The 57,197-nt window shown below is 63.5% G+C and carries 51 protein-coding genes and 2 pseudogenes; 26 read left to right on the forward strand and 27 right to left on the reverse strand.

Translation table 11 applies throughout. The features are described 5' to 3' along the window. Positions 1–98 precede the first annotated feature (98 nt). Positions 99–1,172, forward strand: coding sequence for a ComEC/Rec2 family competence protein (locus AC6I6L_RS16085; RefSeq protein WP_497918777.1), 1,074 nt, complete (start codon positions 99–101; stop codon positions 1,170–1,172). Continuing rightward, entirely contained in the window at positions 1,169–1,468 is a 300-nt protein-coding gene (locus AC6I6L_RS16090) for a DUF3006 domain-containing protein (RefSeq protein WP_497918778.1), read from the forward strand. The genes AC6I6L_RS16085 and AC6I6L_RS16090 overlap by 4 nt, the downstream gene beginning before the upstream one ends. Here the strand turns inward: AC6I6L_RS16090 and AC6I6L_RS16095 are convergent. Both AC6I6L_RS16095 and tnpA read right to left on the reverse strand, forming a co-directional pair. Continuing rightward, a complete protein-coding gene (locus tag AC6I6L_RS16095; protein WP_497918779.1) occupies positions 1,465–2,637 on the reverse strand; it encodes an RNA-guided endonuclease TnpB family protein in 1,173 nt (390 codons plus the stop codon). The two genes, AC6I6L_RS16090 and AC6I6L_RS16095, sit on opposite strands and share 4 nt — an antisense overlap. A 2-nt stretch (positions 2,638–2,639) precedes the next feature. Then, positions 2,640–3,080, reverse strand: a pseudogene (tnpA, locus tag AC6I6L_RS16100) (IS200/IS605 family transposase). Between the two features lie 251 nt (positions 3,081–3,331). On the opposite strand from tnpA, the gene rqcH reads away from it, so the two are divergent. Both rqcH and AC6I6L_RS16110 read left to right on the forward strand, forming a co-directional pair. Continuing rightward, positions 3,332–5,521 (forward strand): ribosome rescue protein RqcH, encoded by a 2,190-nt coding sequence (rqcH, locus tag AC6I6L_RS16105; RefSeq protein ID WP_497918780.1) that lies wholly within the window; start codon positions 3,332–3,334, stop codon positions 5,519–5,521. 222 nt (positions 5,522–5,743) lie between these two features. After that, positions 5,744–6,040, forward strand: coding sequence for a hypothetical protein (locus AC6I6L_RS16110; protein ID WP_497918781.1), 297 nt, complete (start codon positions 5,744–5,746; stop codon positions 6,038–6,040). A gap of 43 nt (positions 6,041–6,083) precedes the next feature. Here AC6I6L_RS16110 and AC6I6L_RS16115 read toward each other — a convergent pair whose 3' ends face one another. The 6 genes from AC6I6L_RS16115 to AC6I6L_RS16140 all read right to left on the reverse strand — a co-directional run bounded on the left by AC6I6L_RS16115 (position 6,084) and on the right by AC6I6L_RS16140 (position 10,749). After that, positions 6,084–6,602 carry a hypothetical protein gene (locus AC6I6L_RS16115; protein WP_497918782.1) on the reverse strand — a complete coding sequence of 173 codons (519 nt, stop codon included), beginning with the start codon at positions 6,600–6,602 and terminating at the stop codon, positions 6,084–6,086. A gap of 89 nt (positions 6,603–6,691) precedes the next feature. Continuing rightward, the gene (locus AC6I6L_RS16120) at positions 6,692–6,985 is read right to left on the reverse strand and encodes a DUF6360 family protein (protein ID WP_497918783.1); all 294 of its coding nucleotides are present in this window, start codon (positions 6,983–6,985) and stop codon (positions 6,692–6,694) included. A gap of 57 nt (positions 6,986–7,042) precedes the next feature. Continuing rightward, positions 7,043–7,774, reverse strand: a complete 732-nt coding sequence (locus AC6I6L_RS16125; RefSeq protein WP_497918784.1) for a cytochrome C biogenesis protein — start codon at positions 7,772–7,774, stop codon at positions 7,043–7,045. Between the two features lie 59 nt (positions 7,775–7,833). Continuing rightward, positions 7,834–8,439: a TlpA family protein disulfide reductase gene (locus AC6I6L_RS16130; protein WP_497918785.1), complete on the reverse strand. Its 606-nt coding sequence runs from the start codon at positions 8,437–8,439 to the stop codon at positions 7,834–7,836. Between the two features lie 80 nt (positions 8,440–8,519). After that, positions 8,520–10,295, reverse strand: a complete 1,776-nt coding sequence (locus tag AC6I6L_RS16135) for a nitrite/sulfite reductase (RefSeq protein ID WP_497918786.1) — start codon at positions 10,293–10,295, stop codon at positions 8,520–8,522. 130 nt (positions 10,296–10,425) lie between these two features. Next, entirely contained in the window at positions 10,426–10,749 is a 324-nt protein-coding gene (locus AC6I6L_RS16140) for a DUF8134 family protein (protein ID WP_497918788.1), read from the reverse strand. Positions 10,750–11,387: 638 nt separating this feature from the next. On the opposite strand from AC6I6L_RS16140, the pseudogene AC6I6L_RS16145 reads away from it, so the two are divergent. After that, positions 11,388–11,520 (forward strand): annotated as a pseudogene (locus tag AC6I6L_RS16145) (mRNA surveillance protein pelota); the annotation flags it as partial. Positions 11,521–12,110: 590 nt separating this feature from the next. Here AC6I6L_RS16145 and AC6I6L_RS16150 read toward each other — a convergent pair. Then, complete coding sequence (locus AC6I6L_RS16150; protein ID WP_497918789.1) at positions 12,111–12,605, reverse strand: hypothetical protein; 495 nt, start codon at positions 12,603–12,605, stop codon at positions 12,111–12,113. Positions 12,606–12,998: 393 nt separating this feature from the next. Between AC6I6L_RS16150 and AC6I6L_RS16155 the strand changes: the two genes are divergently transcribed. Further along, positions 12,999–14,066 carry an mRNA surveillance protein pelota gene (locus tag AC6I6L_RS16155; protein ID WP_497918790.1) on the forward strand — a complete coding sequence of 356 codons (1,068 nt, stop codon included), beginning with the start codon at positions 12,999–13,001 and terminating at the stop codon, positions 14,064–14,066. 89 nt (positions 14,067–14,155) lie between these two features. Here the strand turns inward: AC6I6L_RS16155 and AC6I6L_RS16160 are convergent, their stop codons facing one another. From AC6I6L_RS16160 to AC6I6L_RS16170, 3 genes are all read right to left on the reverse strand, one after another. Beyond that, positions 14,156–14,917, reverse strand: a complete 762-nt coding sequence (locus tag AC6I6L_RS16160; protein WP_497918791.1) for a TrmB family transcriptional regulator — start codon at positions 14,915–14,917, stop codon at positions 14,156–14,158. Further along, complete coding sequence (locus AC6I6L_RS16165; RefSeq protein WP_497918792.1) at positions 14,914–17,982, reverse strand: efflux RND transporter permease subunit; 3,069 nt, start codon at positions 17,980–17,982, stop codon at positions 14,914–14,916. Before AC6I6L_RS16165 ends, AC6I6L_RS16160 begins: the two co-directional genes overlap by 4 nt. A gap of 169 nt (positions 17,983–18,151) precedes the next feature. Further along, positions 18,152–18,886, reverse strand: coding sequence for an MBL fold metallo-hydrolase (locus AC6I6L_RS16170; protein ID WP_497918793.1), 735 nt, complete (start codon positions 18,884–18,886; stop codon positions 18,152–18,154). A 204-nt stretch (positions 18,887–19,090) separates the two neighbouring features. On the opposite strand from AC6I6L_RS16170, the gene AC6I6L_RS16175 reads away from it, so the two are divergent. The 3 genes from AC6I6L_RS16175 (at position 19,091) to AC6I6L_RS16185 (ending at position 24,249) form a co-directional block, all read left to right on the forward strand. Next, positions 19,091–20,686, forward strand: a complete 1,596-nt coding sequence (locus tag AC6I6L_RS16175; RefSeq protein WP_497918794.1) for a hypothetical protein — start codon at positions 19,091–19,093, stop codon at positions 20,684–20,686. A 90-nt stretch (positions 20,687–20,776) separates the two neighbouring features. Further along, entirely contained in the window at positions 20,777–23,608 is a 2,832-nt protein-coding gene (locus tag AC6I6L_RS16180; RefSeq protein ID WP_497918795.1) for an ATP-dependent helicase, read from the forward strand. Between the two features lie 116 nt (positions 23,609–23,724). Beyond that, positions 23,725–24,249, forward strand: a complete 525-nt coding sequence (locus AC6I6L_RS16185) for a winged helix-turn-helix domain-containing protein (protein WP_497918796.1) — start codon at positions 23,725–23,727, stop codon at positions 24,247–24,249. Positions 24,250–24,303: 54 nt separating this feature from the next. On the opposite strand, the gene AC6I6L_RS16190 is transcribed toward AC6I6L_RS16185, so the two are convergent. Then, entirely contained in the window at positions 24,304–24,783 is a 480-nt protein-coding gene (locus tag AC6I6L_RS16190; protein WP_497918797.1) for a MaoC/PaaZ C-terminal domain-containing protein, read from the reverse strand. A gap of 1 nt (position 24,784) precedes the next feature. Then, complete coding sequence (locus tag AC6I6L_RS16195; protein ID WP_497918798.1) at positions 24,785–24,946, reverse strand: hypothetical protein; 162 nt, start codon at positions 24,944–24,946, stop codon at positions 24,785–24,787. A gap of 227 nt (positions 24,947–25,173) precedes the next feature. Here AC6I6L_RS16195 and AC6I6L_RS16200 point away from each other — a divergent pair, with 227 nt between their 5' ends. Beyond that, on the forward strand, positions 25,174–27,978 hold the full coding sequence (locus AC6I6L_RS16200; RefSeq protein ID WP_497918799.1) for a carboxypeptidase regulatory-like domain-containing protein: 2,805 nt from the start codon (positions 25,174–25,176) through the stop codon (positions 27,976–27,978). Beyond that, positions 27,975–28,964, forward strand: coding sequence for a hypothetical protein (locus AC6I6L_RS16205; RefSeq protein WP_497918800.1), 990 nt, complete (start codon positions 27,975–27,977; stop codon positions 28,962–28,964). Before AC6I6L_RS16200 ends, AC6I6L_RS16205 begins: the two co-directional genes overlap by 4 nt. A gap of 114 nt (positions 28,965–29,078) precedes the next feature. Here AC6I6L_RS16205 and AC6I6L_RS16210 read toward each other — a convergent pair whose 3' ends face one another. After that, entirely contained in the window at positions 29,079–30,146 is a 1,068-nt protein-coding gene (locus tag AC6I6L_RS16210) for a phosphotransferase family protein (RefSeq protein ID WP_497918801.1), read from the reverse strand. 593 nt (positions 30,147–30,739) lie between these two features. Between AC6I6L_RS16210 and AC6I6L_RS16215 the strand changes: the two genes are divergently transcribed. Next, a complete protein-coding gene (locus tag AC6I6L_RS16215; RefSeq protein ID WP_497918983.1) occupies positions 30,740–31,993 on the forward strand; it encodes an MFS transporter in 1,254 nt (417 codons plus the stop codon). A 75-nt stretch (positions 31,994–32,068) separates the two neighbouring features. Here AC6I6L_RS16215 and AC6I6L_RS16220 read toward each other — a convergent pair whose 3' ends face one another. Both AC6I6L_RS16220 and AC6I6L_RS16225 read right to left on the reverse strand, forming a co-directional pair. After that, complete coding sequence (locus tag AC6I6L_RS16220) at positions 32,069–32,782, reverse strand: TetR/AcrR family transcriptional regulator (RefSeq protein ID WP_497918802.1); 714 nt, start codon at positions 32,780–32,782, stop codon at positions 32,069–32,071. Between the two features lie 80 nt (positions 32,783–32,862). Then, the gene (locus AC6I6L_RS16225; protein ID WP_497918803.1) at positions 32,863–33,813 is read right to left on the reverse strand and encodes a mechanosensitive ion channel family protein; all 951 of its coding nucleotides are present in this window, start codon (positions 33,811–33,813) and stop codon (positions 32,863–32,865) included. Positions 33,814–34,043: 230 nt separating this feature from the next. On the opposite strand from AC6I6L_RS16225, the gene AC6I6L_RS16230 reads away from it, so the two are divergent. From AC6I6L_RS16230 to AC6I6L_RS16240, 3 genes are all read left to right on the forward strand, one after another. Next, positions 34,044–34,820, forward strand: coding sequence for an SDR family NAD(P)-dependent oxidoreductase (locus AC6I6L_RS16230; protein ID WP_497918804.1), 777 nt, complete (start codon positions 34,044–34,046; stop codon positions 34,818–34,820). A 46-nt stretch (positions 34,821–34,866) separates the two neighbouring features. Then, a complete protein-coding gene (locus AC6I6L_RS16235) occupies positions 34,867–35,877 on the forward strand; it encodes a TIGR04024 family LLM class F420-dependent oxidoreductase (protein WP_497918805.1) in 1,011 nt (336 codons plus the stop codon). Between the two features lie 152 nt (positions 35,878–36,029). Beyond that, positions 36,030–37,019 carry an AIR synthase family protein gene (locus tag AC6I6L_RS16240; RefSeq protein ID WP_497918806.1) on the forward strand — a complete coding sequence of 330 codons (990 nt, stop codon included), beginning with the start codon at positions 36,030–36,032 and terminating at the stop codon, positions 37,017–37,019. Here AC6I6L_RS16240 and AC6I6L_RS16245 read toward each other — a convergent pair. The 5 genes from AC6I6L_RS16245 to AC6I6L_RS16265 form a co-directional block, all read right to left on the reverse strand. After that, the gene (locus tag AC6I6L_RS16245) at positions 36,983–38,140 is read right to left on the reverse strand and encodes an ion channel (RefSeq protein ID WP_497918807.1); all 1,158 of its coding nucleotides are present in this window, start codon (positions 38,138–38,140) and stop codon (positions 36,983–36,985) included. The genes AC6I6L_RS16240 and AC6I6L_RS16245 overlap by 37 nt on opposite strands. Before the next feature lie 194 nt (positions 38,141–38,334). Further along, entirely contained in the window at positions 38,335–38,730 is a 396-nt protein-coding gene (locus AC6I6L_RS16250) for a hypothetical protein (RefSeq protein WP_497918808.1), read from the reverse strand. A 173-nt stretch (positions 38,731–38,903) separates the two neighbouring features. Beyond that, the gene (locus AC6I6L_RS16255) at positions 38,904–40,136 is read right to left on the reverse strand and encodes a lactate racemase domain-containing protein (protein WP_497918809.1); all 1,233 of its coding nucleotides are present in this window, start codon (positions 40,134–40,136) and stop codon (positions 38,904–38,906) included. 55 nt (positions 40,137–40,191) lie between these two features. Continuing rightward, entirely contained in the window at positions 40,192–41,046 is an 855-nt protein-coding gene (locus AC6I6L_RS16260) for a phosphatase PAP2 family protein (protein ID WP_497918810.1), read from the reverse strand. 137 nt (positions 41,047–41,183) lie between these two features. Then, positions 41,184–44,000: an AAA domain-containing protein gene (locus AC6I6L_RS16265; RefSeq protein ID WP_497918811.1), complete on the reverse strand. Its 2,817-nt coding sequence runs from the start codon at positions 43,998–44,000 to the stop codon at positions 41,184–41,186. Positions 44,001–44,165: 165 nt separating this feature from the next. Between AC6I6L_RS16265 and AC6I6L_RS16270 the strand changes: the two genes are divergently transcribed. After that, positions 44,166–44,705 (forward strand): SPW repeat protein, encoded by a 540-nt coding sequence (locus AC6I6L_RS16270; RefSeq protein WP_497918812.1) that lies wholly within the window; start codon positions 44,166–44,168, stop codon positions 44,703–44,705. A 181-nt stretch (positions 44,706–44,886) separates the two neighbouring features. Here the strand turns inward: AC6I6L_RS16270 and AC6I6L_RS16275 are convergent, their stop codons facing one another. From AC6I6L_RS16275 to AC6I6L_RS16285, 3 genes are all read right to left on the reverse strand, one after another. Further along, positions 44,887–45,129 (reverse strand): hypothetical protein, encoded by a 243-nt coding sequence (locus AC6I6L_RS16275; RefSeq protein ID WP_497918813.1) that lies wholly within the window; start codon positions 45,127–45,129, stop codon positions 44,887–44,889. A gap of 143 nt (positions 45,130–45,272) precedes the next feature. Then, entirely contained in the window at positions 45,273–46,664 is a 1,392-nt protein-coding gene (locus AC6I6L_RS16280; RefSeq protein ID WP_497918814.1) for an FAD-binding oxidoreductase, read from the reverse strand. 292 nt (positions 46,665–46,956) lie between these two features. Continuing rightward, complete coding sequence (locus AC6I6L_RS16285; protein WP_497918815.1) at positions 46,957–48,729, reverse strand: PAS domain-containing protein; 1,773 nt, start codon at positions 48,727–48,729, stop codon at positions 46,957–46,959. A gap of 117 nt (positions 48,730–48,846) precedes the next feature. Here AC6I6L_RS16285 and AC6I6L_RS16290 point away from each other — a divergent pair, with 117 nt between their 5' ends. The 3 genes from AC6I6L_RS16290 to AC6I6L_RS16300 all read left to right on the forward strand — a co-directional run bounded on the left by AC6I6L_RS16290 (position 48,847) and on the right by AC6I6L_RS16300 (position 50,179). Further along, positions 48,847–49,398: a hypothetical protein gene (locus AC6I6L_RS16290; protein ID WP_497918816.1), complete on the forward strand. Its 552-nt coding sequence runs from the start codon at positions 48,847–48,849 to the stop codon at positions 49,396–49,398. A 116-nt stretch (positions 49,399–49,514) separates the two neighbouring features. After that, on the forward strand, positions 49,515–49,973 hold the full coding sequence (locus AC6I6L_RS16295) for a nuclear transport factor 2 family protein (protein ID WP_497918817.1): 459 nt from the start codon (positions 49,515–49,517) through the stop codon (positions 49,971–49,973). Next, complete coding sequence (locus AC6I6L_RS16300) at positions 49,970–50,179, forward strand: DUF8527 family protein (RefSeq protein WP_497918819.1); 210 nt, start codon at positions 49,970–49,972, stop codon at positions 50,177–50,179. Before AC6I6L_RS16295 ends, AC6I6L_RS16300 begins: the two co-directional genes overlap by 4 nt. 36 nt (positions 50,180–50,215) lie before the next feature. Here AC6I6L_RS16300 and AC6I6L_RS16305 read toward each other — a convergent pair whose 3' ends face one another. Next, the gene (locus tag AC6I6L_RS16305) at positions 50,216–51,172 is read right to left on the reverse strand and encodes a zinc-dependent metalloprotease (RefSeq protein ID WP_497918820.1); all 957 of its coding nucleotides are present in this window, start codon (positions 51,170–51,172) and stop codon (positions 50,216–50,218) included. A gap of 251 nt (positions 51,173–51,423) precedes the next feature. Between AC6I6L_RS16305 and AC6I6L_RS16310 the strand changes: the two genes are divergently transcribed. The 3 genes from AC6I6L_RS16310 to AC6I6L_RS16320 all read left to right on the forward strand — a co-directional run bounded on the left by AC6I6L_RS16310 (position 51,424) and on the right by AC6I6L_RS16320 (position 53,898). Continuing rightward, on the forward strand, positions 51,424–52,413 hold the full coding sequence (locus tag AC6I6L_RS16310) for a prenyltransferase (protein WP_497918821.1): 990 nt from the start codon (positions 51,424–51,426) through the stop codon (positions 52,411–52,413). 121 nt (positions 52,414–52,534) lie between these two features. After that, positions 52,535–53,299, forward strand: a complete 765-nt coding sequence (locus AC6I6L_RS16315) for a DUF547 domain-containing protein (RefSeq protein ID WP_497918822.1) — start codon at positions 52,535–52,537, stop codon at positions 53,297–53,299. A gap of 107 nt (positions 53,300–53,406) precedes the next feature. Beyond that, complete coding sequence (locus AC6I6L_RS16320; RefSeq protein ID WP_497918823.1) at positions 53,407–53,898, forward strand: peroxiredoxin family protein; 492 nt, start codon at positions 53,407–53,409, stop codon at positions 53,896–53,898. Between the two features lie 120 nt (positions 53,899–54,018). Here AC6I6L_RS16320 and AC6I6L_RS16325 read toward each other — a convergent pair whose 3' ends face one another. Further along, a complete protein-coding gene (locus AC6I6L_RS16325) occupies positions 54,019–54,318 on the reverse strand; it encodes a hypothetical protein (RefSeq protein ID WP_497918824.1) in 300 nt (99 codons plus the stop codon). A 298-nt stretch (positions 54,319–54,616) separates the two neighbouring features. On the opposite strand from AC6I6L_RS16325, the gene AC6I6L_RS16330 reads away from it, so the two are divergent. The 4 genes from AC6I6L_RS16330 (at position 54,617) to AC6I6L_RS16345 (ending at position 57,146) form a co-directional block, all read left to right on the forward strand. Then, the gene (locus tag AC6I6L_RS16330; RefSeq protein WP_497918825.1) at positions 54,617–54,844 is read left to right on the forward strand and encodes an LSM domain-containing protein; all 228 of its coding nucleotides are present in this window, start codon (positions 54,617–54,619) and stop codon (positions 54,842–54,844) included. Next, positions 54,841–55,017, forward strand: coding sequence for a 50S ribosomal protein L37e (locus tag AC6I6L_RS16335; RefSeq protein WP_497918826.1), 177 nt, complete (start codon positions 54,841–54,843; stop codon positions 55,015–55,017). Before AC6I6L_RS16330 ends, AC6I6L_RS16335 begins: the two co-directional genes overlap by 4 nt. Before the next feature lie 150 nt (positions 55,018–55,167). Next, positions 55,168–56,361, forward strand: a complete 1,194-nt coding sequence (locus AC6I6L_RS16340; RefSeq protein ID WP_497918827.1) for a threonine synthase — start codon at positions 55,168–55,170, stop codon at positions 56,359–56,361. Between the two features lie 83 nt (positions 56,362–56,444). Then, positions 56,445–57,146, forward strand: a complete 702-nt coding sequence (locus tag AC6I6L_RS16345; protein WP_497918829.1) for a phosphoglycerol geranylgeranyltransferase — start codon at positions 56,445–56,447, stop codon at positions 57,144–57,146. Positions 57,147–57,197: the final 51 nt, after the last annotated feature.

Here is a 57,197-nt window from a genome sequence, read left to right on the forward strand (position 1 = left end):
GAATCGCCAGCTTCCGCATTTTGGCCCGTCGCCGTTCGTGATGTCAACGGCGACGAACCAGTCACAACCAACATCATCGTCCGTCACGTGAACCGACTATGCGTCGGATACTGGTCGTTTTGTTCGTCTGTGCGATCGCGGTGAGCGCAGGCTGTACCACGGGATTCGAGGTGGACGTCACCGACGAGGCGTCGACGGCCGACCCCGGTGGCGACCTCGAAATTCACCACATCGACGTCGGACAGGGTGATGCAACGCTGCTCGTCACCCCTGCCGACGAGACGATCCTGATCGATACCGGCGACTGGCGAGCGGACGGAGCGACGGTGATCGAGTATCTCGACGCCCACGGCATCGATCGCATCGACCACCTGATCGCGACCCACCCCCATGCCGACCACATCGGCGGTCACGCGGCCGTGATCGAACACGTCGAGGAACGCGGCGAGGGCGTCGGTGCAGCCTACGACTCGGGTGTCATCCACACGAGCCAGACCTACGAATCGTACCTCGACGCGATCGAAACCTACGACGTGACGCTGTTCGAGGTCGGAGACGGCGACGAACTCCCGATCGAGAGCGACGCCCTCACGGCGACCGTTCTGAACCCGCCCGCCGCCGACTCGCGGGAGGACTTCCACTACAACAGCGTCGCACTTTGCATCGAGTTCGGCGGGTTCACCTACCTGACGACGGGCGACGCGGAGCAGGACGCAGAACAGCGCCTCGTCGAGGATCGAACGGACGCCCTCGCATCCGACGCCTACCAGGCCGGCCACCACGGCTCGTCGACCTCCTCGACGTCGCCGTTTCTCGACGCCGTCGGCCCCGACGTTGCGATCGTCTCGAGCGGACTCGAATCCCAGTACGGCCACCCACACGACGAAGTGCTCGAAGCGTTTGCCGAACGCAGCGTCGAGACGTACTGGACGGGCGTTCACGGTGACGTCGTTCTTACTACCGACGGCGAGACCGTCTCCGTGACATCCGAGCGTGCGGCATCGAGCGATCCGAACGATCTGCTCGAAGCGAAACACGCAGCCCAGAACGGGACCGATGAGCGGTCGGCGTCAGTCGACGGATCGAGACTCGACCCACCACCAGTGGACCGTCAGTCGATCGGAACGTCTTCAACAGTCGAGACACCCCTAACGGTGCGAACAAAACCATGAGTGACAACCATACTGCGACGATCGATCGAATCGTGGACGGAACCACCGCGGTGTTGCTGTTCGAAGCCGACGGTGAGGTCGTCGACGAACGCACGGTAGACGTCGAGCGACTCCCCGAGGCGGCCCGCCACGACGGTGCCGTTCTGTCCGTCGAACTCGACGACGGGAACCTTCGATCGATGACGTACCGACCCGACGAGGAACGGGACCGCCAGGAACGGCTGCAGGATCGGTTCGATCGGCTTTCAAAGCGGCTGTCGGACGAAGAGTCCCATAGTGACTTCTCCCACGACTAAAGTCGTGGGCTTCCCTCACGGAGGGTTAGGCCCACGTCGCTTGGGGAGTTCACAGGTTCCATCTCACCGCTTGTTCCTTTGAGTACGACCTGCGTTTCGGGCTGAGCCACAACAGCCCCCACCGTCGATAGCGGGCTCTGAATGTCCTTACCGACGGCTCGTTTGCCGATGTTCGTCGCACCATTCTTGTCGCCGTTGTCGTCCAGTCCACAGCCGTGACACTCGACACGACCCTGTACTTCCCGACTCGTGTTCTGTGACCCACACCGCCAGCACGTCACGGACGTATCGTACTCCTTCACCGGGATGCACTCCCGTCCGTCGAGATGGGATTTGTACGTGAGGATGTTCGCCATCTTCGCATACGGCATCTTGTGGGTCTTGTCGTTCACGTACTGCCCCCTGTCGTTGTCGAAGCGCAACCCCGTCATATCTCCGAACACGATGACAGCGTTACGTTCTCGGGCGCGGGCGACGAGTTCGTTCGCCACCTGATGCAACTCGTGTTCAACCGTTCGGGATTCCTTGTCACCGAGACGTTCGATGACCTGCGCTCCCGAACGCACTTTTGCCTTCCCGATGGACTTGCGGAGTTGCTTGTAGTGTTCGCGGACACGCCGAACCTCTGCGCCGTGGAACTTGGTGTCGCGGTCAGACAGGAACGTGCTAACGGCAACCCAGTTCGCACCCATATCAACGGCGAGTACGTCATCGTATTCGTCTGCGATGGCCACAGACCGTTTGCAGACGAGGTGAACGTACCACTCACCGTCACAGTGGACGAGTTCCGAGTCGCGTATGTACTCGTCGGTGAGCAGGTGCGTGTCCTTTTTGGGAACGTGGACGGGCACCCATATGCTATCTCCCTGTTCTTTCTCGGGATTGTAGACGGGTAGTTTGAACCACCACGACGCGAGAACTGTGTTCTCGTCGTGTTCGATGGTGATGCAGTCGTTGCGGAGGACGACGGGTTGTTCGGTGTCTTCTCGCGGGTTCTTGTTCGACCGGACTTTCCCCGCCTGTTGTTTGGTGGCAGAGTAGAGGTTCGCGTCGTCGTCACCGTGAACAGCGTCTTGGAATGCGCTATACTCGCGCTGGACGAGTCGGGCTTTCCGCTCGGTGAGTGAGTGGAGTTTAACCCGTATCGTGGTGGTGACTTCTCCGCGCATCGTTATCGTCCGGTTTGGGCTTCGATGTACTCCTCGATGGTCTGATTTGATACTTCGCTCGCCGAGGAGACGAAGTATGAACGTGTCCACAGCGAGGGGAGGCCGAAGTCGAACTCCTCACGGAGGTTTCGGGAGGTGTATCCCTTGACCTGTTGAATGATTTTGTTCGGGGAAAGTTTCGGGTCGCCCGTGATGAACAGGTGTACGTGGTCGGGCTGGATTGCCAGTCGGAGGATGTTGAGATCGAGTTCGTCGGCTTTCTCCCCGATGAGTTGTTCAAGACGGTCGGCAACCTCGTCAGTCAGCACCGGTTTTCGGTACTGAGCGGGATCAAAGATCCCGCGAGGTACGCAAAGCTACGCTTTGCTTGACTTCGGGCACCACACGAAGTGGTAGTGGAGGTTGTGAACCGACGTCCGTTCTCGACTGTACCCCCGTGGCATACTGTTAGATAGAAGTCAATCTATCTTAGGTGTTACTCTTTCATCAACCCTCGGTCGGCTATTGGAGATGGTTTGTGTCGTAGGTGGTCGGATTCATCCCACGACTGAAGTCGGTGGGCTTTCTCCTCGATTTTGTGTAACAACTGAAGCGAGTGACACACCTTCGCTCACTCCGTTCGCTCCGAACCGCGCTCGCCCCGAACCGCGCAAAGAGCGACACGTCTTTTTGACCGCGCCGGGGAGTGTGCCGTATGGACCCCAAGCGGGAACTCACGAGCGTCGACCTCGCCGCCCTCGTTCAGGAACTGGGCACCTACGAGGGAGCGAAGGTCGACAAGGCCTATCTCTACGGCGACGATCTCGTCCGTCTCAAGATGCGGGACTTCGATCGCGGTCGCCTCGAACTCATGATCGAGGTCGGGGAAGTCAAACGCGCCCACACGGTCGCGCCAGAGCGCGTCCCTGACGCCCCCGGCCGGCCGCCGCAGTTCGCGATGATGCTCCGGAACCGACTCTCCGGGGCGGATTTCGTCGGCGTCGAACAGTACGAATTCGATCGCATCCTCGAATTCGTCTTCGATCGCGAGGACGGAACGACCCGTATCATCGTCGAACTGTTCGGGCAGGGTAACGTCGCGGTCACAGACGGCGAGTACGAGGTGATCGACTGTCTCGAGACTGTCCGGCTGAAGTCTCGGACCGTCGTCCCCGGCTCTCGCTACGAATTCCCCGATACGCGGACGAACCCGCTGACGGTCTCTCGCGAGGCGTTCGACCACGAAATGAACGACTCCGATACGGACGTCGTGCGCACGCTCGCGACCCAGCTCAATCTCGGCGGTCTCTACGCCGAGGAACTCTGTACCCGGGCTGGCGTCGAAAAAACGCTCGACATCAGCGAGGCGACCGAGGACGACTATCGGCGGGTGTACGAAGCGATCGAACGCCTCGCACTGGATCTCCGAAACGGGAATTTCGATCCGCGCCTCTACCGCGAAGAAGCCGACGCGAGCGCTGACGGTAGCGACGAGGCAGGCGACGCGGGCGACGGAACCGACGAGACTGGCGAGGCGAGCACCGATGCGGCCGACGGCCCGGTCGTCGACGTCACCCCGTTCCCGATCGAGGAACACGTGAATCTACTCGCAGAGCCGGCAAACAGCTTCCTCGCGGCGCTCGACGATTATTTCTTCGAGTTGAGCCTCGAGGACGACTCCGAACCGGACCCGACCGAGCAGAAACCGGATTTCGACGCTGAGATCGCCAAGTACCAGCGGATCATCGACCAGCAGGAAGGCGCGATCGAGGGCTTCGAACAGCAGGCCGACGCCCAGCGCGAGAACGCCGAGTTACTCTACGCCAACTATGGCCTCGTCGACGACATCCTCTCGACGATTCAGGACGCACGCGCGCAAGATCGGTCGTGGGACGAGATCGAGGAGCGATTCTCCGAAGGGGCCGATCGCGGCATCGAGGCCGCCGAGGCGGTCGTCGACATCGACGGCAGCGAGGGAACCGTAACGGTCAATGTCGACGACGAGCGGATCGAACTCGTTGCCCACGACGGCGTCGAACAGAACGCCGATCGGCTCTACACCGAGGCAAAGCGTATCGAAGAAAAGAAAGAGGGCGCGCTGGCAGCGATCGAAGACACGCGCGAGGACTTAGCAGACGCCAAACGCCGCAAGCGACAGTGGGACGAAGACGACGCGGACGAGGTAGCGGACGACGACGAGGAGGAAGACCGGAACTGGCTCTCGATGGCGTCCGTTCCGATTCGAGAGAACGAGCCCTGGTACGATCGGTTCCGCTGGTTCCACACCAGCGACGATTTCCTCGTCATCGGCGGGCGCAACGCCGACCAGAACGAGGAACTGGTCAAAAAGTACCTCGAGCGCGGCGACACGGTTCTTCACACCCAGGCCCACGGCGCGCCGGTCACCGTCCTCAAGGCGACGGACCCGAGCGAGGCGTCCTCACACGACATCGAGATTCCCGAGAGAAGCATCGAGGAGGCCGCCCAGTTCGCCGTCTCTTACTCGTCGGTCTGGAAGGACGGGCGCTACGCGGGCGACGTCTACGCGGTCGACTCGGATCAGGTCTCGAAGACGCCCGAAAGCGGCGAGTACCTCGAGAAGGGCGGCTTCGCGGTGCGTGGCGATCGAACCTACTACGACGACACGCCGGTCGGCGTCGCCGTCGGTATCCAGTGTGAACCGTATACGCGCGTTATCGGCGGGCCGCCGTCCGCGATCGAGGGGCAGGCCGAGACGACGATCGAACTCGAGCCCGGTCGGTACGCTCAGGCCGACGCGGCCAAGCGGCTGTACCGTCGGTTCCGCGAGCGCTTCGAGGACCAGTCGTTCGTTCGCAAAATCGCCAGCCCCGATCGGATTCAACACTTCATGCCGCCGGGCGGGAGTCGAATAGCCGAGAACTGAACTGGCCCAAACGAGACTGCGCGAGGGCGACGCGTCTCCGGTAGCCGCGGCGACCTGGCGATCGGTAGCCCTAATTCATAGGGATTATCGTAGGAATTCATAGTTTCTCTCTGAAGAACCGAGACACAGCGCCGAAGGCCCGGTTTCGAGACCTCCAGTTGGCTACGATAATCCCTATCAGTTCGGGATAAGCTTGATCCGATCGTCGTAACTAGCATCGTCATGGTTTCGGTCACGTCAGTCGATCGGTCCGGTCTCCTCGTCGGGTTACTCCCGGTGGACGCCACGGCCGTGATCGCAGCGATCGTCGCTGCGATGCTGGTCGCGACGGTCGTGTTCTTCGTGTTCGTTGCGTTCGCGCAATACACTCCGTGGTGGGCCGATGAGTTCGATCTGACGAGCGAAGATGTATCGGTAGATCCGTCCGAAACTGCGGGTGATTCCGAGCCGGAAACGCCGACACAGGACGGTGAACCGGGTGCGTCCGACGACGGTACCGAGTCGATCGAGGGCGGATGAAAAACGGGTGCCAGCCGTCCGAATTCAACGGCTTTCGACCGTATTAGTCGATCGAGTCCGCGTTCCCGTCCTGTTTGTCGACCCACCGCTGCTGGGACTCGTCGTAGGATGCCCCGAGAGCGATCAGGAAGCCGATAATCGCCGTGACGACTGCGATCGCACCGACGGCGACGACCCCGATCGAGAAGATCGGCCCGGACAGGACCTGTGCGGATGTCAGCAGTGCGACTGCGGTCACGGCGGCGATCAGCGCGAGCAGGCGACCGAACCGACCGGTGTCGAGTCCGTCGTCCGCGGTGCCGTTGTCGGTGTCGAACAGTTCGTTAAGGACGCCGGCGTACTCGCCGTCGCCGCTGACGCCGTTTCCGAGAGAGTGGATCGAGTGAGAAACCCACAGCCCCGCGGTGAAGTTGAGCAGGGCGACGAACGAGATCAGTCCCAGTTCCCCGCTGACGAACAACCCCGCCAGAACGGCGTTGGCGAACGCGAGAACCATGATTCCGTGCACTGCGAGCGATCGGGTTCCGAAGTCTTCGAGGAGCGAAACGTGTGCGAGCTTCATACAGGACGTACGCCTCCGAGGGGCATACCACTGGACCCTAACAGTGGTGGATGTTCACACAACACGTCGGAAATGGAGACAGTTCCGACTCACTCCGACTGTCCGTCTTCGGCCGCATCGACGCGCGCGGCGTGTTTCTCGAGATCTCCTGCGAGCGTTCGCGCCTGTTCCGGCGTCAGTGTAAGTTCCTCCATGTGCGCGGGCAGGTGCTCTTCGGTCATGTTGTCGAGTTCGAACTGGAGTCGGACGCAATCGGGGTCTTCCCTGTCGGCGGTCGCGTTCGCGACGGCAAAGGACTCCGTCTCGAAATCGTGTCCCTTCACGATCGCGTCGACGAGATCGAGGCTCGTGTACGCGTTGACTTTCATCAGTCGATCGGCCATGTGTTCGGTTCGAGAGAGCGCGCGAACGCACTTATACTGCCGGACGGGGGCAAGCGTTCACCGGCCACCGAGAATTGACGGTGGCAGTTCCAGCCCCTCGACGCCCGGAAGGACGCCGAAGACGACGACCAGATAGTAGACGGAGACGACGACCAGGACGGCACCGACCAGCCGATTCAACGGCGAACTGTACCGCGCGAGCGTCCGGGTGATCCGGCGGCCGGACGACTGGGCGAGAAGCGCGAACGCGAGCAGCGGCGCACCGATCCCCAGCCCGAACGCGAGAAAGCCGAGCATGACCTCGAGTCCCGAGTCGAATCCCGGAAAGACGACCGTCGATCGGCTGAAAAACAGCGCGATCAGCCCCGGATTGCAGGGGATGACAATCGCTCCGAAAAAGAAGCCGTAGCCGAACGCAGAGAGCGTCGGATACCGGGACTGGGGCGGTTCGAGCGTCGGAACCCGGCCGAACCCCTCCGGCGCGACGAGCAACACCGCGCCGACGATCGCGAGGACGGCGAAGGCGATCGGGGAGAGGAGATCGACGGCCTCGGAGACTCCCGCACCCAACACGACCGTCCACAGGAGGCCGACGACCGAGACGAACGCGATCACGCCGGCGACGACGGAGACGCCGAGCGTCAGTTCGGACCTCCGGCGATCGCCCTCGCTGGCGGACACCAGATACGCGATGAACGACGGGTACAGCGGGATCACGCAGGCGGCCGTCAGCGGCGTCGCGAGCCCGATCAGGAAGAATTCGAGTAACGCAGCGGCGGTCGAGGTCACGATTCAGCGACCACTGGCAGGGGTTCGATATAACGGGAATCGGTTTCGCACATCGCGGTTCAACAGCCCTCTTCGACCGCTGACGCGAGGGTGTCGGCGTCGACGACCTTGCCCATGCGGTACACCTCGCCGGCCGGGCAGACGAGGACGACCGGCGACGCCGCACTGACGGTCACGTCCTGGCCGAAGGTCTCGACGAGACTCGCGGTCACCTCCTGGGTCGAGCTTCCGAACCGCCAGTCGAAGCCGTCTTCGGCCGCGTACTCCCGAACCAGGTCCGGATCGTCGTTCGGATCGGTCGTCAGATCGACGATTTCGATGTCCTCGCCCGCGGTCGCGTAGAACTCGTCGAACGCATCCTGCTGGGCGTGACAAACCGCACATCCCCGTGCGAACGTGTGGACGATCGTCGGCCGATCGAAGTCGGCAATTTGGAACGACTCGTCGGTCGTCGCGTCCCGTATCGAGGCAGTTCGCCAGGCGGCGTCGGCCGCGACGTCGACCGGTTCGAGGTCCGCGGCTGACCCGTCGTCCGATTCGTTTGTAGACTCGTCTGCGTCACCACCATCGTCGCCCAGACAGCCCGTGATCGCGACCAGCGCCCCCGCTCCCGCTGTCCGGAGCAGTCGCCGGCGATCGATCGGGGTGGGATCGATTGGAGTCATCGTACTCGGTTTTTAGAACGACACCACAAGAAGCGCTCTGGTGTGGCCCTCGATTCGAAAGGGTCGCGCGAGGACCGACTTTAGTCGTCCGACGCGATCGGCGTGCCGTCGGCCCGCGCCGGGGCGGGGCTGGCGTCGAGGTCGTCGTCCTCGGCGTAGGGGTACCAGGTCCGTTTCGTGTTGTGCATGAACGGGTCCTCGTAGTCCGTCTCCTCGGGTTCGATCAGGGCAGCGAGTTCCTCGTCGTCGCGCGCGAGGACGAACTCGCGGAAGCTCTCCTCACCGGTTCGGGCCTCGGCGAAGTTCTCGAGCAGGTTCGCGATCGCGCCGGGTACCTCGTCGGCGGGGACGCGTTCTGCGACCCAGGAGGCGAACTGCGGGTTCTCGCCGAGACCGCCGCCGAGACCGATGTCGAGCGCCTCGACGGGTTCGCCGTTCTTGCGCGTCTTCATCCCGCGGAGGGAGACGTCGGCGATCTGTGGCTGGGCGCAGGAAGCCGTACAACCCGAGAGGTGAATGTGGAAGTTCTCGACGCCCTCGGGAAGCTCGACGTTCTCGGTGAGCCAGCGCCCGAAGCGGACCTGTCGGTTCTTGGTTTCGACGATCGAGAGCGAGCAGAATTCGGTGCCCGTACAGGCGATCGAGCCGCGCTGGAAGGGGTGCGGGTTGGGGCTGTAGTGGTCGATGACCGACTCCGCCTGCAGGTCGTCGAGGTTCTCCTCGGCGACGTCGGTGAGGATAATGTTCTGACGCTGGGTGAGTCGCACCTCACCGGAGCCGTGTTCCTCCGCTACGTCCGCGAGCGCGTAGCCGTCGTTGACGCCGATTCGGCCGACGAGAACGTTCAGCCCGACGTAGTAGTTGCCGTCGTCCTGTTCGTGGACGCCGACGTGGTCGTGTTTGCCGTCGGCCTCGCCCGCGTTGTAGGAGTACGAGTCTCGCAGGTCCTCGCCCGCGGTCTCGAGTTCGAAGTCGATATACTCCTCCTGAAGGGTCTCGCGGAATTTCTCAGCCCCCCACTCGTCCATGAGGAACTTGATTCGGGCGTTGTACCGGTTCTCTCGATCGCCGTGGTCGCGGAACAGCGCCGAGATGCCGCCGGCGACCTCGACCGCCTGTTCGGGCGTGGTGAAGACGTCGATGTCGCGGGCGAGGCGGGGCTCGTTGCGCGAGAGGCCGCCGCCGACGCGAATGTTGTAACCCGTGACGGTCTCTCCCTCGATCTCCTTCTCGGCGGGTTCGAAGGCCAAGTCGTTGATGTCGCCCTGTCCACAGCCTTCGTCACAGCCGGTGACCGAGACCTTCCACTTTCGCGGGAGGTTCGAGTGCGCTTCGTTGCGCTTGAACGTGTCGTGGAGGTCGGTCGAGAGCGCGTCCGCGTCGACGTGCTCGTGTTTGTCCTTGCCGGCGACCGGGCAGCCGACGATATTCCGCCAGGAGTCACCGCAGGCCTGGACCGTCGAGAGACCGACCTCCTCTAGCTGTTCGAAGATTTCGGGAACGTCCTCGAGTCGGATCCAGTGGAGCTGGATCGCCTGTCGGGTCGTCACGTCGAGCCAGCCGTTGCCGAACTCGGGGTTCGCGACGGGACCGCGGGAGAACTCGTCTGCGATCTCGACGATGCGGCGGAACTGTCCCGGTTCGAGAACGCCACCCGGCGGCCCGATCCGCATCATGAAGTACGATTCCTGACCGGCTCGCTGGTGGTACAGGCCGTACCACTTGAACCGCTCGAACCACGCGTCCTGTTCGTCGTCCGGAATCGATTCCCATCCCTCCTCGGCAAAGCGCTCGATTTCTGCGCGAATATCGGTTCCGTAAAGTTCGTCTTTCCACTGCTCGACGTCGCTGGGCATTTGCTATCCTCCTCTATGAAGGGGGGCTATAAGCCTCTCCTTCTGTCGTCAGTTCTCCCCGCCTCTCACGAGTTCCGGCGGTTGTTGCCCGAACCTGCTCGATCACCTCCGAACCGAGTCTCCCGATCGCTTACTCGCCGTCAGGAGCCGGTTCGACGGTCGATTGAACCGCGTCCGGCGTGAAGGGCATGAACTCCTCGTCGACCATTTGCCCGACCGGCAGCCGATCGATCGAATCTCTCGTCCCGCACTCGAGACACTGGCCGACGGTGTCGACGGCGACGATCGAGCCGTCGACGCGGACGTCGAGGAACCCCTCGAGCAGCACGTAGGCTGGTTCGCAGTCACAGAACGCGCCTCGAGAGAGGGTCCAGACGTCGCTCACGCTCACCTGCCGCGAGTCGTTGACGCTGATCCAGGCCCCGTCGTCGAGCGTTCGCAGTGCGATGGTCATACGATCGATACGGCCTCAGTGAGTCTTTCTTCATCGCCCCGTGCAATGCTTACCGATTCGAGGACGGCGAATCGGGCGTCGATCGCAGGACGAAGTCGGGATTCCGGCGGTCGAGCGGAACCGAGATACCGGCGACATTTTCTGGCATGAGCGAGATGTCGACTCGTCGACGACCGCGAAACACGTACTCCAGCCGGTACTATCACCAGAGTTTCGGCAACGCATACAACTATCGTGTGCCACACTGTACCATAACACATGGAAGTCAGGTGTACGCTCTGCAGACGAACGATTCCAGGACGATCGCTCCAGCGATGGTGTGAGTGCGGGTGGTGTATGGATCCGAACTGCAACCGGAACCACCAGTCGTTCTGTCCGGTCCACGGTGCCGAACGCTGGATCGGCGCAGTCGAACTGTAAGTTATTTTTTGATACAACGCGGCGGCGATCCCCGACGGATCGCCCGATCGAGGAGACGCTGATACGCTGGCAGAGGCCGGTAATCCGGACCCGATCGGGAGGGATCGATCCGGTGAACGCGATCGGTTCTTGGACGGAGAATGGCGAACGGCGAGTGCGAATCGAGCCCTCGACGGGGGATCGCAGTCCACTTACCCGTACCTCGAGAACCCATGCGCATGCAGATCAAAGACCGGGAGCCACTCGACGGCGAGCGTGAACGGGTGACCGTCGTCCCCGAGAGCGTTGACGATCCTATAGTGACGGCACACCCTCGAGTCCGGTGATCGGATGACGGGACAATGCACCCGCGAAGCTTGCCAGTAACGTGGAGCGACTACCCGTTACGGATCGGCGTCCCCCAGATTCCGACCGCTGTGGTTCCCATTCCGTTAGCAGGCGGTGATGGCGGTAAGCTCACAACGGTTCTTGTCCACCAATTGCGGAACGCCCTGACTCAGGCACACTCGCTAACGCACGTGCCACAGATCACGGCCGGCGTCCCGCAGGTGTGAACCAGACAAAGTACACAGCCTGTTACTCCGACGCCTGTCCAAACGACGCCAGCGCACATCCCGGCACAGGCCCCACAGATCGTCGCTGTCGACACACAGTTCAAACAGAGTGTTGGACAGGGTCCAGCGATTTGCGTTTCGACGAGCTCTCTCGCCTCGGTGATGTCGGAGTCCACCTGATAACGAGTGATCGGATTTGTATCACCTTGCGCTTCGGCGTGGGTGCGACTTCGAACATCGGCTTCGTCGTCATCTTCGTGTACCACCCTGTAGCCGTCTGTACGAGTATCGGATGTCGCGATAACAGCATCCGGACGTGCATCGATAACGGCCGCAATTTCTCTCCGCTCGTCGGTGGTGACACTGTGGGAGAACACCATCTCCCCATCAGCCGCGATCAGCACTGGATCGAGCGCCGGAGAGAATGTCGTGGACCGGTTCCGGATATGCGGATTCGTCGTCGAAGAGGAGGTACGCCTCATTGTGTTCCAATTCGTAGTGAATTGTCCCTTCCGATGTCGATAGACTAACGTACTCTATGAGCGGTTCGCCGCTCGCATTCCGCACGGTCGTATGCGTCGCGTCTCGGGGATTTGGGTTGAATTTCACTCCTGCTTCACCGCCGGCATCGTCTCCAAGTTGTGGCTGCTTCAGTTCGCGTTTGATCGCCTTGACCGGTTCTGAACGCAACGCTCGGCCAATAACACGACCGGAAGCGTCGTTCGTATGAATCTGGATGGGTTCCTCCGTTGCTGCACCCATACCACTAGCAAATCCACCGACTGAAGCCGCTGTGACGCCCGCACTCGCCGCTTTCAGTACTGTCCGTCGATCAATCTCGCTGTCTGTTTTGTTAGACAGTATATCGTATCTGAGTGTCATATTTATAAATATTATTTAGATATACTAAAGTAAATTTATAGCTAAATGAGTAATAATCATTTGGAAAATCCCAAAATATGTCGGAATATTCATTTACCATCCTCTTTCATTCATAGATATAGATGGACACAACAAATGCCGGAGTCAATGCTTTGTATTTGGCCCTGTTTTGGGGCCCATTTATTTTCGGTATTTACGTCCACGCGCGCCGTCGTGGAACCACACGGCCGTTTCTGCAGGCGGTCCTCTTTGGTTCGTTCGGACCGGGTGGAGCAGTAGTTTACTGGATCCGACACGGGCAAAACGGATCCGATAACCGATAACTCGTCCGAGCCCTGTCAATAGCCGCTAGGGATCGCAGCCCACTTACCGACACCCCGAGAACCACCTCCCATGCAGATCAAAGACCGGGAACGACTCGACGGCGGCCGTGAACGGCTCACGGTCGTCCCCGAGAGCGTCGACGACCTCTGGCACCTCCAGTACGTCCTCGAACCCGGCGATCGCGTCGCGGGCGACACCACCCGGCGGATCCAGCGCAACGACGACCAGATGCGCGACACCGGCGGCGAACGCGAACATATGTGGGTCGCGATTGCGGTCGAGGATATCGAGTTCCACAAGTTCGCCAATCGGCTGCGCGTCGGCGGCGAGATCGTCGCCTGCTCGCGCGAGGACCAGCTCGGGTTCCACCACACGCTGAACGTCGAGGAGCGAGACGAGTTATCGATCGAGAAGTGGTTCAAACCGGACCAGGAGGCTCGCCTCGAAGAGGCCGAGGAGGCCACGGAGAACCCGGACGTCGCGATCGCCACCGTCGAGGAAGGGCAAGCCCACGTCCACACAGTCGCCCAGTACGGCACCGAGGAGCGAGCGACCATCACCGGCACGACCGGCAAGGGCGAGTACGCCCGCGGGCGATCGGAGCTGTTTGCCGAACTCGGGACGGTCCTCAAACGCCAGGACGCCGACGCGATCATTCTCGCCGGTCCCGGCTTTACGAAACAGGACGCACGGAAGTACATCGAGCAGAACGAACCCGAGGTCGCAGAGAAGATCACGATGGTCGATACGGCCAGCGTCGGCGATCGCGGCGTCCACGAGGTCCTCAAACGCGGTGCCGTCGCGGACGTCCAGGAGGAGACCCGCATCGAGAGCGAGGCCGAGTACATCGACGAACTCACCCGACGGATTGCCGAGGGCGCGAAAGCCGCCTACGGTCCCGAAGAAGTCAAACAGGCCGCCGAGTTCGGCGCGATCGAACGCCTGCTCGTCCTCGACGATCGACTCCGGAAAGAGCGCGGTCCTGACGGCGAGTGGGCGATCGATATCGACGAGATTGTTCGCACGACCGAACAGAAAGGCGGCGACGTGACGGTCTTCTCGAGCGAGTTCCCGCCGGGAGAGCAGCTTTCGAACCTCGGCGGCATCGCGGCGCTGTTGCGCTACCGACTCGAGTGAGAGCGGCGATCGTTCGCACTCTGTGTCGTCGCTCGTTACTTGCCCCCACTCTCCGCCGTCGCTCGTTGGTCGACCCCATTCTCGACTCGTCACTCGTTACTCGGTCGCAGTTCGTCGCTCGCTTCGATCAACTGGATCAGGACGGACGCGAACAGCGAGCCGGAACTCCAGATCGCCGTTTCGCTGCCGTCGTCGTCGATCACGCTCAACAGGAGGCTGTCGTCGTCGACGAGTACGATCCGGCCCGACCGCTGGTCGCTCTCGCGGTAGTCCGGCGGCATCACCACTCGGACGCCGTCTATCGAACCGAGTCGGCTGCGAACCTCGTCGCTGCGGCTGATGACGAGTACCCGAACGCCGGCTTCGGCTCGCTCCGCGAGCGTGCGCTCGATCGAGTCCGTCAGTAGTTCCGGCAATCGCGTGCCGAAGACGATCTCCTCAGAAGCCTGCGAGAGCAGATCGACGACGCGACCGTCGACGCGATCGCGACTCCGGACGGTCCAGATATCTTCTTGTGCTTCCTCGGTCGCGGATTCCCGTTTGACCGCGTCGACGTACTCGAAGGCGCGTTCGCGCTCGCGATCGAATCGTCGCTCGAGCGTGGTCTGAGCCTCCTCGACGCTGACCGGGCGGTAGCGAATCGGGCTCGATTGCTGGACTTCGAGGAGGCCGCGATCTTCGAGGCTGTCCGCGACGCTGTACACCTGCGATCGGGGTACGTCGGTCACGTCAGCGACCTCCGTGGCGGTTCCCGACCCAAGTCGGTGAAGCGCGATGAAGACCTTGGCCTCGTAACTGGTGAGCCCGAGTCGTTCGAAGGCGTCGACCGCGTCGCTTTCGTCGACAGTCACGGGTCGGACTCCTCCGAGCCGTCGGCGGGTTCGAGGTCGACGTCGAACTCGAATTCGGTTTCGGATTCGGGTTGTTCGTCCCGATCGACCGACGATTCGGCGTCGGTGCCGCCGTCACTCGCGGCTGGCGTTCGACCACTGGTTCCCGTCCCGGCAAACGAGACGTCGGGACCAAAGTAGCGCGTCCAGAACACCAGCAGCGTCGGCAGGACGATCACGCTCGCGAGGAACGCGTAGGCGATCGTGAGGGCGGTGATGATCCCGAACTGGCGAAGCGCCGGCAATATCGCGAACGTGAGGGTTCCGAAGCCGCCGATCGTCGTCGCCGCGCTGCCGAGCAATGCGCCGCCGGTGCCGGTGACGGTCGTGTGTAGCGCCGACCAGACGTTGCCCTGGCGCTCGAGTTCGAGCGAGTAGCGGGCGCTGACGTGGATGCTGTAGGCGACTCCGAGCCCGACCGTGAGGCTCGTGATCATCCCCGTGAGCACGTTAAACGGCATTCCGATGAGGTACATCGTCCCGAGAATCCAGCTGACGGAGAACGCGACCGGGAGCAGGGTCACGACTCCGAGGGTGGCGCTGCTGCCGGTCAGCCGGTAGGCGATCGTCAGGAAGACGAACACCGCAACGAGCGTGATCAGGAGACTCTCGAGAACGGTATCGAGCAGGTCCTGTTCGACGATGTAGCCCACGATCGGGTCTCCGGTAGCGGTCGCACTCCAGCGGCCGTCACTGCCGTCTTCGAGGGTCGCCGCGATCGATCGCATCTCCTCGGTCGTGTCGCCGGGGCTTGCAGTGCCCTGAATGCCAACGACGATGCGGGCGGCGTCGTACTCGCCGTCGTCGGAGCGACTGAGGACCTGACTCGCGGCTTCCTCGTCCGCCTCGAACAGGTCGTCGTACAGCGCCGAGACGTTCTCGTCGGGAACGCCATCGTCGTTCGTGTCGGCTGCAGAGAACGACTCGTTGAACGATTCGTTTGCCGCGGCGACGGACTCCATCGTCGAAAGTGGATCCTGTACGTCCGCCTCGCCGGTCGCGAGCGTAAAGGCGACGGTACTGTCGCCGGCCTCGGTTCGCGAGTCGTCGACTCGCTCCAGGAATTCGTCGTCGTCGACCGCTCCCTCGGCCAGCAGTTGGGCCTGACTCCCCTCGCGCTGGAACTGTTCGTTGACGAACGCGAGATCGTCCTTGGCCTGGTACTCGCCCGGCTTGAACGGCTCGGGAAGCGTCTGAGTCCACTCGGGCGGAGCGTCCGCGAGGAAATCCTCCTCCTCGAAACTCGTATCCACCTGCGTCGCGCCGTAGACGCCGCCCGCGGTGAGCAACAGGACGCCGACGAGGACGGCCAGCGGAATCCGTCTAGCGGCGATCGAGCCGACCGTCAGCGCGTCGCTGAACCGTCCGCCGCCGGTTCCGAACGCGCGCTTCCGGCGATCGACGCCGCGGGATTCGAGGAACTCGTCGATCTCGATCTTGGCGGCGGGAATCATCGCCCCGAAGACGACGAGCGTAGCGAGGATGCCGACGGCGCTAACGATTCCGAACTCGCGAATCGGGGCGATAGGGCTGACGAGGTTCGAGAGGAAGCCGATGACCGTCGTAGCCGTTACCCAGATGAGCGCGACGCCGACGCCTGCAAGCGCGATCGACATCGATCCCCGAACCGAGCTGACGCTGTCGTCATCGGCGCTCTCGCCGGTCGGTTCACGTCCCGTCTCGCCAGCGTCGCTCGCCCCGCGTTGCTCTCGATGCCGCATGAAGACGTGGATCGCGTAATCGATCGAGAGCCCGATCAGGAGGACGGGAACGGCGACGAACATCTGGTTGAACGCGATATCTGCCCAGCCCATGAAGCCGAACGTCCAGATCAGGACGGCGACGATTCCGACGACGCCGAGGACGATATCGAGCGGATCGCGGTAGGCGACGAGTAACGCGCCGACCACGAACAACATCGCGAGCGGGCCGACGATCGTCAGACTGTCGATCATCGATCGATCGATCTCGTCGGTGATGATTCCGGCACCGAAGACGAGGTAGTCCTGCTCGTTGTCGTTGGCCAGCTGTCGAAGGTCGAGCTGGCTCTGGGTGATTCGTTCGTCCGTGCCTTCGATTTCGTCGACACCGCTGTCTCCGGTCGACTGGACCACTGAGGTCAACCGCGCGTCGGCCTGCGTGCTACCGGGGACGTACGAGGTCGGCATCAGCGCCAGCGCGGCGTTGTCGTTGGAATCGTCCGCGGAGAGCGTCCGTTCGAGGGTGTCCTCGTACGCGTCGTCGTCGAGGGCCTCGAGGGCGTCGATTTGCTCATCGACCGTCGGGCCTGAACCGCCGTTTTGGAGGACGCCAGCCGTCCCAGCGAGATACGCATCCTCGAGTTCTGCAGAGAGTTGCTGGTACTCGGGGTCGGTCTCCGGGTCGTCGGACTGGGCTTCGATCGCGTATCGCTGGGATTCGATCTCCCGGACCTGTGCGACGGTATCCGCGTACTGCTCGGTCTGTTCCTGGGTGAGCCCGTCAGTGGCGTTCTCGACGACCTCGTCGAACTGGGCCTCGAGCTCGTCGGCCCGAGCCTGGTACTCGGGGTCGCTCTCGTTTGCCGTCTGGTTTAGCGCTTCGTACTCGCGCTGGAGGGCGATCGTTTCGTCGATGCCGGCCTCGAGGTCGGCGCTTCGTTGCTCGTTGACCGCCCTGATCGCGACGACGTTTTCGACGCCGGTGATGGCATCGTCTTCAACCAGTGTTTCGTTGATCGACTCCGTGTCTCTAATCTCCTGTTGGAACTCGAGTGAGTTGATCAGCGACTCTTTTGTCAGGACGTTATCGCCGCGTGCGATCACCTGTACGACGGTCGTGTTCTCCTCTCCGCCGGTCGAGAAATTGCCGTCGATACGTTCGAGCGCCTTCGCCTCGGGCGAATCGCCCTCGAACTGATCGAGCGAGGAGTCGTCGTCGACCATCGACGCCCCCGCGCCGACGAGGACCGTCGCCAGCAACAAGACGACCAGGATTGCTCTGGTGTGGTCAGTGACGAATTCCGCGATCCGATCGGGCGCACTCATGCGTTGACCTCCCGGTACGGCTTCGAACATTCGATGGAGAGCATTCTGTTGTTACGATCCTACTAACGCGATCTATAAACGTGTTCGGATGGGGTGATTCTGGTGAAACCGCGAGCCGTACGCTCCGCCCCAGGTGAAAACCAGTGAACCGACGATCGAGTGAGATCAGTCACTCGATCGAGACCGTCTGGAGATCCTCCGCGAATCGCACGTCGCCGTCGTAGTGGGCACCGATCGAGTCGAGCATCTCCTGGTGTCGACCGTCGGTGTGGGGATAGAGGTGCGTGAGGTAGACCCGGCCGATCTCCCGGCCGGCGAGTTCGCGGCCGAGCGCCGACGGCGTCGGGTGGTTCGAGACGTCGACGTCGTCGGGGAACGAACAGTCGTGGGCGACTATTGCGGAGCCTTCGGCAAAGTTGGCCAGTCCCGCGAACGCTTCGCTGTCCCCGCTGAACGTGAACAGGTCCCCGAAGCGGTAGGCGAGACAGGGCAACGAGTGGCGTGTCTCGTAGGCCGAGACGTCGAAGCCGGCGGCGGTGAACTCGCCGGCGACGACCTCCCGGACCTGTAGATCGATCTTGTCTTGCATGTACTCGTGGACCGAGAGGAGGTCGTCGAGCAGGGCCTTGGTTCCCTGCGGGCCGACGATTTCGAGGTGTTCCTCGCCGGCCAGCCAGCGGGCTTTGATCAGCGGCAGCAGATCCGCGACGTGGTCGAGGTGGTGGTGGGTGAGCAACACCGTCGAGACGGCCTCGTAGCCGACGCCGGACTGCTGAAGGCGGTGGAGGACGCCCGAGCCACAGTCGATCAGCAGGGTTCGGCCCTCGTCCTGGATCAGAACACCGGTCTGAAACCGCTCGCCGGTCGGCATCGCGCTGCCAGTTCCGAGAAAGGTAACGCGCATACGGTGCCGTGGGTCGGCCTGCCGGATAAGCATGGCTCCTCACGTCGAAGACGGGCGAAATTGCGTCCCCGCAACCCGAAGCCAGCCGTAGCCGTCGTTCGACCGACCGGATCCACCCCTCGAATCGATCGCTGGCACCGAACGGGTCGGGCCTGCCGAGAGGGGAGGGCTTACTTGCCTCCTCTCGAAAGTGCCGCGTAACCTATGCTCGACAGCCAGGACCACTCCGTCGAGGAACTCGAGGAGCGCGTCGACGCCCTCGAACCCGTGGCGGAGGACACCGATGGCGACGATCGAACCGAGCTGGCCGACACGCTGGTCGAACTCGCAGCCGCCTACGGCGATCGAGGCGCGTTCGACGCCGAGCGGTCGACGATCGATCGACTGGCCACCCTCTGTGCGGACGAGGCGGACCTGACGGGCTACACCGAACGAGCGCTGGCAAACGCGACCGCAGTCTCCGATCGCGCCAGAGCGTACGAAACCGGGATCGATCCCGAACGAATCGAGGCGTTCCGCGAGCGACTGGAGACGCGCTACGAGGACCACCCCGAGGCGGCCGTCGCCGCGCAACTGGCCCGCGCGACCGCCCAGACGGCTCACGCCTACGGCAAGGCAGAAGCTCCCGCCCGAATCGAAGCGCTGGTCGATCGACTCGAGGCGCTGTACGGGACCCACCCGACGACGGCGGTTGCGGCTCAGCTGGCGATCGGCTACGCCTACGGCGAGCGCTACCTCGACGAGCAGGCGGGCAAGAGCCGCCTCGAACGCGCCGAAGAGCTGTACGAAGCCCACCCCGAGGGACCGGTCGCGGCGGGACTGGCGGGGGTCATCGCCGCCCGAACGAACGCCGACGCCCGCGGTGCGGACGTCGACACGATCGAACGACGGATCGAGCGCATCGAGGGGCTGGCCGCGGAGTATCCCGAAAGCGACCTCGAGCGCTGGCTACCGATCGCCTTTGCGAACGCGACCCGTGCGAGTTTCGAGGCGGCGGAGTACGACCGACTCCAGAAGTGGGGACGACGGACGAACGACCTGTACGACGAACGCGAAACGGTCGATCGCGCGACGTGGGCGGCGGCAGCGACGTTCTACTCCGCGCGAGGCTCGTTTTTCGAACACGAGATCGAAACGGCTGATCGAAAACTCGATCGGCTCAGGAACCTCGAGTCGACGTTCGAGAACCCGGTCTTCGAACACTGGCTCGCCCGTAGCATGTTCGACGCTGCCAGAGCGTACGCCGAAGTGGGCCAGTACGAGCGCGCTCGATCGACGGCCGACCAACTGGAATCGTACGCGGTCGGGCACGAGGATCAGGCGGAGATCGAGGCGGGACTGGACGCCCTTCGCGAGCAGGCTCCGGGCCTGTTCGGGGATGGCGCGGTGGCTGACTGCGAGAACGAGTCTGAAGAGGATGGTCAGTGTGGGCATCACGCCGATGCCAACGTAGCGGCGATGGACGAACCGGGCCAGGCGATCGACGAACCACACGGCGAGCGATCGACAGAGCCGGATCGAGACGCCGACCATCCCGACCGAGGCGCCGGCCATCCCGGTCCGCACGAGTCCGGGACGCCGGGGTCTCGGACCCTTGCAAACCCAGACGAGACCGCCTCGTCGTGTGACTCGTGTGGAACCGGCGGCTGTGGCGGCTGTCGGAGCGAGGTATCGCCCGCGAGCACCGGTACGATCGTCGCAGCGGGACTGGCCGCCGCACTCGTCGTCGTCTCGGTAACCTACTTCGTCTATCGGCTGTTCGCGATCGGGCGTTCGGCTCTCGGCGGCGCGAGCGAGTAGGGTACGGGCCGGCCCACTCCCTCAATCGACGCGTTCACTTTCGCTCCGGTGGGCAAACCCTCTTACATACCCAACCCGCAGACGACGGTAATGGACGGGGACGATCGACTCGAATTACCTGTCGCCGACGAGGACCTTCCCTTCGATCCCGAGGGGGTGACGATCGAGGACGGTGACGTCTTCTCCCTGCTCGAACCTGCCGTTCAGCAGTGGTGGCTCGAAGAATTCGGCGAGTTCGTCCCCGAGAACGAGGGCTTTTTTACGCCGCCACAGGAGGGAGCGATTCCGAAGATTCACCGGAGGACGAATACGCTGGTCTGTGCCCCAACCGGGTCCGGAAAGACGATGTCCGCCTTTTGTGCGATCGTCAACGAACTCTACCGGCGCGATCGCGAATCCGACGATGGTCTCGAGAACTCGGTCTACTGTCTCTACGTCTCGCCGCTGAAATCGCTCGCAAACGACATCCACCGTAATCTCGAGGTGCCGCTGGAGGGCATCGAATCGATCGTCTCCGATCGTGCCGACGCGGAGATGGGCGAGATTCGCCACGCGATTCGTCACGGCGATACCTCCTCGGCCGATCGCCAGAAGATGCTCGAGGAGACGCCCCACATTCTCAATACGACGCCCGAGACGCTCGCCATCTTGCTCGACTCACCGAAGTTCCGCGAGAAGCTTCGCAGCGTCGAGTACGTCATCGTCGACGAAATTCACTCGCTGGCAGATGGGAAACGCGGCACCCACCTCTCGGTAAGCCTCGAACGACTCGAAGCGATGGCCCACGGCGAGATCACTCGGATCGGCTGCTCAGCGACGATCGAGCCGCTGTCCCAGGTTGCGGAGTTCCTCGTTGGCTGCGAGACACCACGCGTCTCGGATGGTATGAGCGAGGAGCGAGGCGACTCGCAAGAGGGCGAGGAGTCCGGCGGCGAACCGCGACCGTACGAGATCGTCGACGCTCGCTTCGCCCGCGAGTTCGATATGCGACTCGAGTGTCCGACCGACGACCTGATAAACACGCCCCGCGAGGTCGTCCAGGACCGGTTTTACCGGATGCTTCACGATCACATTCGGGACCACACGAACACGATCGTCTTCACCAACACGCGATCGGGTGCGGAACGAGTCCTGCACAACCTCCGGGAGCGATTCGACGCTTACGACGAGGACAACTCCGGCTGTCACCATGGTAGCCTCTCGAAAGAGGTTCGCCAGAATATCGAGGGGCGACTAAAGACGGGCGATCTCGACGTAGTCACCACCTCGACATCGCTGGAACTGGGGATCGACATGCCCCACGTGGACCTCGTCGTGCAGGTCGGGTCGCCCAAATCCGTCGCCGCCTTGCTCCAGCGGATCGGACGGGCGGGCCACCGCGTCGGCCAGACCGTCACCGGCCGGGTGATCGCGCTCGATCGGGACGAACTGCTCGAGTGTGCGGTCATGCTGAAGAAGGCCGAGGAGGGCTTTGTCGACTCCGTCTCGATTCCCGAGAACGCTCAGGACGTGGCCGCCCAGCACGTCTACGGGATGGCGATCGCGGAAATTCGGCCCGAGTCGGCGGTGCAAGCGATTCTTCGCCGCGCGTATCCGTACCGGAACTTCTCGGAACGGGAGTACGAACAGCTGATGCGCTACCTGACCGCCGAGTACGCCGGCCTCGAAGACCGCAACGTCTACGCGAAGGTCTGGCGCGACGCGAACGACCCGCCAGAGGGCCAACACCACCACGACGAGTTCCCCGTCGGCGAGACACTGATCGGCAAACGGGGCCGACTCGCGCGGGTCATCTACATGACCAACATCGGGACGATTCCGGATTCCTTTACTTGCGACGTTCACACCCGCGCGAGCGACGAGTGGGTCGGCCAGTTGGACGAGAACTACCTCGACACTCTCGAGAAGGGCGACGTCTTCGTCCTCGGCGGCAACCACTTCGAGTACCGCTACCGGCGCGGCTCGAAGGTGTACGTCGATCGAACCAGCGCCCGGCCCACCGTTCCCTCGTGGTACTCCGAACGACTGCCCCTCTCGTACGACCTCGGCTGTGAGATCCTCGACTTCCAGGCCGAACTGCTCGATCGCTACGCGGCAGGCGGTCCGCCGCGCGTTCGGGCGTGGCTGCGGGAGTTCCCGCTCGACGACGACAGCGTGCGCGCGATCGCCCGCCTGTTCGAACACCAGATTCGCTATGCGGGCCCTGAGAGCGTGAGCACGCCCGATCGACTCGCGGTCGAAGTCGTCCGCGATCGCGAAGAGTACGAGCGCCACTACTACGTCCACTCGGCGTACGGCCGAAAGTTCAACGACGGTTTCGCCCGCCTGCTCGCCTATCGCTGTGCACAGGAGGCGACGGCGAACGTGCGGGTGGCCGTCGCGGACAACGGGTTCGTGCTCTCGATGCCACTCAACCGGAAGGTCGACCTCGACGGAATCCTCGCGGATCTCGATCCCGACCGGGTTCGCGAGGATCTCCGGGCGGCCCTTTCGGACACTGACCTGCTCCAGCGATACTTCCGGATCAACGCGACGCGATCGCTGATGATCTTAAAACGGTACAAAGGCTACGAGAAGTCCGCCAGCGAACAGCAGGTGTCGAGCGAGATGCTGCTCGGCTTCGCGGAGGAGTTAGAGGAGTTCGCGGTCATCGAGGAGACCTACCGCGAGATCCTCTCGGACAAGCTCAACGTCGCGGAGATCGAGTCGATCGTCGCGGCGATCGACTCGGGCGAGATTTCGATCGAACGACAGCTTGCCGACTCGCCGACGCCGCGGGCGTTCGGGCTGGCGACACTCTCTGCGAGTGACGTCGTTCTCGCGGAAGACGAGAGTGCAGCACTGCAGGCGTTTCACGAACACGTCCTCGAGGAGATCGGCGAGGAGTCGCTTGCGGGACTGTCAGCGGGCGAAGACGACTGATCGCTGGCCAGTACACCAGTGTGTTCCCGGCCGAATCCGTACTGGCGGTCGATCGCTCTGTCCTTCTGTTCTGAACCGAACACGTAAATCAGGGAACCGACCATAGTTACGGAAGGATGACCGACGATGCCCCGAACTGGGAGTTCAAAGATCGCGATATTGCGATCCTCTGTGAACTCGCAGAGGACCCACAGCTTTCCTCGCGGGAGCTGACGAACGTGTTGAAAAGCGAGTACGACATCGACGTATCCCACGTCACCATCAGCGAATCGATCCGCCGAATGCGCGACGAGGGAGTCTTCCGCGAGGCGATTATCCCCAACGAGGAGTACTACATCTTCGCCCTCTTCGAGTTCAAGTTCAACACCGCGAACTTCGCGGAAAGCTGGTACGACGCGATGGAGCACATCCGCCGGGACAAACACACCCTCTTTTTCTTCCTCTCGGACGGCGAGTACCAGTGGAAGACGGTGATGATGTTCCGCGATCGCGAGCAGGTCTCGAAGTGGGTCCACAGCTGCTACAAGGAGTACGGCGACGTGATCGCGAACATTCGGAACTCGGCGGTCCACAACGTGCTCAAGTTCCGCACCGATCCCCAGATATTCGAGGACCTGGGAGAAGACGAGTTCGAGGGCTAACGGGCCCCGAGCCGACGTCGGCCAACTGTTTCGACGGCAGGCTTTCCCTCCGGATCACCGAACCAGCGTCAGCATCTCACAGGAGAGTGCAACCTCGCCGTCGTCGGTCACGAGTCGCGTTTCGTGCCGGGCGACGCCGTTTGCGATCGGGTGATCCCGTGGCTCCTTTTCGATCAGTTCCGACTCCACGTGGACCGTCGTCCCCATCGTGACGGGCGTCGTGAATCGCAGGCTGTCGACCCCGTAGAACGCGATCGTCTCCGGACGTTCGTGTCGGTGTTGCCACAGCAGGCCGCTCGTAATGCCGAACAGCAAGGCTCCGTGGGCGATCGGCTCACCGAAGGGGGTCTCCTCGGCGGCGAAGCGATCGCTCAGATGAAGCGGGTTGAAGTCGCCGCTGACGCCCGCGTAGTTGCGCACGTCGGCGTCCGTAATCGTCCGGGAGTGGGTAACGATCTCGTGGCCGATTTCGAGATCGTCGAACGACACAGTCTGGCCGGTTCGTTCGCCGCCTGTGGGACGGTCGTCGGCCATCTCAGCGCCCCTCGAACGCCGGCTTTCGGTCCTCAGCGGCCGCTATCGTTTCCTTCGTCGCGGCGGCTCCCGTACTCCATTGTCCCACGTTCCCCACACCGAGCACCGCGGCGCGATGGGTGATCTTCTCCGACATAGTCGAGACGACAGCGGGAAGCGTCATAATATCCCTGCAAGTTGCTTATCAGTGGTAACTTTCTCCCTTCGAACTACCTGAGTCGTACTATTTACACCGTCGATAGCTGAACATCAGTAACCGTAAGTAACTCTTAAGTCACAGTCACAGTATTTGATTTGTATGTTTCGAGTACGTTTCACCTGCCAGCCACGAATGAGGAAATCGGCGGCGGCAGGAACGGCTCACGGCCGTACTCGACGGGTGGAGAAGCGATGACTGAGCATTCGCTCAACCGTCGCGATCTGTTGAAAACGACCGGGGGAACCGTTCTCGGGGCCGCAGTTCTGTCAGAGGGTGTCGCCGGCCATCGATCGACCGGGATCACCGAAGAGCGTCTCTTCGAGGAGGACTTCGAGGCGTACGATACGGGGGAGGTTCCCCCGGCGTTCGTGTTGGCCGGGAACTCCAGCCAGGAGGTCATCGCGGAGGCGGCCGACGGCGGCACACAATCCTACCGGATGCGCGGCTCTCACGGCGGCTGCTGGCGGGCGATCGCTCGCCAGTCGATCGACCTCTCGGACGCGATGCGGGTCGAGGGCTGGTTCAAACGCGGGGACGGTGAGGTTGGCTGCCACGAGGATCGAAGCGGTCATATCGGGTTCCGGACGGTCGCGAGTTCGTCCTGGTCGGACGGCTCGGGGGTAGGGCTGTTGCAGTTCAAACCGGACGGCACGGTGAACTCGGCCGGCGAGGTCGTCGGTGAGTACGAGCCCGGCGCGTGGACTCCGTTCGAAGTCGAGTACGTCCGGGACCCGGACGCCGGCACGGTTACGCACAACTGTCGCGTCGACGGCGGCGGGCTGGTCTCGGTTACCCGTGACGAGCGTGGACACGAAGACGAACTGTCCGCGCTCGAAATCAGAAGCGACGATTTCACCGTCTTCTGGGACGAGCTTTCGATCGAATCGGCCGAGGATATCGACCCGCCGGCGATCGGGACCGTCGTGGGGACGGTAACGGACGAAGAGGGTGAGCCGCTGGATGGCGTCGACGTGGCACTCTTCGATTCCGAGACCGGTGACGGCGAGGCGGGAGCCACGACCGACGCAGACGGCGGATACCGCTTCGAGGTTCCGGCGGGGACGACCTACGATATCGAATTCGCGGACCCGGCGTTCGAGCCGTATTCGACGGCCGTCACCGTCCAAGCGGAGGAAACGCACAGGGTAAACGCCTCGCTGACACCAACCACCGCCGAAACCGGAGCCGTTTCCGGGGTCGTAACGAACGACGACGGCGAGACCGTCTCGGGCGTCGACGTGGCGCTGGTCGACCTCGATACCGGGTCAACCGCGGAAACCACGACCGACGGGAGCGGCGAGTACGCACTCGAGGTCGAACCGGGGTCGTACGTGATCGAAATCGACGACGTCGACTTCGAGTCCTACGAGATGGACGTCTCCATCGACTCGGGCGAGTCCCGGACGATCAACGTCGAGTTGACGCGCGTTTCGGTCGGACCCGGAACCGTAACCGGATTCGTGACGGACGAGGACGGCGACGCGGTCGCGGACGTTGACATCGACCTCGTCGATCTCGACGACGGATCCGTCGCGAAAACGACGGCAACCGATGCTAACGGGGAGTACATCGTCGACGTTCCCGCGGGCGTGACCTACGCCGTCGAGATCGACGACGCCGACTACGAACCCGCCGCAACCGAGGTGACGGTCGACCCGGACGGAGTCCACGTTGCGGACATCTCGGTGACGTCGCTCTCGGACGGCACTGGGACGGTAACCGGTGTCGTGACCGACGACAACGGCGAACCCGTCTCGGGAGTCGACCTCGACGTCGTCGAATCGAATACCAACACCGTGCAAACGACGACGACCACCGGCGACGACGGTGAGTACGGCGTCGAGGTCCCCGGCGAAACGACGTACGTCGTCGACATCGATGCCACCGGGTTCGAGTCCTCGACCACCGAGGTGACCGTCGAACCCGACGAGTCCCACACGGTAGATATCGAACTGGTGCCCGCAGAACTCCTTGGAGAGTGGCGATCGGCCAAACTCGATCTCGCGGGACGAATCGAATCGATCTCGGTGAGCGATATCGAGGAAGAGAGCGAGGTTCGATCGCTCTTCGACGAGTACGAGTCGCTCCTGCGGGCCGACGAAGTCGACACCGATCGCGCCGAAGCGGCGGTCGAACGGCTGGTACTGAGCGAAGAGGTGATCAATCGATCGCTCGAAGTCACCGGCACCGCCGACCCGCGAGACGACGGCGTGTCCGAGTACAACATGGCCGCCACGGCGTACCGATCGTTGCTCCACGGCATCGTCGAGTGGAAGTTCGGCATCGTCGAAATCAAGAAAGCGCTCGCGGAGCTCTCCGGGTTCGAGTACGTCATCAGTGCCGCACTGGATTACCTCACCGACGCGATCGAGGACCTCATCGAAGAGCAGATCGGAAATTTCGTGGCCTCGAACGAGATCCTCGAAATCGACGAAGAGGCGCTCAATGTCGCAGAGAAGGTCGTCTCAGCGATCGAGACCGCCGAGGACGTTCTCGCCGGCGACGTTCGTGCGCTCGTCGAGGAGGCGATCGATCCGGTCGCCGTCGCGCTGGGCCAGAGCTTCCAGTGGGGCATCGAAGGGGCCGGCTCGACCAGGTCTCCGGGGTACGAAGAACAGGTCGAGCGAACGCTCACAGAGACCGCACCGGCGGCCTGGGAGGACGGTTCGACGTTCGACACCCCACTCGAGATGGCGCGGACCCACGCGACAGGTGCGAAAGAGGACGTAGAGCGCCGCGCCCGGCAACTCGAAGAGACCGTCGAGCCGGAACACGACGGATTGATGGACTTTATCGACCTCGTTCTGGACCTGTTGCGGGCGGACGGACTCTGGGACGTGGTCGGCGTTCTCAAGGAGATCGCCCAGTTCATCTGGGATCGGCTGCCGATCGTCAGCGAGGGATTCAACGCCGGGGTCGCGTTCCAGTTGACGCGGTTCGTCGCCGACGACAGCAACGACGGTGTCTCGCAGATCGTCGGACGTGATCCGGCATGAGCGACGACTCCGTCGACGCGTTGTTGACCGAACTCGTCGCGGAAACCGAAGCGCGAAACGTCGACGCGGCTCGCGAGGTATTAGAACGAATCGCCGATCGGTTCGACGAGTTACGCGAGGAGGAACGACTCGCGGTCAGACGATCGTCCGCGGCGAGAAGCGGGACCTTAGACGGCGACGGAACCGCCGACGAACTGAACGATCACATCCGCGCGGCGGCGGGAACGCAGATGTCCCGCAGCGCGTTCTTGCTCGAGGCGGTGTCGATTCTCAAAGAGCTCGAACGATCGATCGAAGAGTCAGCCGAGACGGACGACGGCGAGGCCGCCGAGGAGTCGGTCGACGCAGAGTTCGCGAGCGATCTCTCCCGAGGCGGGCAACGAGTCCAGGAAAATCACGACGAGTACGAACAACTCGAAGCGAAATCGAGCACAATTACGGAGAGTCGGACGCTATCGCCGCGAATCAGCGTTCGGGCCATCGAAGCGCCGAACACGGTCGACGCCGGCGATCCGTTTTCGGTCACCGCGGTGATCACGAACGTCGGCGATCGACCCGCCGAAGACGTCCTCGCCAGGGCAGAACTTCACCGGGGCGGCGAAACGATCGGCGAGCGGACCGACGATCTCGGGGGCGTAGACGGCGGGGAGATCGTCCGCAGCCGGTGGGACGAGATCACGGACGTCGAAACGATTCTCGTCACCGTCGAATCGTCGAACGCCGGGAGTGACGGGAGCGAGACGGCCGTTCTCGTATTCGGCGAGATCGACGAGGGTGGCGATGAAGACGGCGGAGACGGTGGAAGCAACGAGGACGACTCGAACACCTCGGACGACGGGGATGAGCAGGGAGACGCCGAGCAGTCAGCGATCGAACTGGGCAACGGCGACGGGATGCCCGGATTCGGTATCGTGGGAACGATCGCCGCCGGTGTGAGCGCGGGATACGTGCTCAAAAAACGGGTCGCTGAAGAGCTAGACGAGTAGCCGACCCGGGCAGGAACCGCCGACAGTCGGGTTGCGGTCGCCACCTGACCGGATCAGTCGATTGGCAGTAGAATCGACAGCGACCGGGGCGTTCGACGGGCAGTTCGAGTCGATTTACAGCGGTTCGTCACCCTCGATGATCCGCATCGCTCGATCGGCCAGTGCCGGGACGCGGGCGTCCATCTTCGGGTACATCGGATCGTCGCTGTTGCCCTCCAGATAGCGTCGGAAAAACATTTCGCCCAGTGCGGCCAGTTTGTAGACCGCGAGCGTTCGATAGAACCGCTCGTGGTCGAACGCGTAGCCAGTTTGTGACTCCCAGCGATCGACGAGTTCGCGCCGCGTCGGATACCCCTCGGCCTCCATGAACGTCGCGGTGAGCTCCGGAACCGCGGGTTCGAAATCTTTCGGGTCACGCCAGTAGGAGAGCATCCAGCCGAGGTCGGCGCGAGGGTCGCCAAGCGTGGCCATCTCCCAGTCGAAGACGCCGACGAGCTCCGGCTCGGAAGTACCTGACGTGTCGTACATGACGTTGTCCAGCTTGTAATCGCCGTGAACGAGCGTGTGCGGGTGCGACTCGGGGCAGTTTTCTTGGAGCCACGAGCCGACTTCGTAGAGAGCCGGCACCTCGCGCTCCTCGACGGTCACGTCGAAGGCCCACATGAGCTGTTGGCCCCAGCGATCGACTTGGCGTTCGGTGTATCCCTCGGGATAGCCGAACTCCTCGAGACCGATCGTCTCGTAGTCGAGGTCGTGAATCGCGGCCAGCGTGTCGACCAGTTCCTCCCCGATCCGGCGGCGTGAGTCGGGATCGGCGAACCGATCGGGTTCCGCCAGCCGAAGAACGTCCCCTCGGAGCCGGTCCATCACGTAAAAATCGCTGCCGATGACGTCGTGATCCTCACAGGCCACCAGCGGTTCGGGAACCGGAACGTCGGTGTCGACCAGCGCGCTGGTGACGCGATACTCCCGGAGAACGTCGTGGGCTGTGTCGGCGGTTTCGCCCGGTGGCGGCCGCCGAAGTACCAGCTCTCGATCGCCCCAGATGAGGAACAGCGTTTCGTTCGAGTGGCCCGCCTGGTGGTGCTCGACCGCGTACTCGTCGACCTCGCCCAGGTGCGTTTCCAGATAGGTTGCCAGTGCGTCCTCATCGACGAGTCGATCGTAGTAGTTTTCGCTCATGGTTTTCGTGTGGCGGCGTATGCGAGTCTTGTGTCGGTGTGTGCGGGTTTCGTGTCGATCCCGACGTTGTTGGGGTCGTGCCCCCCGGGCCGCGGTTCGCGATCGTCACGAATGTGTACGGTAGTACTGCTACCGTGCTTAGCGAAAATAGTTTTGCCGATAGTATATTTTACAATGTTCACCGGCGTCTGGCCGCCTGCGGTGCCTTCGATACCGTTGACGAGAGCGAACTCGATTCCGTGACGCGGTTGCGCGGGTAGTAACTGGGTTCCAGTCAACGCGAGTAGCGATCGGGCCGGGGCAGATCCGACAGAGTGAGACGCACAGGAGACTCTCGCGGATGAGTCCCACAGACGGATCAGTGCCGAGTCGGCCGCGATCCAAACGCTTTTCGCGCTTCTTGACTAACCAGTTAGTCAAATGCGTACCGTACTGGAATCGATCCCCGTCGCGACCCGAACAGGGCTGAAGCGACGGTCGGCGGCGATCGATAGCGCTTACGCGGAAGGGGTCTGTGAGAACCCCGTGATCGCGTAGTGGGCCGCTCGACCGCTGGGCGTGTGACCGCCGAATTCGAGCGACTCCGTCGAGCGATCGCCCCAACCGGCGGTCCGGAAGGTGGTCGACGGCTCGTCATCTTCGCGGTGATCCTCAGCACCTTCTTCGTGGGGTTTGGCGGCGGAGTTATCTTCCCGATTCTGCCGAACCTCGGCGTCATTCTCGGCATATCGCCGTTTCTCGTCGGGCTGATTCTCAGCGCCAATCGATTCTCGCGGCTGTTCGCGAACGCGCCGGCTGGCATCCTCGTCGATCGGATCGGTACCCGGAAACCGTTCGTCGTGGGAATGCTCATACAGGGCGTCGCGACCTTCGGCTACGTCGTCGCGACCGCCTCGGCAATCCCGGCGGCGTGGTTCCTCGGCGCTCGCGTCATCTGGGGGATCGGAAGCGCGCTCGTCTTCGCGACCGCGTACACGATCGCCGCGGACGTCAGCGACGGCACGTCGCGGGGTGCGAGTATGGGGCTCATCAGGGGTGGCGTCCTCTTTGGCTTCCCCACGGGAGTGGTCATCGGCGGGGTAATCAGCGAGATGGCGGGGACGGTTCCAGCGTTCGTCGTCGCGACTGCATTTGCGTTCATCGCCACCCTGGTCGCCTACGCGACGGTCCCGGAGACTCACGTCGAGTCGGACGAGCACCGTTCGGTCACGCCCTGGGAGGTCGACACGAGTCTCCCGGCGCTGGTTGTCGGGCTGGTAAACTTCACCGTCCTCTTTGCGTACGTCGGTGCGCTGTTCGCCACGCTCGTTCTCTTCCTCGACCGACACGATCTGGGCGTCTTCGGCTTCGAAGCGCAGGCCTCGTCGGGCATCTTTATGGCCGTGACAGTCGTCTCCGCCGGGACGTTCATGTTCCTCGGGGGCTACCTGACCGATCGGCGTGGATCGCGCGTGCCGACGCTGGTCGGCTTTCTCGTGATCTCGTTCGTCGGATTCGTCCTGCTCGCGATCGCCAATTCCGTCCCAACGCTCACCGCCGCTTGCCTGTTCATCGGAGCCGGCCAGGGCGGAACGAGCGGTCCACTGATGGCGCTGCTGGCCGATCTCACGCCGGAGGAACGAATGGGGCGAGCGGTCGGGACGAACAACGTGTTCGGGGACGTCGGCGGCGGATTGGGACCGATCGTCTCGCTCCCGCTCGTCGATCTGCTCGGGTTCTGGCCGATCTACCTCGCGTGTGCCTGCTTGCCGGTGATCGCCGGAGCCGTACTCCTTGCCGGCATCTACCGCGAGACGGGCCAGTTTACGCCGTCGGTCGATCCCGCCGTTTCGCCGGGTGCGGACTGAGTTCGGAGGCCGTGTGCCGATCGACGCTGGCTCCCCGATCAGTCGACCTCCGGGTCCGAACCTGTTAGGCTTCGATCAATCGGTTTCGTCGGTCCGACACAGCCACTCCCGTACCATCGTCCGGAGACACGTCCGGGCCAGCTCCGTCACGTCGTCCCGCTCGAGGGTGACCCGGTAGACCCGTGCACCGTTGATTACCGAAAGGATCATCCCGGCGACGGCCTCGGGATCGACGTCCCGGAATCGGCCACACTCGACGCCGTCTTCGACGATCGCGACGAACATCGCCTCGACGGCCTCGTAGTTCGTCGTCAACTGCCGACGGAACTCCGCGTTGTACGGGGCCGCAGAGCGGATCTGGAGCATCGCGATCACGAGATCCCAGTGGTCGAACGCACCCTCACCCTTGCGCCGGCGCTCCGACCCGATCAGGAGAATATCGACGAGTTCGAGGAGTCGATCGGCGGGATCGTCGGTGTCCGCGATCGCGCTCGCCGCGTCGACGGTGCGATCGAAGTTCTCGAGAAGGTATTCGAGGAACGCGACGAGGAGGTCCTCTTTAGTGTCGTAGTGATAGTGGATGACTCCCTTCGACTTGTCGAACTCGTCGGCGATCGCCTGCGTCGTCAGGTCGGCGTAGCCGTGATCGCACAGCGCCCGGTAGGTCGCCCACATGATCGCCTCCTCGGTGTCCTGCGGTCGCCTCTCGTCCGCGTCCTGTGACCCCGATGCATCCGCTGTGTCCTGCGATCGTGACTCGCTTTCGCCATCCTCGCCGTCTTCGCCCATCACTCGCAGGATCGGAAATCACGAGTAAAAACATTTGGTTCGCAGCGGGAGTCGCAGTTCGTCCGGACGGGCGGTCGCCGTTATCTGCTCCGACCGATCGGGAACGCGATCCTGTCGGGGCACTCGTTGAACCGTTCGAGCGTTCGACTGTAGAGTTCGTTTTTCGTCTGCTGCCCCTCCTTCGGATGGACCAGATACCGGAGTCGCAGTGCAACGAACGTTTCCTGCTGGACGACGTTCACCGACGGTCGGTCGCGGACCTCGAGTTCGACGGGCGTCTCAGCGAGCACCTCCCGGTACCGATCGATATTGCGCTCCATCTCGTCCCCGAGGTAGTCGTCGGCGACGGCCGCGAACTCCTCGCGGGCGAACTCGAGATCGGTCTCGTAGGCGACCTGGATCGAAATCTCGTTCCAGACGTAGGGAAACTCCTCCCACGAGTAGTTGAAGACCTGCGAGGAGAGGACGGTGCTGTTCGGAAGCGTGACCAGCCGTCCGGACGGCTGGTTCGAGGAGACGAGTTCCCCGTTGATCTCCCACAGCGTCGTCACGAGGAAGTCGATGTCGATCACGTCACCTTTGGCGTCCTCGATCCGGACCCGATCACCGACCTGGTAGGGCTGTTTGAGCATGATATACAGCCAGCCGATCAGCGAAAAGAGCGGCTGCTGGAGGGCGATCGTAATCGCGAATCCAACCACGCCGAGAGAGAACAACAGGCCGACCCACTGCTGGGTGACGAGCGCGAGGAGCGCGACGATCGTGGCGAGTCCGATTCCGAGCCGAAGGACGTTCAGCGCACGATGGGTTCGTCGTTTGCTGGCCGCGGATCGAACGATCACACGGCTCCCGAGCAAGTACACCCCGTAGGCACCGGTACCGATGGCCAATGCGAGGGTCGCCCGCCAGAACAGCGTTCCGTCGACGCCAAGAACCGAACTGAGCGTGTCCGGAACCTGTGAGCCGGCCCCGCTGGTCACCGCGAGCACGAGTGCAACGAAGACCAGCCCGATTCCGGCTGCTCGTTTCACGAATCTGACGTTCGCTGGACGCTACTAAACCGTTGTCATCCGGTCATCGGCCAGTGCCGACGAAAAACCAACGGGAGATCACCACGACATCGACTGCGATCTCGCTGACAGCGGCCGTCCACCCACTTACCAATGAGTTTCTCGAACCCATCTTTATTACCATCGTCTTCATATTTCCCGCTGTATCTTACAATGGTAGCTATCGTGGCCGCAGTTGCGGGTGATCGCCCGTGAGTACCGCCCAGTTCAGCGTCGAGGGAGACGTGGCCATCGTCACCGGCGCCTCGAGCGGCATTGGCGAAGCGATCGCACAGCGGTTCGCCGCCGACGGCGTCGACGTCGTCATCTGCTCGCGCGAACAGGAGAACGTCGATCCCGTCGCCGGTCGAATCACCGAGAGCGACAGTCCCGGCGAGGCGCTGGCGATCGAGTGCGACGTAACCGATCGCGAAGCCGTCGACGCGCTCGTCGAGGCGACCGTCGAGGAGTTCGGCGGTCTCGACGTGCTGGTCAACAACGCCGGCGCGTCGTTCATGGCCGGCTTCGACGATATTTCGGAAAACGGCTGGAAGACGATCGTCGACATCAACCTCCACGGGACGTATCACTGCACCCACGCCGCCGCGGCGCACCTGAAAGACGGCGGCGGCACCGTCATCAACTTCGCGAGCGTCGCCGGCACGCTTGGCTCGCCGTACATGAGCCACTACGGGGCCTCGAAGGCTGCTGTGGTCAATCTCACGAAAACGCTTTCCTACGAGTGGGCGAGCGACGGCGTCCGCGTCAACTGCATCGCGCCGGGGTTCGTCGCCACCGAAGGCGTCGAGAGCCAGATGGGGATCTCTGCCGAAAACGTCGATCGAACCGAGGTCGAACGCCGGATGGGAACCGTCGAGGAAATTGCAGACGTCACGCAGTTCCTCGCAAGCCCGGCCTCCTCGTACATCGTCGGGGAGACGATTACCGCGGGGGGCGTTCCCCAGATCGAGGAAACGCCCGAAATATGACTGCTCGACTCCCCAGCACGGCGATCGTCCGAGAGGGTCACGATCGATGACCGATCGAGATATCCACCTCCCGGTCGCCGCCCAGCCAACCGTCGACTCCCTCGTCGACTACGCCCGGCGCGCGGAAGCCGGCGGCTACGACTGCGCGTGGCTCCCCGAAACGTGGGGCCGGGACGCCGTCACCGTCCTGACGTCGATCGCTGAACGGACCGACGCGATCGATCTGGGAACCAGCATCGTCAACACCTACTCGCGATCGCCGGCGCTGCTCGGCCAGACCGCGGCGACGCTACAGGGAGTCTCGGACGGCCGATTCCGACTCGGTCTCGGGCCGAGTGGTCCCGCCGTCGTCGAGAACTGGCACGGAACAGAGTACGGAAATCCGCTCAGACGAACCCGAGAAACCGTCGAAATCGTCCGGCAAGTGCTCTCGGGCGAGCCGGTCGAATACGACGGCGACGATTTTTCGCTGTCCGGCTTCCGCCTGCGGTGTGACGCGCCCGACCCCGCGCCGCCGATCGAGGTGACCGGCATGGGACCGAAGGCGGTCGAACTCGCCGGGCGCTTTGCCGACGGCTGGCACGGCATCATGCTTACTCCCGACGGCGTCGAGGACCGTCTCGCGGACGTCGAACGCGGTGCAGGGCTCAGCGATCGAGATCCCGACGACGTGGCCGTTACGATCGGCGTCACCTGCTGTGCGCTCAAAGATGCAGCCCGCGCCCGCGAACTCGCCCGCCAGCACGCGGCCTTCTACGTCGGCGGGATGGGAACCTTCTACCGCGATGCACTCCTCCGGCAGGGGTACGACGTGGCCGACGACATCCACGACGCCTGGCAAGCAGGCGACCGCGATCGCGCGCTCGACCTGCTGGGAGACGATCTACTCGACGACCTCTGTGCCGCTGGCGATCCCGAAGCCGCTCGCAAACGACTCCGACGGTACGAGGCCGTCGAGGGAATCGACTCGATCGCCGTCAGCTTCCCTCGCGGCGCGGACGCCGACGAGATCGAGACGACGATGGACGCCCTGGCCCCCGAAACCGCAAGCGACTGACCGCGATTCGACGGCGGCGTGTCAGCCCGATCGACCGTCGAGGACGTGACGTCGTTGTGAGCCGTGGACTGTCGGTCCGGTGGCCTGTCGATCCGGGGGGCTGACGACCCGCTGGCGACAGGTACAAACCCCAGATCGTCCCAGTTCGACGTATGCCAGGGAAGGTCGGGCCGGAGGACTTGCTCGCACACGTGTTCGATCGGACGGGAGGGGCCGAAGACGACGAGACGATCCGCCAGGGGTCGGCCTACGGCGAAGACGCAGCCGCGATCGACTGGCCCGGCGACGGACCGTCGACGCTCGTCGTCAGTTCCGACCCGATCTCGCTTGCGGCCTCGCAGGTCGGCACGCTCGGCGTCGCCGTCGCCACCAACGACGTCGCCGCGTCGGGTGCCGACCCCCGGTGGCTCACGGTCGTCATCTTGCTCCCCGACGAGACGGCCGACCTCGATCGGATCACGGCCGACCTGGACGCGGCCGCTCGCGACGTGGGGGCCTCGATCGTCGGCGGCCACACGGAGTACGTCGACCAGCTCGATCGCCCGCTGCTCTCGCTGACTGCGATGGGAGCGACCAACGCGTTCGTGCCGACCGGCGGCGCAGAACCCGGCGATCGAGTCATCGTGACGAAAGCTGCAGGTATCGAGGGAACGGCGATCCTCGCGGCCGATTTCGGGGACGACCTCGGCGTCGACGACGCGATCCGGGAGCGAGCCGAGTCGTTCCTCGACGAGATCAGCGTCGTTCCGGACGCTCGCGTCGTCCGGGAGTACGCGACCGCGATGCACGACCCCACCGAGGGCGGCGTCCTCGCAGGCCTACTCGAACTCGCACGGGCCTCCGGCGTCCGTCTCGACGTGGACAGAGCCGCCGTGCCGATCCGCGAAGAGACCGATCGGCTCTGCGCTGCGGCGGGAGTCGACCCGCTCCGGATCTTCGGCTCCGGGGCGCTGTTGGCGACCGTCCCCGAAGACGCGCTCACCGACTGTCTCGACGCGCTGGAAGGTGCAGGAATCGAGACCACCGCGATCGGAACCGTCAGCGAGGGCGACCCCGGACTCGCGATCGACGGCGAGGCGATCGAGGGGCCCGTCGAAGACGACCTCTACCCGCTCTGGGCCGCGGCGGACGCGACCGACTGAGGTACACTGGCGTCGAGCGCCGCGTCGACGGCCGTCTGGGCGAGGATCTCCTCGGGTGCGATCGGCACGTCCACTCCGGCGCGGGCGATCGCGTCGCTGGTCTCGGCCGCCGTGAACGCGACGATACATGCCTCGGTGCGGTCCCGCGCCGCAAGTACGGCCTCGCTGTTGGCCGCGGCGTCGCTCGTCGTGGCGAGAACGATATCCGCCTCGGAGAGCGCGACCCGATCGAGCGTCGCCGCCTCGGTCGGAACGCCGAGAACCGCCTCCAGTCCGGAGTCTTCGACCGTCGCGGCCGCGCGCTCGTCGTCGGTCACGACGCGGATCGACGCCGATCGGTCCGCGAATGCCTGAAGGACGCTGGCAGTTCGATCGTCGTATCCGAGGGCCACGACCGCGAGTTCGTCGCCGTTCGATTCGGCCGTCACTCGATGCCCAGTCCGCGTGAGGTGGCGTTCGAGCAGCGGGCCGAACAGGCTGCCGGCCGCGGCGGCGACCGTCGCCGGCCCGAGCAATACCAGCGAGGTGGCGAACAGGCGCGCCCCCTCGCCGGTCGGGTGAACGTCACCGTAGCCGACCGTCGTCGCCGTTACCAGGGTGAAATAGATCGCGTCAACCACGGTGTCGAGGTCGTCGAACGCCCCGCGAAGCGCGTATGCGCCGACGGTCCCGTAACAGAACACGCCGACGATCGCCACCAGACTTCCGAGCTGGGTCGGCGTGAGCGAACTCGATCGGGTGAACCGATCGCTCGTCACGAGAAGGACGACGAAGCCGCCCGTCGCGACGACGACCAGCGGAATCGACGACAGCCGAAACTGGACCAGTCCGTGCGCCGCGGCGAGAGCGACGAGGATCGTCGCCGCGAGGAACGCGACTCGGAAGCCGCGACGCATCCCCCAGGCGGCGACGAGCAGGGCGAATCCGAGTACGGTCCCGCTGTACTCGGCGGCGGCCTGCATCGTGCCGAGGGTCCCCGTCGCATCGACGCTCGGATCGGTCAGGATGGCGAGGACGCCGGTCGCGATCGAGACGAGCGCGATGGCGACGACGAACCAGATGGCGACCCGCCGGCCGTGTCGTTTGATTCGTCTGCTGTGTCGTCTGCGTCGATCGAACATACCGGGTTGACCACGCCGAATGCGGTAAATCCCCGCCGAGAGTGCGGATCAGTTACGAGCGCAGGCCGTCCACGAGTGTGGCGATCGAACTCGACTATCTGTAAGCAGCGAGAGAATCCCGCCGTTCACGGCGCGCGAGGACGTCACTTGGAAGAGACGTACGCGCACTGGCCGAGACAGATATCTCGGCGGTCTTAGAAACGTGCCTGTCGTTCTTCTTCGAGCCGTTGGCATCCCGTAACTAACGGATCGGGAATATCGGTTGCGAACGAATGCAAGGCATCAAAAACAACAGCCACCTCATCAAACCGCGGCCCACGAGAGGCGACGAACGGGTCTGTATTCCACTCCACAAACTCCAGATCCTCCAACATCGGAAGGTGGCAGTGAACTAATTTCCGTCGGAGTTTCTCTGGGTTAGGGGGAACAGTGGGATTTATTGCACTTTCTGGTAGCGGAACGGATCCGGCTGGCGGATGATCTAAGAGAGAAACAACAAGTTGGCGACGCGGCTCGGCTGAAATAGCACGAAAAACCCGATTCCAACGTTCGTTCACCCGTTTTCCGTTTTTTAATCGGTCGCGAACCATGGTGTGGTATGCAATACATTGTTATAGGATAAATCTCTTTATCGGGAAGTAATTGACAACTACCTGTAGTGAGGTGAGTGATCGCTCGGATAATGGTTTATTCGGTCCGTGTATTCTGTAAATCCCATCTCTCAAATGCCGGATAAAATGGAACAAAACTAAAAGTTGCGTTGTTACCCCCTATCGTCGACGAGCAACGTGTTCAACCCGTCCGGAACGACCAGCACCTCGCTGCCGGGTTCGATCGCGTCCGAGACATCGTCCGCGGCGTGCAGCAGGCACTCCTCGACGATCGCTGGCGCGTCGCTGTTCGTGATCCACAGGTCGTACTCTCGGAGCACGCGAGCGACGACGAACGCCCGTTGCGCACCGGGTTCGTACCCCTCTCGCATGGCGTTGTACAGTGAGCCGGCGTCCTCGGCCTCCCGCAGTTGGCGGTGGAACCGCCGTTCGCCGGTTCCGTCGCCGGCCCCCTCGGGAAGCGCCGCGGGGACGACGAGTCTGCCACCGTCACGGAGCGGGTTCCGATCCCCGAGCGCGACGTACGTCGCGGCTCTGGTCGCCTGGTAGAGGGTCGCGTCCTTCGGCGCGCCGACGCCACAGACCACGACGTCGAACTCCCGATCGATCGACACCGAGAGCGCCTCTCTGGCGATCGACGCGAGTTCGGAGACGACCTTCCGTCCGTCTCCGGCGCGGACGCCGAGCACGCCCGTCGGACCGTGAGTGAGGTTGAGCGAAAAATCGATTCCGACGAGATCGCCCGCCGCGTCGAGCGTCTCGCGAAACGGGTTCCCGTCGACTCGGCCGAGTCGAACGCCCTCGCGGGCCAGCATTTCGGGGCCGTGGGTGTACCGGATCAGCGCCTCGCCGCCGGCCCCGATGACGATAGTCTTCGCACCGCCGCTGAAACCGGCGTACTGGTGGGGTTCGACGACCCCCGTCGAGAGAATCGTGTCGGCGTTCGCGACCGGCGTGCCGATCTCGACGGGGATATCCGGTCCGACGGTCCCGACCTCGACGACGGACTCGGGATCGTGGTTCACCGCCAGATCGGCGTGTGGCCCGAGCATTCCCTCGATTTCCTCGTCGGTCATCGGCCGGTGGAGTCCCAGCCCGATCACGACCGTCACCCGCTCGCGATCGACGCCGAGCGCCGTCAACCGATCGAGCACCGCCGAGAGCAGAACGTCGTCTGGTACGCGGCGGGTCACATCGGTGACGACGATCGCGACCTCGTCGTCGGGGTCGACGCGCGAACCGAGCGAGTGGCCGAGAGGGTCGTCGAGAGCGCGTTCGGCCGCGGCGCGCACGTCGACCGACGTTCCACCCGGTGGGTCCGCGATCGTCACATCGCAGCCGTTCAGTCGGGGCTCGATCGTGGCGTCCCCCAGCGGAAGCTCCATGACTACGACTCTGGGGCGATCGGACAAAGGTCCATCCCCGGTCTGCGATCGACACTCACCGCGAAGACGACGTCGAGCCGATCGAAACCCGGCCCACCGCGCCGGGTGCGAGCAAGATCGCCGCGAACAGGCCGGCGTTGACGGCGATCAGCGCGATCGTCGCGACGACGGTCGGGCCGATCGCGGCGGTGAGGGCTTCGAGGACGACGCCGCCCGCGATCGCAGCCAGCCCGACGGCGGTGACGATCGCGCCGTCCAGTCGCGACCGGAGTTCGGGGAGCGATTCGATCTGAGTCGACGCCGCGAGGCCGCCGATGCTCCCGCCGAGCGCGATCAGGGCGTCGGATTCGGCCCCGGTGACGAGAACGGCCGGCACCGCGAGCAGGCCGCCGATCGCGAACCCGCGGCGAGGATCGCCGGCGACGAGGGCGTGAACGGCGACCAGAAAGGCGACTCCGACGATCGCGCCGGCGATCACGTCGCCCAGGTAATGAACCCCGAGGACGACCCGCGAGAGCGAGACGAGTGCGATCGCGCCGACCGTCGCGGCGATCGACAGCGGTTCACGATACCGGTCGAAAACCAGCAATAGGCCGCCGTAGACGAGGGTCGCGGCGAAGGCGTGACCGCTGGGGAAGCCGTACGGATCGTCGTCGTTGGGAATCAAAAAGAGCTCTTCGGGCGGTCGCGGCAGTCCGATCGCGATCTTCAGGAGGAGGATGAACCCGACGCCGGCGACGGCGTAACTGATCACGAGCGCCGTTTCCCGCCGCCGCGTCAGCCAGTACAGTACCGCGAGGACGACCATCAGGGCCGTCGGCCCGCCGAACTCCGTCACGAGAACCGCCAGATCGACGTACGCGTCGGGAAACGCGTCCCTGATCGGGACGCTCTCGGATTCGAGTCGCATCTACGAGAGCGGTCTCCCGGGCGACAGGAAAACATATCGATCGTCCTGATAGTCCTCTCGGACGGACAGTTGTGCGACGGGATTACCGGCCGGATAGTTTGCGACGGGATTACCGGACGGATCGTCGTATCACGGAGTTACCGTCCGGCCCACTCGAGCATTCGATCGTAAACAGGATCCGACGCCAGCGCCGCGGGGTCCCCGACCAGCACCAGCGCCCGTTTCGGCCGGGTCAGCGCGACGTTGATCCGTCGGTAGTCCTCGAAAATTGGTCCCTCGAGCGTTCCAGTCGCGGTAAAGGAGACGACAATCACCTCCTGACTCGACCCCTGGAATCGATCGACCGTGTCGACAGTAACGTCCGCGGGAACGTGACTCGAAATTTCGGACACCTGCGCCCGAAACGGGGCGATGACGCCGATCTCCGATCGATCGACGCCGGCCGCTTCGTAGGTCTCGATCAGGGCGGCGATGCGGGCCGCTTCCTCGCTATCGGTGTACTGACTGGTCGTTCCCTCGACCGCGAGGAACGAGACGGGGTCCTGCAGGGACTCGGGGAGGGCGTCACGGGAGACGCCGTCGAGGTCGTCGAGCGTTCGTCCCGCCACCCCGGGCTCTGCCGGACGGAGTTCGCCCTCGTAGAACTCCCTGGAGGCGAACGCCTGGATGCGCTGGTTCATCCGGTACTGCCGATCGAGCATGACCCCCGCGTCGGGATGCAGATCGACGAGTCGCTCGAACAGCGATTCCGTGAGGTCGTTTTCAGCCCGCACGACCGGCGGTAGTTGCTCGTGGTCCCCGACGAGGACGAATCGCTCGGCGAGGTTGATCGCCGCGCAGGTGCCGGGTTCGGTCAACTGGGCGGCCTCGTCGATCAGCGCGACGTCGAAGGCCTGCTCTTTCATCACCCGCGAGCCACAGGTCGCGGTCGTCGCCGCGACCACCTGCGCGTTCTGGAGTTTCGCGACGCACTCGTCGGGATCGCCACCCCGATCGAGGCGGTAGGGCTGCATATCCTCGCGGATCCCGCTCTCGGAGCCGACGCGGACGATCCTGTCACGATCGATCACCCCTTCGAGCTGATCGAGCAGGGCCTCCAGCGCGTTGTCGACCGCCCGGTTCGTAAACGCCGACAGGAGGACGCGATCGCCGCGTTCGACCATCGCGCGGATGGCGCGGGCGATCGTGTAGGTCTTTCCGGTGCCGGGCGGGCCGTGAATCAGCGCGCAGTCGCTCGCGCCGACGGCCTTCGTGACGGCCTCGTTCTGGCGGGCGTTGTTGTCGATGAACGTCTCGTCGACGGATTCGAACGCGGGATCAGCGCGGCCAAACAGGATGTCCTTCCGTCGCTCGCTCCCTTTCAAGAGTGCGTCGTGCATCGCCACGAGCAGTCGATCGGTCGTCAGTTCGGAGGGGTAAACGTCGAGACGCGTGACTTCGACGGGTTCGTCGGCGGTGATCACGACCTCGTCGTCTCGCTGCTCCCCAGCTCGACTATCCGCGGAGTCTTGGAAGACTTCGTCTTCCAATGGTCGGGAACGTTCCAAGTTCCCTCGACGTGGCTCCGCGCTTCCCAGTCGCTCGATCCGTGCGAGTTCGGACTGGCCGCGGATCGGGTGGCCGTCGCTCGCGAGCACCAGATCGCCCTCCCGGAGCTTCGAGTTCGAACTCCCCGTTCGTCGCGCTCGCAGCTCCCAGCGGCCGCCGTCGAGCGGGCGCTTCTCGACGAACTCGAGGTCGATCAGCGCCCGATCGTCGTCGGCTCGTTCCTGAGCATCCTGCTCCCAGAGTTTGGCGTACTCGCGGTGGACCTCGCGTCGCTCCTCTTCGATCGCCCGGTAGACTCGATCGAAGTAGTCGCGTTCGTCCTCGGGGAGCGGCGTTCCGATCTGTCCGGCTTTGGACTCCTGATCGAGACGCCCCGAGACGACCATGCAGGTGTCCTGCTCGAAACAGTACTCGCACTTTGCCGACCCCTCGTAGCCGGTCGGAATATCGCCCGACATCTCCATCGCGGCGAGTTCGTTGCGCAGGCGGACCACGAACTTCAGGAGGCCGTCGCCCATCGAAAACTCCTTTGCGGGGGTGAGATCGCCGGTCTCCTCGTTGCGATCGAGCGCCGAGTTCTTCGTATAGAGCAGCGTCCCGATGTCGACGTCGCCACCGTGTTCTTCGAGCAGGAGGGCGTAACAGGCGGCCTGCACCTTGTCCTTGAATCGCGGCTCTTTCTTCAGGTTCTTGCCCGTCTTGAGTTCGACCGGCGACCCGCGCCGGACGGCGTCGGCCCGCCCGCGGATGCCAAAGCGCTCGCTGATGAGGAGTTGTTCGGAGCGCCAACTGTCTGCTTCCGTGAGCCGTCCCTGCTCGAGCCAGCCCTCGATCGCGGCGGCGTTTTCGCGAACTTCCTCGGCGACAGCGTCGGGGGACTCACCCAGCAACCCGAGATCGAGTCCGTGTTCCTCGACCCGGGCGTCGATCGCCTCCTCGAGTTCCCGGCCTCTGAGGAGGTCGCCGAATACCTCGTGGACGATCGTCCCCTTGACGACGGGATAGTTCAGCGGAACGCCCGAGAGCTTGTTCAGGTAGTAGAGTCGCGGACACTCCACCCAGTTGCGGATCGCCGTCACGTTGACGAGAAAACTCGGCTCGACGACGACGTAGGAGTCGCCGGTCGTCGCGTACTGAGTTTCGCCCTGATACTCCTCTTCTTTCGCCTCAGTAACCAGCAGTTCCATCCCCGGTTCGAGTAGCTCGGCCGATTCGGTCCACTTGTTCCAGAGCGTGACCGTCGTCGGGTCGTGTCCGTCCTCGGGCGTCTCACCCGGAGCCGATCGATCGGCCACCGTGGCGTCTTCGGCTTCGACCAGCGGGACCTCGGCAAGGTCGCTCTCGCCGTACCGCGTCGATACCGATCTGATCTCGACCTCCCCCGCGACGGTTCCGCGTACGTGCACGCCTGTCCGTCACGGGCGAGCGGTCAAAAACGCTATCGGTCGCGTCCGTCGAACGGTCCCGTTCGATCGCGAATCGAGGTAATATCGAATTACCCGTGTCGGCAGCGACGGGTCGGCTGGAACGGTCGACACGGCTTTTGGGTCGGCTGCGGATTCATCCGATACATGAGTGACCCGAACGACAACCACCGATCGAAATCGCCCACCGAGACCGACGATCGACCGGCGAAAACCGGAACGGACGTCGACTCCGGCACCGGCGTCGGCGATCGCGACGATTCAGGACGCGATCACCGCGACGACTCGACCCAGATCGCGAACGAGTCACGGCGGCGAAACGCATCGATCGTGAGCCTCGTCGTCGCGGTCATCGGTGCCTGGGTCGCCCTGTCGGTCATTTTCTACGACGTCGCGCAGGCGACGCGATGGAACAACGTCCTCGTCGGCGGATTCGTCTTCCTCGCCGCCGGCTACAACGCCTACCGACTCGCGAACGACATGCCTCTCAGCGTCGGAGTCGCCGCCCTCGTCGCGCTGCTCGGAATCTGGCTGATTATCTCCCCTGCGGCGCTCGGGATGACCGTCGGCCCGTTCTGGAGCACGCTCGTCTCCGGCCTGCTCGTCGCCGGTCTGGCCGGCTACACGGCCTACGACGCGCGGGAAGCGCGAGCGATCGCGACCGAACGCGACGCGAGGACGCCCTGATCGCGCGATCGGTCTGACTGCCGTCACTGCGCTCCGAACCGATCGACGATCGCGTCGCGGCCGAATATAGTAGCCACTGAAAGTCAATGCACACCCGATCGCAAGATGGCTCCGCGATCGGTGTGTCAATCGTTTCAGTTGTTACTATAGCGACGAGCCCGGGAGGAACTGTCCGTCGAACCTACGAAAACTTCGATTCGAGTTCCTGCCGGCGGAGTTCGGCGGCGCGGTGGGTCGTTGCGACGACGGCGAACGCGCCCATGACGATCGCGAACCCGATCGAGACGACCGGCGAAACGCCGTTGAGATAGCTGTTGAGAAGTTGGCCGGCGGCGAGCGCAAGCGGGCTACACAGGAGGAGCGTACTCGTCACCGGATCGGACCGAAACAGCGAGACGATCGTCGCGATGCGGGCGGAACGCATGGTCGGGTAGTTCCGTACGATATCGAGGGAGACGACGTATTCCTTTTGATTCGACGGGGGCGACGGACTCGACCATGGCGAACGACGTAGTTGCCGGCAAAAGCGGTATTCGAGAGACGGTGGTCGTCTGAACGACTCTTCGTCTACTCTGTCGGCGCGATGTTCTGCGTCGATCGAAAGCGGTTCTCCGGGTCGTACTCGGTTTTCGCCTCGATGAGTCGGTCGTAGTTCTCGCCGTACGCGTTCCGTTCGCGGCCGTCGCGGTCGCCCTCGAAGTTGACGTACGTTCCGCCCGTCGCGCCTTCAGCGAGCGCGTCGTGACACGCTCGTACCCACGCGATGCACTCGTCGTCAGTCCTCGGTTCCTCCCAGCGGGCGGCGACGGTGACGATGAACGCCGTGTCTCGATGCGGGTAGGCGGTCGCGTCCGACGCCACGTCGTTGACGGCTCCGCCGACCTGGTGGACGAGGACTTCGGATTGCGGGGTCGGGGCCCGTTCGGCGTACTCGACGATGGTCTCGATCGTCTCTTCCCCGAGGGCCGTGAAATTGTGCGCTTTCCAGTAGTTTCGGGCACCCTCGGCGTACAGCTCGTCCATGAGGCGCTGGGCCGCCGTGTACGGCATCGGTTCGACGGCGGCGGCGACGGGGTCGTCGAACTCGAAGAGCGGTTCGAGCACCGCGTCACCCTCGTCGAGATCGCCGGCGTAGAACCCCAGCAGGACGAGAACCGTGGTGCCGTGTACGTCTTCGGGAATGAACGGGAGCGGCGGCGCTGCGACGCTGTTCGCCCAGACCGCACACTCTCGGGGCGCGCCTCGCGTGAACGCCTCGTAGCGGGCGAGCACGTCGGCTGCGTTCTCGTACGGGTAGACGATCGGTCCGAAGAGTACCTCGCTGACCTCGTGGAGGTCGAACTCGAACGAGGTGACGATTCCGACGTTGCCGCTCCCGCCGCGAATCGCCCAGAAGAGGTCCGGGTTCTCGTCTTCGCTCGCAGTTACGAGTTCCCCGCCCGCGGTGACGACGTCGACCGACCGAAGGTTGTCGATCGAGAGACCGTATTTCCGACTGAGCCAGCCGATTCCGCCCCCGAGCGTGACCCCGGCGACGCCAGTCGTCGAGATGACGCCGCCGGGGGTCGCGAGGCCGAACGCCTGCGTCTCGTGGTCGAGGTCGGCCATGGTCGCACCGGGCTCGACGCGGGCGCTTCGCGCTGTGGGATCGACCCGCACCGACGTCAGCGCCGACAGGTCGATCGTGAGACCGTCCTCACAGAGTGCGTTCCCGGCGACGTTGTGGCCGCCGCCTTTGATCGAGAGTGGGAGGTCGCGATCGCGGGCAAACGCCACCGCGGTCATCACGTCGGCCGCACCGGCGGCGCGGACGATGATGGCCGGTTCCCGATCGATCATCGCGTTCCAGATCGATCGGGCCTCGTCGTAGCCATCGTCTCCGGGCCGGAGCGCCGTCCCGTGGATTTCTCGAGCGAGCAGTTCGTGTTCGGGATCGTCGATCGGAGCGTTGATCGCCATAGTCACGTCCCCCGGCGACCTACGAGCAGGAGCAGTAGATAGGCATCCAGTGGTGACCCGGCAGCCGATGCCGATCTTGCAATCGATGCTCGGGCACGCTACGGGACACGGCGAGGAGGGGTCGTTCGGATCGACGGAGGATCTGCTGAATACGCGCCCTGTAGGACACCCAACCCGCCGTGAGCACCACTCGAATCTGACGGCGCGTTCGCCTCGCAACGCACATCCCTCGTCACAGTTGCTTCACCGAACAGTCGGCCTCGAGACGGGGTTTTGACGGCGCCAGCACTCCTCACTCACTGGGAGGATTCCACTTGTCGACCCGTTCGCCCGCGGCGAGTGGGACGCGAAACGTGAGGATCGTCCCACGGGGATCGTTCTCGGTGCGGTCCATCGTTCCCCCGAGCGCCGTCACTGTCCAGTAGATGAGCCAGAGACCGATTCCCGTCCCGTGTGTAAGGGCCGTCTCTTTGCCGGCCATGATCGCGTCCCACTCGTCGTCCGGGATTCCCGGCCCGGTATCAGCAATCTGAATGCGGAGTTCCCCCGCGTCCTCGGTCTGTTCGACGCTCACCGTAACGTGTGGTTCCCCGCGATCGGTGTGGACGATTGCGTTTTCAAGCGCCTCGTCGATCGCCAACTGGAGGAGACTGCCGTTTTGAACGACCGCGCTCGCTTCGAGGCCCATCGAGAGTTCGATCGTCGCGTTTGGATGCATCTCCCGTCGCGTTTCGACGAATCCGTCGATCGTCTCGACCGACAGGGAGTGTTGTGCGTTCCGTCGGTGGAACAGTTCGCGGATCGTTCGGGTTTCTTCGCTGAGTTTGCCGAGTTTCTCGGCGTGCTCTCGAATTGCCCGTACGGCAGACCGGTGCTCGTCAGAGTCCAGATCGTCTTCGAGCAGCGTAGCGAAGCCGTCGATCGCCGTCACCGAATTTCGAACGTTGTGCCGAAGCACGCGATCCATTACCTGCAACACCTGTTCGATGAACTGTGCGTCCGTAATGTCCTCTTCGATGGCCACGAAATGGGTGCAGTCTCCCTTGGAATTCGTCACCGGGACGATCTTCTGTGTGGTCCGGTACAACTCGCCGGACTTTCGTTTGTTCGTTAGCTCCCCTTCCCACACCTCTCCAACGGTGATCGTCTGCCACAACTCCTCGTAAAATGAGTCCTTCTGGTGTCCGGATTTCAGAATCCGGGGAGTGTTCCCGATCGCTTCCGCGGCGCTGTAGCCCGTCGTTCGCTCGAACGCCGGATTGACGTATTCGATCGTCCCCTCGGGGTCGGTGATGAAGATTGACTGGTCAGTCGCTTCAGCCTGCTGCTCGAAGAGGCGCTTTTCCTGTTCGTAGAGTTTCCGATCGGAGACGTCCTCCTGAAAGCCGAGAAAGTGCGTGACGGTGCCGGCTTCGTTCTCGACGGGAGTGATAGAGAGCCGGTTCCAGAACATCGAGCCGTCCTTTCGATAGTTCTGGAGTTCGGTGGTGATCGCCTCCTGAGACTCGATCGCGTTGCGGATCGCTTCGACCGTGTCCTCATCGGTCGCTTCGCCCTGGAGGAATCTGCAGTTTCGTCCGAGTATCTCTTCGCGGGAATAGCCGGTCAACGCACAAAATTCGTCGTTGACGTAGATGAGCGGTTCGTCCGTGTGCCTGGCGTCCGCGATAGAAACACCAACCGGCGACTCGTCCATCGTTCGTGCGGGGAGCCCGGTCGGCAACGTTCCGTTCGTATTGAAAAACAACATTTCGATACAGCCCTCTCCGTCCCACTCGACAGCCGTATTTAATACGACGAATTCGAGAGAGTCGCCGTTGGCAGGGCGGAGGGTGAGCGTGAGACCGATCGACGATACGTCTCCACGGGCTACTCGCACGAACTGCTCGAGCAGTAATCGCTGATCCGACGGGTCGACGCACTCGAGGATCGATTCCCCGATGACGGCGTCGGATGGCGGAGGGGTGAGTAGGAGGCGACCAGCGTTATTCACATAGTCGATCGTTCCATCCGGCTGTACGATAACGACTGGCTCTGGGTGACGTGCCGTGTCTTGGTGAGCCACTGATTGAATAGTATTCGTTCTAACTGGGTATGTAGGTGTCGATTGATTTTCATTGAAAGATTTCTGTACACGGGAGCGATCGATACGTTCATTCTACCCGCACGACAAAGAGTGCCTATGCGGATTCGCGAGTGGAAAGATATCCTCGAAGACGTCACGACGCGGGACAGCGACCCCGACGACTGGCGGGCCGTCGCCGGCGATCGCGCCGGCGGCGTCGGCGAAGACATGTACCTCGCACACCCTCAGGCTGGCGTGTTCTTTCTCAAGACCTACGCGAAAAACCCGTTCGAGGTCCGCGGGGTCGGCAGCCACGTCGCTCGGAATCTCGACGACGAAATCGGCTCGTTTCTGCCCCAGGAGGACTCCGGCGGACGGTTCGCCGTCCAGTCGCCACCCGAGGACGAGGACCACGCAGAAACCGTCTCCAAGCGTCTCGAAACCGTTCTCCGGACCCACGCCGACGCACCGACCCGGCCACAGGATCTCTTCGACGACGTGATGGATGCCCTCGAGAGTCCGGCGTTCGGTCCCATGGAGTACGACCAGTACGATCGCCCGGACGAACTCGACGACCTGTCCGATCGGTTCGAGGAGGCCGACGAGTTGCTGGACGCGGAACTCGAGGACCTGATCGAAACCGACGAAGTCGATCGCGGCTTCATGTGAGCCAGCGAGTCGGCTCACTCCAGCGAAACCGGCCTGGTTCAGCGGGACACTCAGAAAAGACCTGCGCTCGCGTCCGGTGTGCCTATGGAATCGGACGCCGACACCTCACGATACGAATGAGCGATACTGCCACGACCGTCGTCCGTGACTACTACGAGGCGCTCCGCCGGGGCGACCCTCTCTCTCCGTTTTTCGACGATCGAGAGTCGACGGTCAAATTCGGTATCAGCGAGGCGCTGTACGGCTACGACGACATCACGGCGGCCCTGGCCGAGCAGACGGAGACGACTACTGATTGGGCCGTGGAAAGTCACCACCTCGCAGTCTCAGAGTGCGGCGAGTACGCGACGTTTGCCGACGAGGTGACGATGGCATGGACGGCGGTCGACTCCGGTGAGAGACACCGATTCGAGACGCGCTGGAGCGGTACGCTCCGCCGACGAGCGTCGGCTGAACCGTCGGCGTCGGCTGAACCGTCGGCGTCGGCTGAACCGTCGAACAGCGACAGAACGGCGACCGATCGACCACCCTGGGTGTTCGTGACGATGCACGTCAGCGCACCCCACGAGCTATGAGGCGCGGTTCCGGTCCGTCGCGGCCCGAGGAACTGACTTCGGGATCGACCCGGCTTGCGATCGGATTCGTGTTGCTCGTCGGGTTCTCGGGGACCATGATCGCCGTTCAGGGCGGGGGTTCGCTTCCCCTCGTCGCGGTTGCGGCGGCCGGCGGATTGCTCGCCGGGGGCGCGTTGCTGTGGTATCTTCTCTGGATCCTCTCCTAACAGAACGCCTCGAGAGCCGCGAGATAGACCGATCGCTCAGCGTTCGATACGCTGTATCCAGCGTCCCGGCGTGTCGAGTTCCTCGTGGGTCGGCAGGTTCTCGGGATGATCCCAGACCCGACTGGCCGTCTCCAGATCGCGGACGGCGACCACGTGCTCGAAAAACGTCTTGCCGCGTTCGTACTGGCGCTGTTTGAGGCCGAGACCGAGCAGTCGACGGAACAGCTTCTGCAGGGGACCACGACCCTGTCGGCGGGCGTCGAGTTTGCGGCGCAGATCCTCGTACTCGTCGTCGAATGCGTGGTCCATCAGCAGTTCCGCGTACCCCTCGACGACGGTCATCGCCGCGTCGAGGTCCCGGAACGCATCCCTGTCGAACGAGCCCTCGCCCAGCGCCGAAATGCCGTCTTGCATCCGGTTTTCGAGGTGCGTCGAGAGCCACGGCGCGGCCCCAAACTCGGCGGCGTGGGTCACCTCGTGGAAGGCGATCCACCGCCGGAATCGATCGTAGTCGACGTCGAGCATCTCCGAGACCCGCAGAATGTTCGGCCGGACGAAATAGAGTGCATGCTCGTCCGTCGGGGTATCCGCGAGCAGGAGTGGGTCGTACTGCCCGAGGACGTTCCGTCCGAGAAACGAAAGCAGGACGGTCATGGTTCCGGTGTTGATCGTCCGGGCGACGCCGGGGAACGGGTCTGTTCCCGTTTCCAGCGTCCCCATCACGCGCTCGAAGGTCGCGATGTTGGCGTCGATCCAGTGGTGGCGGTTCTGGATCTCGACGGTGTTGGGTACGTCGAATTCGACGTTAGCGATCGATCGAACGGCGGTGCGCGCCTCGCGGACGTCGCGAGCGTAAGCCGCCCGCTCGCCGGGGTCGAGATCCAGCGAGCCGGGGTCCGTCGCCGCCTTGGCCGCATCCGCGGCCGACTGCCAGTCGATCGCATCGTCACCGGACGCCCCGGCAACGGCTCGGGCGCTGCGATACAGGTTCACGAATACGGGTAGGAGAAGCGAACGCAAAAGGGTTCGGCTCGGTCTCGTCGCGTGCTGACAGGACCAGCCGCCTCGATCGATCGCTGACTTTCGACAGCGCCGACACGACGGCGAACTATAGTAGCAACTGCAACGATTTACACACTGATTGCACAGCTTCGTGCGATCAGGTGTGCATTGATTTTCGGTGGCTACTAGCCCACAGCTCGCGACCGCCAACGCTTACCGGCCAGCAGTCCCATCGTCCGCTCGTGCGCCCGTCGGATTCGACCCTCGCCGCGTGGCACTCGTCGCTCACCGATCGACTACCGAGAGCCTGGGCGCTCTGGCTGGCCGCCCGTCCGAGTCAGATCGCCCTCATCCTGTTGGTCTACGCACTCGGCGTCGGCATGGCGATCGTCGGCCCACCGCTGATCGCGGGCGACTCGCCGGTTTCGACGCCCTCGGCGGTCCTCAGCCCGTCGTTCGGCCAGCCGGTACTGGTCGGAGCGATCGCGCTGGTTCCCGTTACCGTCGCGATCCATTACGCCAACGAGTACGCCGACGCGGAAACCGATCGATTGACGACCAGGACGCCGTTTTCTGGCGGCAGTGGTGCGCTCGAAATGACCGGGCTGCCGGACCCGTTTCTCCGGTCGGCGGCGATCGGAGCGTCCCTCGTGGCGTCGATCGTCTTGCTACCGATCGTCGGGAGGGCCAGCCTTCCGATCGACGCAATCCTCTTTCTTCTGGTGATTTTCGGACTCGGGCTAGCGTACTCCCTGCCCCCGATCGCGTTCGTCCGGCGCGGTCTCGGTGAAGCGGTAAATGCGGTTCTCGGCGGGTTCTTGCTACCGCTGTACGGCGTCGCCGTCGTCGCCACACCGACCCCCACTGCGGCCGTCGCCGTCGTTCCGTTTACGCTCCTGGTCGGCTGTAACCTGTTTGCGACCCACTGGCCGGACCGGAAGGCCGACGCGCAGGTTGGAAAGCGAACGCTCGCCGTTCGGTGGTCGCCCGCGGACGTCAGACGCGGTTTTTTCGTGCTCGCCGCAGTTGCCGCCGTTACGGTGGTTGGTCTCTGGATACTGGGCGTCTTTCCGACCGCGGTCGTCCTCGCACACGCCGCCGCGCTCCCGTTTCTCCTGTGGGGCGGTGTCGTAGTAACCCGCCAGCGCTCTCCGTTTCCCGCCGTGCTGGCGATGGTCGTTCTGGCAATCGCGTCGACGATCGCGTGGTGGGCGGTCGGTCTCACCGGGTAGTCGGGAACCCGACAGAGTGTCCCAGGACGGTTCCGCAGTCCCAGAATTCGACGGACCACGGTTCTGCACCCGCCGAACACCGCCGCACAACAGTTTTGCGATCGGGGGTACGTACTCGAGTATGAGCGATTCGCGAGAGGGTGAGTCGGCACGGGAGCACGAGGGGACCGACGACGTTGGACCGTCGACGGCTGAACCATCTCCAACGACCGCTGCCCGAAGGCTGTTAGAAAGCGTTCGCCACGAGGAGCCGACCGAACCGTGGCTGGCCGCGATCGCCGCCGCGAGTTCTGACGATCTCGGTCGGATTCGGACCGATCGACAGGCCGGGCTTGCGTTCTGGCTGAACCTCTACAACGCCGCCGCACAGCTCTTGCTCGATCGCCGCCCCGAGCTGTTCGAGTCCAGGCTCCGATTCTTTCGCGCCGACGCCGTGACGGCCGCGGGCGTCGACCTCAGTCTCGACGACATCGAACACGGGATCGTCCGCGGCGGTCGATCGAAGTACGGGCTGGGCTATCTCCCTCGGGTCGAGCGGACGGGACTCGATCGGGTCTACCGGCTCGATCTCGACCCGCGGATTCACTTCGCGCTCAACTGCGGCGCTGCGAGCTGTCCGGCTATCCTCGCGTACGAACCCGAAACGATCGACGAGACCCTCGACGAGGCGACGCGAACGTATCTGGATCAGACGGTCGAGTACGACGCCGAGCGTGACCGCGTGATCCTGCCACGCGTCTGTCTCTGGTTCGTCGGGGACTTCGGCGGGCGATCGGGACTCAGAGCGCTGGTTCGCGAGTTCGAGAAGGTCCCACCGGATGCGAACCCGTCGCTGCGATTTGCGGGCTACGACTGGACGAGAGCGCCGCGACAGTTCGGTCGCTGAGCCGGTCCGCTGACTGTTGGATGGTTGTCACCCTCTGGTTTCGCGGTTGGGCATCGCCCTCGAAGGACTGCACCACGTCTATTTGTGGCGAACCCGCACAGGTGCGTATGAGTCAGTCAGTTCCGGACTTCGAACTCGAAAACGTCGGTGCCGGCCCGAATCCGTTCTCGCTGTCTGGGGCCGCCGAAGACGACGATGTCGACGCGATTGTCCTCCTCTTTCAGCGGGACTACCACTGCGGGAACTGCCGAAAACAGGTCTCTACGATCGCCGATCGGTACGACGAGTTCCGTGACGCGAACGCGATCGTGGTGTCGATCCTGCCCGAACCGACCGATCGTGCGGAAAAATGGACCGACGTCGACGCGTTCCCGCTGCTCGCTGACCCCTCGACGGCGGTCAGCGACGAGTACGACCAACCCGTTCGGTTCGGGGTTCTCGGCTCGCTGCACGACCTGGTCGGACGGATGCCCGTGGCGATGGTTCTCGATACCCGAAACGGCGTTCCAATGCCAGTGTACACTTACGAAGGGAAGATGCCGGCTGATCGACCGTCGGTCGACGACCTGCTCGCGGAGGTTCGAAAAATCAGCACGTAGTTCGGACAGCCGTCGCATCAGCTTACGGTTCGTCCGTCCCTCGAGCCAGCGTCCGTCCCTCGAGCCAGCGTCTATCCCTTAGAACCGTCACCGAAAAACTGTCGGATCCGTTGCCGAAACTCAGTTAACGATGACGTTCGGCTCTTCTTCGTGTTCGGCTGTCTCGTCGTCGCCGCCGGTGTACTTTTTGACCGCAGCGGCGATCGCAACCAGCGCGACGAGGCCGACGATCGCGCCGATCGCGCCCTTCCCACCGGAGTCTTCGTCCGCGGCCGCGGCGGCGTCATCGTCCGTTTCCGTCTCGGCATCGGGTACCTCCTCGCTGCCGCCGATGGGGAGCGTGTCGCTGATCGTGCTGGGACCGAACTGTGTGTCGCCGTCGAGATGCAACTCAATAAGGGTGAATTTTCTGTCGCCCATAGCTGAGAATCAACGAGTGTCTACTTAGCCGTTTGGTTACCTCTACTCTGCTGCAAGTGCTGCCATTGCGTCGCTCGCTCCCGTCGATCGAGGACGGACGACGCGGCCGAGTGGCGACAGCGATCGAGTCGGGATCGAGCGCCGGCCGAATCGCACCGATCGCGCTCGAGCCGGGTTCGATCGATGGGACGTTACACCCGGAACTCGGGCGAGCCGAGAGGTCGGTACCCCCGGAAACCTGAGCCTGATCGACCAGCGGACCGGTACGATTAAGTGTCCGTCACCTGCGCTCTTTCGTATGAGTGGACGACCGCTGGACGTCCTCGAGGCGTCGCTGGGAGACCGCGTTACGGTACGACTCAAGAGTGGTGACGAGTACGTCGGCGATCTCGCCGGCTACGATCAGCACATGAACCTCGTACTGGAAGACGTGACGATTCCGGTCACAGGCGGCGGAGCGGATTCGACGCCGGCTGAAGACACAACGATTATACGCGGCGATAACGTCGTTTCGATCACTCCATGACTGGCGCAGGAACCCCAAGCCAAGGAAAGAAGAACAAAACGACCCACACCAAATGTCGCCGCTGCGGAGAGAAATCGTACCATACCAAAAAGAAGGTTTGCTCCTCGTGTGGCTTCGGTAAATCCGCCAAACGTCGCGAGTACGCCTGGCAGTCGAAAACCGGCGACAACTGATCGACGACTGCATCTTCTCTCATTACTCCGGTATCCGGGCGGTGTGACTGGCGACACCGCTCCGAGGACAAACCGACGATAGACAGCCGGTAGTCCGCGCGCCGAACCGACGATGGACAGCCATTAGTCCCGCGGGGCGAACACTCGCGTATGGAGACGACAGCCGCCTTCACCGGCCTCGCGTGTCGTGACTGCGGACGGGTATTCGACGCTGCCGACGCGACACACCGGTGTCCGGACTGTGAGGGACCCCTCGATCCGAGCTACGACTACGACGCGATCGATCTCGATCGAGAGACGCTCGCCGCGCGCCCGTTCGACTCGCAGTGGCGCTACGTGGAGTTGCTCCCGTTTGCGCGCGAGTCGGCGGTGACGACCGACGAGGGAGCGACGGCGCTGGTCGACTGTCCGCAACTGGCCGCAGAACTCGGCGTCGAACGGGTCGTTATCAAAGACGAGGGACGAAATCCGACGGGGACGATCGCGGACCGTGGCCAGAGTCTCGCCGTAACCGCGGCGAGCCACCACGGTGCGAGCGACATCGCACTCGCCTCGACGGGTGACGCCGGGCAGTCGGCCGCTGCCTACGCCGGCCGTGCAGGACTCGATTCGCACGTCTATCTCCCGTCGCGATCGGGCTTCTCGACGAAAGCGATGGTCAACGTCCACGGCGGTGATATGAGCGTCGTCGGTGGTCGGTTCGACGACGCCGCGGCGGCCGCCGAGGAGGGACTCGACGAACACGACGACTGGTACTCCCTTCAGCCGTTCACCACGCCCTACCGCCACGAAGGGCTGAAGACGGTCTACTACGAACTGGTCGAGCAACTCGACTGGGAGGTCCCGGACGCGATCTGTCACCCCACGGGCGACGGCACCGGGTTACTCGGTCTGTACAAGGCCGCCCGCGAATTCCGCGACCTCGGCCTGACCGACGGACTCCCCGCGCTATACGCAACGCAGGCGTCCGGCTGTGCGCCGATCGTCGAGGCTTACGAGGCCGATCGGGACGAACACGACCCCGTCGAGACGCCGGATACGATCTGCGGCGGCATCGAAATCCCCGATCCCGAGCAGGGCGCGTGGATGCTCGAGGCGATTCGCGCGAGCGACGGCGGGGCCGTGGCGACCGACGATCCCGACATCCTCGAAGCCGCGGTGCAGGTCGCCCAGCACGAGGGCCTCGAGATGGCTCCGAGCAGCGCCGCCGCGGCCAGCGGTGTCTGGGAACTCGCTGAGCGCGGCCTCTTCGAGGGTGAGGAAACGGTCGTCATCATCAACACCGCGACGGGGAACAAGGCGGCGGACGTGTTGCGAAGTCATCTGATGAGTCAGGGCATATAGGGCCGGCAACGACCGCTTCGAGCCGCGTTCCCGACGGGGAGTCGTTTCGTAGCGTTTTTCATCGTTACCGGGAAACGGGGGGTATGACCGCGCCCTGGGAGGAGTGGAACCACATCCTCAAACTCGATCCCGACAAGGAGTTACCCGACGGGATCACCTACGGCGATCTCTGTGCGACGGGCACCGACGCGATCGAGGTCGGCGGGACGATGGGGATGACCGAAGAGAACATGACCGACGTCATCGAGGCCTGTGCGGCACACAACGTGCCGCTGTACCAGGAACCCTCGAATCCGAGCGTCGTCGTCGAAAACGATGCACTCGAGGGGTATCTCGTCCCGACGGTGTTCAACGCTGGCTCCCCGTTCTGGATCACCGAAGCCCACAAGGAGTGGGTCCGCATCGACGACGATCTGGACTGGGACCGCACGACGCTCGAAGCCTACATCGTGATGAATCCCGAGGCCGACGTAGCGGAACTGACGGAAGCCAACTGCGACCTCGGCGCGGACGACGTCGCGGCCTACGCGACGGTCGCCGAACGGATGTTCGGCCAGAAAATCGTCTACGTCGAGTACTCGGGGATGCTCGGCGACGAGGACGTCGTCGCGGCCGCGGGGGAGGCCGTCGACGAGTCGACCCTGTTCTACGGCGGCGGCATCCACGACTACGACTCGGCGTACGCGATGGCCCAGTACGCCGACGTGATCGTCGTCGGCGACCTTGCCCACGACGAGGGCGTCGACGCCGTCCGACAAACGGTCGAGGCCGCAAACGACGCCTGAGCGCTGGTTCGCCGCCGCGACGTACACCGAGCGTTGGTTCAACGCGATCGT

It is taken from the genome of Halosolutus sp. DAT137 (genome assembly GCF_059736405.1).

Bases quoted from the DNA above. Each gene is read 5' to 3' on its own strand.
- AC6I6L_RS16170 (WP_497918793.1), bottom strand. From the start codon at position 18,886: ATGCGCGTTACCTTTCTCGGAACTGGCAGCGCGATGCCGACCGGCGAG.
- AC6I6L_RS16085 (WP_497918777.1), top strand. From the start codon at position 99: ATGCGTCGGATACTGGTCGTTTTGTTCGTCTGTGCGATCGCGGTGAGC.
- rqcH (WP_497918780.1), top strand. From the start codon at position 3,332: ATGGACCCCAAGCGGGAACTCACGAGCGTCGACCTCGCCGCCCTCGTT.
- AC6I6L_RS16290 (WP_497918816.1), top strand. From the start codon at position 48,847: ATGCGGATTCGCGAGTGGAAAGATATCCTCGAAGACGTCACGACGCGG.
- AC6I6L_RS16240 (WP_497918806.1), top strand. From the start codon at position 36,030: ATGCCAGGGAAGGTCGGGCCGGAGGACTTGCTCGCACACGTGTTCGAT.
- AC6I6L_RS16295 (WP_497918817.1), top strand. From the start codon at position 49,515: ATGAGCGATACTGCCACGACCGTCGTCCGTGACTACTACGAGGCGCTC.
- AC6I6L_RS16320 (WP_497918823.1), top strand. From the start codon at position 53,407: ATGAGTCAGTCAGTTCCGGACTTCGAACTCGAAAACGTCGGTGCCGGC.
- AC6I6L_RS16270 (WP_497918812.1), top strand. From the start codon at position 44,166: ATGAGTGACCCGAACGACAACCACCGATCGAAATCGCCCACCGAGACC.
- AC6I6L_RS16150 (WP_497918789.1), bottom strand. From the start codon at position 12,605: ATGACACTCAGATACGATATACTGTCTAACAAAACAGACAGCGAGATT.
- AC6I6L_RS16330 (WP_497918825.1), top strand. From the start codon at position 54,617: ATGAGTGGACGACCGCTGGACGTCCTCGAGGCGTCGCTGGGAGACCGC.
- AC6I6L_RS16095 (WP_497918779.1), bottom strand. From the start codon at position 2,637: ATGCGCGGAGAAGTCACCACCACGATACGGGTTAAACTCCACTCACTC.
- AC6I6L_RS16120 (WP_497918783.1), bottom strand. From the start codon at position 6,985: ATGGCCGATCGACTGATGAAAGTCAACGCGTACACGAGCCTCGATCTC.
- AC6I6L_RS16345 (WP_497918829.1), top strand. From the start codon at position 56,445: ATGACCGCGCCCTGGGAGGAGTGGAACCACATCCTCAAACTCGATCCC.
- AC6I6L_RS16190 (WP_497918797.1), bottom strand. From the start codon at position 24,783: ATGGCCGACGACCGTCCCACAGGCGGCGAACGAACCGGCCAGACTGTG.
- AC6I6L_RS16205 (WP_497918800.1), top strand. From the start codon at position 27,975: ATGAGCGACGACTCCGTCGACGCGTTGTTGACCGAACTCGTCGCGGAA.
- AC6I6L_RS16115 (WP_497918782.1), bottom strand. From the start codon at position 6,602: ATGAAGCTCGCACACGTTTCGCTCCTCGAAGACTTCGGAACCCGATCG.
- AC6I6L_RS16155 (WP_497918790.1), top strand. From the start codon at position 12,999: ATGCAGATCAAAGACCGGGAACGACTCGACGGCGGCCGTGAACGGCTC.
- AC6I6L_RS16220 (WP_497918802.1), bottom strand. From the start codon at position 32,782: ATGGGCGAAGACGGCGAGGATGGCGAAAGCGAGTCACGATCGCAGGAC.
- AC6I6L_RS16195 (WP_497918798.1), bottom strand. From the start codon at position 24,946: ATGACGCTTCCCGCTGTCGTCTCGACTATGTCGGAGAAGATCACCCAT.
- AC6I6L_RS16340 (WP_497918827.1), top strand. From the start codon at position 55,168: ATGGAGACGACAGCCGCCTTCACCGGCCTCGCGTGTCGTGACTGCGGA.
- AC6I6L_RS16250 (WP_497918808.1), bottom strand. From the start codon at position 38,730: ATGGTTCGCGACCGATTAAAAAACGGAAAACGGGTGAACGAACGTTGG.
- AC6I6L_RS16335 (WP_497918826.1), top strand. From the start codon at position 54,841: ATGACTGGCGCAGGAACCCCAAGCCAAGGAAAGAAGAACAAAACGACC.
- AC6I6L_RS16185 (WP_497918796.1), top strand. From the start codon at position 23,725: ATGACCGACGATGCCCCGAACTGGGAGTTCAAAGATCGCGATATTGCG.
- AC6I6L_RS16300 (WP_497918819.1), top strand. From the start codon at position 49,970: ATGAGGCGCGGTTCCGGTCCGTCGCGGCCCGAGGAACTGACTTCGGGA.
- AC6I6L_RS16175 (WP_497918794.1), top strand. From the start codon at position 19,091: ATGCTCGACAGCCAGGACCACTCCGTCGAGGAACTCGAGGAGCGCGTC.
- AC6I6L_RS16130 (WP_497918785.1), bottom strand. From the start codon at position 8,439: ATGACTCCAATCGATCCCACCCCGATCGATCGCCGGCGACTGCTCCGG.
- AC6I6L_RS16200 (WP_497918799.1), top strand. From the start codon at position 25,174: ATGACTGAGCATTCGCTCAACCGTCGCGATCTGTTGAAAACGACCGGG.
- AC6I6L_RS16135 (WP_497918786.1), bottom strand. From the start codon at position 10,295: ATGCCCAGCGACGTCGAGCAGTGGAAAGACGAACTTTACGGAACCGAT.
- AC6I6L_RS16315 (WP_497918822.1), top strand. From the start codon at position 52,535: ATGAGCGATTCGCGAGAGGGTGAGTCGGCACGGGAGCACGAGGGGACC.
- AC6I6L_RS16325 (WP_497918824.1), bottom strand. From the start codon at position 54,318: ATGGGCGACAGAAAATTCACCCTTATTGAGTTGCATCTCGACGGCGAC.
- AC6I6L_RS16280 (WP_497918814.1), bottom strand. From the start codon at position 46,664: ATGGCGATCAACGCTCCGATCGACGATCCCGAACACGAACTGCTCGCT.
- AC6I6L_RS16140 (WP_497918788.1), bottom strand. From the start codon at position 10,749: ATGACCATCGCACTGCGAACGCTCGACGACGGGGCCTGGATCAGCGTC.
- AC6I6L_RS16255 (WP_497918809.1), bottom strand. From the start codon at position 40,136: ATGGAGCTTCCGCTGGGGGACGCCACGATCGAGCCCCGACTGAACGGC.
- AC6I6L_RS16110 (WP_497918781.1), top strand. From the start codon at position 5,744: ATGGTTTCGGTCACGTCAGTCGATCGGTCCGGTCTCCTCGTCGGGTTA.
- AC6I6L_RS16260 (WP_497918810.1), bottom strand. From the start codon at position 41,046: ATGCGACTCGAATCCGAGAGCGTCCCGATCAGGGACGCGTTTCCCGAC.
- AC6I6L_RS16275 (WP_497918813.1), bottom strand. From the start codon at position 45,129: ATGCGTTCCGCCCGCATCGCGACGATCGTCTCGCTGTTTCGGTCCGAT.
- AC6I6L_RS16090 (WP_497918778.1), top strand. From the start codon at position 1,169: ATGAGTGACAACCATACTGCGACGATCGATCGAATCGTGGACGGAACC.
- AC6I6L_RS16210 (WP_497918801.1), bottom strand. From the start codon at position 30,146: ATGAGCGAAAACTACTACGATCGACTCGTCGATGAGGACGCACTGGCA.
- AC6I6L_RS16165 (WP_497918792.1), bottom strand. From the start codon at position 17,982: ATGAGTGCGCCCGATCGGATCGCGGAATTCGTCACTGACCACACCAGA.
- AC6I6L_RS16245 (WP_497918807.1), bottom strand. From the start codon at position 38,140: ATGTTCGATCGACGCAGACGACACAGCAGACGAATCAAACGACACGGC.
- AC6I6L_RS16235 (WP_497918805.1), top strand. From the start codon at position 34,867: ATGACCGATCGAGATATCCACCTCCCGGTCGCCGCCCAGCCAACCGTC.
- AC6I6L_RS16180 (WP_497918795.1), top strand. From the start codon at position 20,777: ATGGACGGGGACGATCGACTCGAATTACCTGTCGCCGACGAGGACCTT.